Below are 56441 nucleotides of genomic sequence, written 5' to 3'. Positions count from 1 at the left end.
GCACGTGTCCTGCAGAAGCCCCAGGACCTGCTTGCCCGTGCGGTAGTCGAGGGCGCCCGTGGGCTCGTCGCACAAGAGCAGCTTCGGGTTCTTCGCGAGGGCGCGCGCGATGGCGACGCGCTGCTGCTCGCCGCCGGAGAGCTGCGCGGGGAAGTTGTCCGCGCGCTCCGCGAGCCCCACCTGCGCAAGCACGTCCGCCGCCGGCAGCGGGTCGCGGCAGATCTGGCTCGCCAGCTCCACGTTCTCCAGCGCGGTGAGGTTCTGGACCAGGTTGTAGAACTGGAACACGAAGCCCACGTCGTGGCGGCGGTACCGCGTCAGCTCGCGCTCGCCCATCGCGCTCACGAGCCGCCCGTCCAAACGGATGGTGCCGGACGTGCATGAGTCCATGCCGCCCAGCAGGTTGAGCACCGTGGTCTTGCCGGCGCCCGACGGCCCGACGATGACGGCGAGCTCCCCGCGCTCGATGGAGAAGTCCATGCCGTCAAGCGCGCGGACCTCCACCTCGCCGGTGCGATAGATCTTGCGGACGTCCTCGAACTCCACAAACGACATGCGAAGCACCCCTGCTCACCATTCTGTCACGGCGAGAGGGGCGTTTCAAACCGCCTGCGACAGACGGACGTGGTTGCGCTAGCGCCGGGCCTGGCGCGCTCCCGCGCGGCCGGCCGCGGCGGCCCTGCGGGCCTTGCGGGCCTTGCGTGCGTCGCGGCGCTGCGAGAGCCCCATGTAGAACAGGGCGACACCCACGAGCAGCCCCACGGAGAGCACCATCATGCCCGCGATCGAGGGGAAGGTGTCTGAAAGGTACACCACGAAGCTCGCCGCGACGACGGCCGCGCCCGCAAGCAGCGGCACGGCGGCGTGCCCCTTCGCGGGCTCGAGGGGAGCCTCCGCCCCCAGCTCCGCGCGAAGCCCGCCGTCCGAGCCGTCCGCGCGCAGGAACGCGGGCTCTTCTCCCCACTGCGCGGCCTGGGCCACGTCGTCCAGCAGCGCCGTGACGCCGCCCTCGTGCACGCCCGGCACCAGCGTGCGCGCGCACGAGCGCGCCGCCTGCGACGAGTCGCGGGTGGCGACGGACCTTGGCACGGCCGAGAGGAGCTCCGCGTCCGCGCTGGCGCCGCCCAGCACCAGCACCTCGCCCGGCGCCACGCCGAGCCGGCGCATGAGCGCGCGGGCGCCCTCGAGCCGCGACGCCGTGCGCTCGCCGAGCGGCATGCCGTCCGCGACGACGCGCGCGCCATCCCGGAGCACGGCGTTCTGCAGGCAGGACTCGTCGCCGCGCAGCAGCGTGAGCGCCTGGGTGCGGTCGCGCGCCGTCATGGGGGCGAGCAGAATCCCCGCGTGCAGGACCTTGTGCAGGTGCTCGAGCACGGCCTGGTCAAGCGGCCTGCCGTCGCGGGTCCCCAAGGCGCGGTCCATGTCCACGAGTACGAGTCTGATCAAGCCGAAGTCCCTCCCCTTGTGCGTGCGCGGCGGCGCCGCCCATCGTCGCTTGTTATGCCCCGTGCGTAAGACATCTTCCACCAAAAGCGGCCCGCGGCCGCCCATCTGCAGAAAAGCGGCATTAACGTGGCGGTGGCGTGAACGCGCCTACGTGCGCGGCGCCGGGACGCCTACCCTGCGTCCTCGATCGCCGCGACGGAATCGAACGGGATCTTCTCGCCCACCACGCACAGGAGGCCGTCCGCCTCAAGCACGCGGCTGACGCAGCCCACGGTCCTGACGTAGCGGCCGTCCACGTAGTGAGTCACGGCCACCAGCTGGCCGGGCGAAAGCGCGCGGATCTGGCGGGACAGCCGCTCGCGCTGCTCGTCGGAAAGGTCCACCCGCGGCACGTTCAGCAGCTCCTCCTCGCGCTCCCGCAGCATCTGGCGGTAGCCCGGCAGCGGGTCGAACGGTATGAAGATCTTCGCGCGCTCGCTCATGGGCATGTGCGGGCGGCGCACCACGTGCCCGCCCGGGACGGGTGCCCTACTAGCCACTGCGGTGTCCCCCTATCTGCCCGTTGCGCTCGCGCTGGGTGGCCTCGGGCAGAAGGTCCATGCCCTTCAGGAGCGCGTTCTTGCCGAACTTGCGCTTGACCTCGCTTATGGCCTGCTGGCGGCGGCGCTCGCGCTCAAGCTGGGTGCCGTCCTGAAACAGCCCCATCTGCTCGCCCGTGCCCTCCGGCGTCACGCCCGTGAGCGTCATCGTCAGGCGGTGTATGGGGCGCCCGTGGTCCGCCACCTGCTCAAACAGCGCGGTCGCGGCGCGCATCACCTCCGTGCGCGAGCTCGTGGGCACGGCAAGGCGGGCGCTTCCGCCCTCGGCGAACTCGCCCCAGCGCACACGCGCGCCGTGCTCCCCCGCGCGGCCGTCCGCCCCGTCCGCCGCCGCCTGCCGGCGGAGCTCGTCCTTCTCGCCCGCGGAGAGGCGGTACCCCACGGCAATGCTCACGCCCCGCGCCACCAGGCCCTTCTCCACCAGCTGCAGCGCAAGGTCGTCCGCCATCTCCTTCGCCACCAGAAGGCCGCCCGCGAAGTCCTTGTCCTGGCCCAGCACCTGCCCGGACGAGAGCGACTTGTCCTTTGACCGGTACGCCTTGATGTCCGCGATGGTCACGGGCTCGCGGCCCCACGCGTGGTCAATCAGGATCTCGGCGTCCACGCCGAACGCGCGGTACAGCGGCTCCTGCGGGTGCACGGCGAGCTGGCCCATCGTGTGGATGCCAAGCTCGGCCAGGCGGCGCGCCGTGCCGGGGCCAACGCGCCAGAAGTCCGTTATGGGGCGGTGCGCCCACAGCGTGTCGCGGTACGTCTGCTCGTCCAGCACGCCAAAGAAGTCCTGGCTGTGCTTCGCCGTGATGTCGAGCGCCACCTTCGCCAGGTACATGTTCGTGCCCAGGCCGCACGTCGCGGGGATGCCCGTGGTGCGCACCACGTCCCGGCGTATGCGCTCGCCCAGCTCGCGCGCGGAGCACCCGTACAGGTCCAGGTAGCCGGTCACGTCCAGGAACGCCTCGTCGATGGAGTACACGTGCATGTCCTCCGGCGCCACGTAGCGCAGGTAGACGGAGTAGATGTCCGCCGAGCGCTCCATGTACAGGTGCATGCGCGGCGGTGCGATGATGAAGTCCAGCCCCTCCGGCACCTCGAACAGCCGGCAGCGGTTGCGCACGCCCTTCGCCTTGAGCGAGGGCGACACGGCCAGGCATATGGTCTTCTTGGTGCGCGACGCGTCCGCCACCACCAGGTCGCACGTCATGGGGTCGAGCCCGCGCTCCACGCACTCGACGGAGGCATAGAAGCTCTTGAGGTCGATCACCAGGTACTGGCGTGGGCGAGAAGGACGCGGCGGCGCGGCGGCACCGGCGTCGTGCGCAGCCACGCTAGCCCTGGTAGACGATCTTGCGCTTCACGTCCTCGACGGCGTCATCGCCCAGGAAGTGGCGCACGAGCTCGAGGCCCAGCTCCACGGCCGTGCCCAGCCCCTTGCTCGTCATGATGTTGCCGTCCGTGACGACGGCGTCCTGGAGCACCCGCGCCCCGTGCTCGGCAAGCACGTGCTGGAAGTTGGGGTTGCTCGTGGCGTCCCTGCCCTCGAGCAGGCCGAGCTCCGCCAGGATGGACGGCGCCGCGCAGATGGCGGCGACCGCGCGGCCGGACGTGGCGAACGCGCGCACCGCGTCGCATAGCGGCTCGCACGCGCGCAGGTTCTTCGTGCCGGGCATGCCGCCGGGCAGCACCAGCATGTCGTACGCGGCAAAGTCGAAGTCCTCGTCCGCGATGGTGCGGTCGCACACGACCGTGACCTCGTGGCTGGACGTGACGGCGAGGTTGTCCGTTATGGACACCTTGTCGCACGGGACGCCCGCCCGAAACAGAAGGTCCGTGAGCACGAGCGCCTCGCACTCCTCGAGGCCGTTTGCGAAGAAGACCGCCACGCGCTTCTCGGTCTGTCCCTTGAACATGACTTCCTCCAGGTTCCGGGCCCAAGGTGCGGGCCCCGCGGCACGACGGCCGCCTCGACTGACGCATACGAGCATACCGCAAGCGCCGGACGCAAATGCGCCCGGCACGCTCGCGACGCCGTCACTCCAGCGGCGCTACTCGCTCCGGAGCGACTCCACCGGGTCGTTCCGGCTCGCCTTCGTGGACGGGATGAGCCCACCCAAGAACGTGAGCAGCACGCTGATGCCTATGAGTGCGAGCGCGCTTTCCCACGGTAACATCATGATGTCGGGGATGCCCTTCCACGCGAGCACCGCGTGGTTCACGGGTACCTGCGCCACGAGCACCACCGCGATGGCGAGCACGCCCGCGATGAGGCCCTCGATCACGGTCTCGGCGTTGAAGACGTTCGCGACGTTCAGCTTCGAGGCGCCCATGGCGCGCAGGACGCCGATCTCCTTCTTGCGCTCCAGCACCGAGATGTACGTGATGATACCGATCATGATGGAGCTCACCACGAGCGAGATGGACACGAACGCGATGAGCACCATCGAGATCATGTTCACGATGTCCGTGACGGAGCTCATGAGCGAGCCCGCGACGTCGGAGTACTGGATCTTCTGCCCGTCCTGCCCCTTGGCGGCCTTCGAGCGGTTGTACTCGTCTATCACCTTGAGCAGCGACTCCTTTGCCGCGAAGTCCTTGGGGTAGATGCTCACGGACTCCGGGCTCGCAGCGTCCGCGAAGCCGAGCTTCCGCATGTTCGAGTCGTACGTGAGCTTGTCCGCGCTCGCGTAGTTGTCAAGGAGCGAGCGCAGGTCGTCTGCCGTCATGTTCAGGTGGATGGCGTTCGCGAACGCCTCCGGGTCTACGGAGAACCCGTTCTGCAGCGCGCCGGAGAGCGCGGCCATCCTGCCGGCGACCTGCTGCGATATGGCGGCGGAGAGCTGTGTGCCCAGGCTTTGGGTCACCGCGCTCACCTGCTGGGACATCTGGCTCGCAAGCTGCGTCGCCATGACCTGCGCCGCCTGCTGCACCAGGGCGTCCACCTGGCCTTTGACGTAGTCGCCCACGTAGCCCATGTACTGCTGGTACAGCGCGCTCGCGCTTGCGAACGCGTCGTCTCCGAGGTCCGCCCTCAGCTGCGAAAGCACGCTCTGGGCTTCCGGCGTCTGCGAGTACGCGTCCCACGAGGAGTCCGCCCCCTCTGCCACGCCCTGCCGCCAGGTGAGGTAGCCCGTGACGAGCGCGGTCGAGGCCTTGTCCACCGCCTGGTTCTGCTCGTCGGTCAGCGTGAGCCCGTTCTTCTCGGCATATGCCGAGAAGGGCTCGATTCCCCTCAGGATGCCCTGCACGGTGTCCGCGCTCAGCACGTTGTCGAGGGCGGACGTGTCGAGGGTCATGGCCGAGGGGTCGAAGCCCGCCTGGTCGAGCGAGACGCCCGAGAGGTCGAGCGCCGAGGAGTCGAGGCCGCCGGCCGCGGCAGTCACGGCGGAGGTGTCGATGGTGAACGCGCGCTTGAGCGCGTCCTGGTCCACCGTGAACATCTTGCGCATGTCGAAGCTCTCCTGGGACTGCCGTAGCTCCTCGAACGTCTTGCCCGTAAACACGTCCACGTCCCGCCTAGCCTGCTGCTCGCGTACGATCTGCGAGCTGGCGGCGCGGCGCATGAGCTCCTGGGTGAGCGCCGGCGTGTATGCGACGCCCTCCTTCACGAGGCCGGACTGCGCGTCGCCCTTTGGCCTGATGACGCCCACGATCTTGAGCTTGATGCCGTCCTGCACCTGCCGCCTCATGTACGCCTCGTCCTCGGACATGTCCGTCCACGTGCCCTGGGCGTCGTTTCTCTGATAGAGGTTCGCGGACGGCACCACGGCAAACGTCATGCCCAGCGCATCGTCGTACGTGAAGTCGCGGCGGTCCTTGCGCGAGACCTCCACCTTCTGGCCGCCAAGCGCCTCGTCCGTCATCTTCTGCATGCTCTGGGGGTCGTAGAAGCCTATGCCGTACAGCGTGTAGTCGCTCACCTCGCCCTTGCGGTTCAGCACGAGCACGGCCTCGTCCGCCGCCTTCGGCCACGCGCCCCTCACGAGGCTCATGTTGCTGCGCAGGAGGCGCTCGTCGCTCACGAGCTGCGTGAACGTTCCGGTTGAGGAACTTCCGCCCGTGAGCGCCGACCCCATGACGCCGCCCTGCATCGTGCTCGCGACGCTGGAGGGGTTCAGCCGCGTGACGCCCTTCGACGTGTCGGCCATGTATATCTGCGGCGTCACGTCGTAGTCGTACTCCACGGCGTTCGCATAGCGCGCCACCTTCTTGCGGTGCGCGTCGAGATACTTCTTGAACGAGCCGAGGTCGTTGCTCTTGACCTGGGCGAACATGTCCGTGACGATGGCGCGCTGCGGGATGTCGTCGCTGCCCTTGGCACGCCTTGCGCCGTTCCCTTTGGACGTGCCGGTGCCGGAGTCGCTCATGCCATAGCCCATGAGCTTCGAGAAGTCGAAGCTGCTCTTCGTGATGGTGAGCGGGTAGCTGCTGAGCGCGCCCTCCTCCGTCCGCGCGATGTAGTGGTTCACGCCGTTGGACAGCGCCAGGATCGCCGCGATGCCGATGATGCCGATCGACCCGGCGAACGCGGTCATGAACGTGCGGCCCTTCTTCGTCATGAGGTTGTTGAACGAGAGCGAGAGCGCCGTGAGGAAGCCCATCGACGCCCGGCCGCCCTTGTCCTTCTCGCCCGTGCGCCCTGCGGAAAGCGGCGCCTGCGCGGCGCCGCCCGCGGGCGAGAAGGACGCGGCCTCGGGCTCGTCGGCCAAGATCGGGTCGCTGTCGTCCACGATGCGGCCGTCGCGCACGCGGACGATGCGCGTGGCGTAGCTCTCCGCGAGCTCCGGGTTGTGCGTGACCATGACCACCAGGCGGTCGCGCGCCACGTCGCGCAGGATGTTCATCACCTGGATGCCGGTGTCGGTGTCGAGGGCGCCCGTCGGCTCGTCCGCGAGCACGATGTCCGGGTCATTCACGAGGGCGCGCGCGATGGCGACGCGCTGCATCTGCCCGCCGGAGAGCTGCGCCGGGCGCTTGCGCACGTGGTCGGCAAGGCCGACGGCAGCCAGGGCATCCGTCGCGCGGCGCCGGCGCTCCGCGCGGCCGACGCCCGCGAGCGTGAGCGCGAGCTCCACGTTGGAGAGCACGGTCTGGTGCGGGATGAGGTTGTAGCTCTGGAAGACGAAGCCGACGCGGTGGTTGCGGTACGTGTCCCAGTCCTTGGACGAGTAGTCCTTCGTCGAGACGCCGTTGATGACGATCTCTCCGGAGTCCGCGCGGTCGAGGCCGCCCAGGACGTTGAGCATGGTCGTCTTGCCAGAGCCCGAGGGCCCCAGGATCGCGACGAACTCGCTGTCGCGAAACGCCACGGACACGTCGTCCAGGGCGACCTGCGTGAAGTCGTCCGTCTTGTAGGCCTTGCGGATGTTCTTGAGCTGGAGCATGCGGTTCCCTTCAGGAAGTTATCAGGGGGTAGGATACCCATGTCCGCCCCCCGCCGGCTCCTGCAAGGCCGCAACGCCCCGCAAGGCTCCACCACGCGCACACAACCCCAGGGGGATGGGGCCACGCGCAGGACGCGGCTGCCTACACGCGCTCCGCCATGTCCAGCACGAGGCGCTCCGTCCCCTCCCAGCCGATGCAGGCGTCCGTGATCGACTTGCCGTACACGCCGCCGCCGACGGGCTGGTTGCCGTCCACCAGGTACGACTCCACCATGAAGCCGCGGAAGATGCCCGCGATGTCGGGCGAGCGGCGCACGGAGTCCAGCACCTCGTTCACGATGCGCGGCTGCTCCTGCGGTCGCTTGCCGGAGTTGTCGTGGTTGCAGTCGATCACGACGGCCGGGTTCTCGTATCTGCCGTGCGTGTATGCGATCGCGAGCCGCTCCAGGTACTCGTAGTGGTAGTTCGGGTAGTTGATGCCGTCGAGCCCCACGTAGCCGCGCAGCAGCGCGTGCGCAAGGGGGTTGCCCGTCGTGTGGACCTCCCAGTTGCGGAAGATGAAGTCCTGGGGTGCCTGCGCCGCATAGATGGAGTTCAGCATCACGGAGGTTGAGCCGCCCGTGGGGTTCTTCATGCCCACCGGCATGGGGATGCCTCCCGCCACCAGGCGGTGCTCCTGGTTCTCGACGGAGCGCGCGCCCACGGCCACGTAGCTCAGAACGTCCACCAGGTACTGGTAGTTTGAGGGATAGAGCATCTCGTCCGCCGTGAACATGCCCGTCTCCTCCACCACGCGCAGGTGCATGCGGCGGATGGCCCTCACGCCCTCCAAAAGGTCCGGCGCGCCCTCCGGGTCCGGGTTGTGCAGCAGCCCCTTGTAGCCCGTGCCGTTCGTGCGCGGCTTGTTCGTGTACACGCGCGGGATCATCAAGATCTTGTCCGCGACGCGCTCCTGCAGCGCCGCAAGGCGCGTGACGTAGTCGAGCACGGAGTCCTCGCGGTCGGCCGAGCACGGCCCTATTATGAGCAGGACCCTCTTGTCCTCGCCGCGGATGACGGCGGCCACCTGGGCGTCGAACGCCTCCTTGCGCCTGGTCATCTCCAGCGAGAGCGGCATGGCCTCGCGGATCTCCATGGGGATGGGAAGGCGGCGCTTGAATTCCATAGACATGTTCTTCTCCTCCGGGGAGCGTTGGCTTTGTGTGATGCGCGGCATCGGTACGTCGCGGTCTGCGCATTTTCGCACGGGGTGCTTACGTGCGCTTGTCGGCAAGGTTAACATTTGGAGCCTTTTTCCGCGCGCGGGCTGGGCGGGCTCATGACGGGTACCATACAAGGGTCATGCCACACACGACCCGATGGAGGCACACATGCCCTGCACCACCCTGCTCATCGGCAAGAAGGCGAGCTACGACGGCTCGACCATAATCGCGCGCAACGAGGACTCCCCCGGCGGCGTGTTCACCCCGAAGAAGTTCGTCGTCATCCAGCCCAAGGACCAGCCGCGCCACTACCGCTCCGTGCTGAGCCACGTCGAGATCGAGCTTCCCGACGACCCCATGCGCTACACCTCCGTCCCCGACGCCACCCCGAAGGACGGCATCTGGGCCGAAGCCGGCGTGAACACGGCAAACGTCGCCATGAGCGCGACGGAGACCCTCACGTCAAACGAGCGCGTGCTTGGCGCGGACCCGCTGGTAGAGCTCGTGAAGGCGAAGGGCAACCCCGGCGAGGACGGCTACGAGCCGGAGGTCGCCGGCGGCATCGGCGAGGAGGACATGGTCACCATCGTCCTGCCCTACGCCCACTCCGCGCGCGAGGGCGTAAGGCTCCTGGGCTCCTACCTGGAGCGCTACGGCACCTACGAGATGAACGGCATCGCGTTTTCCGACGTGGACGAGATCTGGTGGATGGAGACCGTCGGCGGCCACCACTGGATCGCGAAGCGCGTGCCGGACGACTGCTACGTCACCATGCCAAACCAGCTCGGCATCGACGACTTCGACCTCACCGACGCACTGGGCGAGAAGGTCGACCACATGTGCTCCGCGGACCTTGCGGAGTGGATGGACGCCAACCACCTGGACCTCTCGCTCGACGTGGTCGAGCTCGTGGACGGCGACGGGGACGAGGGGGCGGAAGACCCCTGGCCCGACGCGAGCCACCGCTTCTTCAACCCACGCGACGCCTTCGGCAGCCACAGCGACTCCGACCACGTGTACAACACGCCGCGCGCCTGGGCCATGCACCGCTTCCTGAACCCGGGCCTTGGCTGGGACGACCCCAACGCGGGCTGGAACCCGGAGGACGACGACATCCCCTGGTGCATGACGCCGCAGCGCAAGCTCACGATTGAGGACGTGAAGTACGCGCTGTCGCTCCATTACCAGGGCACGCCGTACGACCCGTACGGCGATCGCGGCGATGCGTCCACGCGCGGCGCCTACCGTCCCATCGGCATCAACCGCAACGGCCAGCTCGCCGTCATCCAGATCCGCCCGTACGCGCCGGAGTCCTGCCGCGCGATCCAGTGGATGGCCTACGGCAGCAACGCGTTCAACGCGCTCGTGCCGTTCTTCGCGAACGTGGACGCTACGCCCGACTACCTTGCCAACACGACCCCGCACGTCACGACGGAGAGCTTCTACTGGGCAAACCGCATCATCGCGGCCATGGCCGACGCGCACTTCAACAGCTGCTCTCGTCACATCGAGCACTACAACGAGGCCGTCACGTCCAAGGGCCACGCGCTCGTCGCACAGTACGACCGCAAGGTCGCCGGCGACGGCACGCCCCTCGCCTACCGCGAGGCAACGCCCGTCCTCGAGGAGGCGAACGCCAGGATCGCGGACATGCTGCGTGAGCAGACGGACAAGACCCTGGATGACGTTCTTCTCACCGCAAGCCTCGGCATGAGAAACGCGTTCGCCCTGAGCGACCACTAGCAACGCCGGCGCCTTCGCGAAGGGCGCCCGGACACGTCACCGCCAGGCGCCGGCCGCTGCCACGGACTCGGCCGGCGCCCTCGACCATTTGGGAGCATCGTGAGCATTACCGCACAGACACCAGGCGCCGGCACCCCGGACGAGCGAGAGCTCGCCTACCGGGCGCTCGTGCGCGCCACGCGCGGCCTCGGGCTTCCCCAGGAGCTCGCCTACGTCATGTCCGGCGAGCTCAAGTCCGCCAAGGCCATGCGCCAGATGACGACGTACCTCATGAGCGCCCACCCCGGCAGCGTCGAGGAGGTCGTCGACGAGATGCTCGCCATCGTCCAGAACAGGAACACCTGGATCGAGCACCAGATGAGGGAGCATAGCAACGCCCGCGTCACCGCATGGTACAACCGGCCGGACCGGCCGAGCGAGGACTTCGACGACCCAAAGGACATCCTGTGACGCCGCCTCGCAACGCCGCCTCGCAACCAAGGGAGAAGAACATGGCATCTCGAGACGCTGCAACGCTCGGAAGGGCACCACGCCAGTACAGCACAGGCGAGGAGATCGCGAACGCCGTGAGCCACGGTGTCGGCGCCCTCCTCTCGATAGCGGCGCTCGTTCTTCTCGTCGTTCGCGCGGCCATGTCGGGCGGGGGCGCCGCCCACGTGGTTCCCGCCGTCCTCATGGGCGCCTCGCTCGTGCTCGAGTTCCTGTTCTCGACCCTCTACCACGCACTTCGCCCCAGGGCGGCAAAGGCCGTGTTCAGGATCTTGGACCACAGCGCCATCTATCTGCTCATCGCCGGCAGCTACACGCCGTTCGCGTTCATCACCCTCGCGAACGAGGGCGGTGTCCAGCTCGGCGTCACCGTCTGGGTCATAGCTGCGGTCGGCATCGTGGCGGAGTGCTTCCTGCGCGAGCGTCAGCCGAAGTGGGTCTCCGCCCTCGTGTACCTCGCCATGGGATGGCTCGTCATCTTCCACGTGGCGGACATCGCGCGCCTGCTTCCACCCGCCGCGTTCGGCCTCCTGCTCGCTGGCGGCCTCTGCTACACCGTCGGCTGCGTGTTCTACGTGGTCAAGCGGGTGCCGTACTTCCACTTCGTGTGGCACCTCTTCGTGCTCGCGGGCGCCACCTGCATCACGCTCTCCGCGCTGCTGTTCGTCGTGTAGCGCCACTGCCAGGCGCATCTAGATTCCGCCCGCAAGACGTAAAAACCGGGGCCGGCAACAAATCGCGATCTGTTGCCGGCCCCGCCCGTTTCGCCAGACTCTCGCGGACGGCTACCCCAGCCTGATGCCCATGAGCCAGCCCCAGCGCGGGGTGACCGTCGTGCCGTAGTAGCCGATCCACTCGTTCACGTTGATGGTCCTGATGTAGCCCACGTTGTCCATCATCACACCGCCACCCACGTAGATGCCTATGTGGCCGTATATCCTGCCCGCGGACGTGTGCGCGTGCGACGACACGGCCACGATCATGCCGGGCTTCAGGTCGCTGCGGTTCGAGCTCGTGCACCACGCGTTGTACATGTCGCACGCGTTGCCGCTCGCGTATCCGTAGCCCGCGTTGCTGAACACCTGGGACACCCACATGGCGCACAGGCCCAGTCCCGGCGAGGGCGTCGTGTGGCACGCACTCACCACGGCCTGCTGAGATCCCGTCGTGGCGCCGCCGCCAGAGATCGTCCCCGTCACGTTTGCAGCGCCTGCGCCGGAGCCCGCGGAGTTCCTCGCGGCCGCAGCGGCGGCCGCGGCCTTCGCGGCGGCGGCCTGCTCCGCCTTCTCCTTCGCCATGGCGGCCAGCTCGGAGTCGCGCTGGTCCATCAGCTTCTTCTCCTGGTCGGAAAGCCCGGCGAGCACGCTCTGCGTCTCCGCCTGCTTCGACTCCATCTCCTTCAGCTGCTTCTGCTGGGTGGCGGAGAGGCTCTCCAGCTGCGCCTTCTGCTCACGCAACGTGTCGCGCTGGCTCACGAGCTCCGCCTTCAGGCCTTTGACCTCCTGGATCATCCTGCTGTCGGACTCGCTGATCTTGTCCATGTAGTACACGTTGGACTCGAGCTCCTCGAAGGACGCGGACGAGAAGAGCACGTCCAGAAAGCCGGTCGACCCCGCCTGGTAGCTCTCGGAAACGCGCTTTGCGAGGCGCTCCTTCTTCTCGGAGAGCTCGTCCTCCTTCTCGCTGATGTCCTTCTCGACGTCGACGATCTTCCCCTGCGTCCGCTCGATCTCATCGAGGGTGTCAGACTGCTTCTTCGAGAGCTTCTCGTACTCGGCGGCGATGTCGTCGAGCTCGCTCTGCACCTTCGCCACCTGCCTCTTCGTTTCCTCGATCTGGGCGTTCGTCGAGTCAACGTCCTTCTGGTCCACGGCAAGGGCGACGCGGGGCAGCACGGTGGCAAGACCGGCACCCGCAAATATCCTCAGCGCGTCCCTGCGAGAGATGTTGTTGAGTTCCAAGGGGTCCCCTGTTCGTTTGTTCTGCGTTCGGGCTCTAAAACCACACGTGAAATAGGATACTACCCTCCCCCGTACGCCCGCTCGTCCCTTTCCGCAAGTTTCACATCAGCCCAAGGCGCCGGCCAGCCTTCTCACATGCATAAACCTCCCCCCTCTGATGCGGCGAACAACGCTCAGCGCGTTCGATTCCTGCCGCTCGGAGGCTCGACTTCCCAGTTCGTAGAAATGTTCTTGTAACTTTATTGAAATATTCCGCTTACAAATATAGACTGCCGCCCGGTGCCCGACGAAGCGCCGGCATTACCGTCGAGGCACTCCAGCACCCATCCCCATGCAATGCCGCGGCAGCCGGCCACCTGCGGAAAGAAGGGAGTCGTCTCGCCATGAGCGACCATAGCCTCAGCCAGGAGGCCGCACCAGACCCCAACCTACCAAACGCCCCCGAAGACGTGGAGGGCAAGGCCCGGGGCAAGAGGAAGCACCAGATGATCTCCTCGTACACCATTCTCCTCCTCATCACCGTCGTCATCGGCGTCGCCACCATGCTCATCGCGCGCGTCACGCCCAAGGTCACGGCGGTCAAGGTTTCGGACATCATCTCCAGCCCGGTCAAGGGCGTGCTCGACGGTATCGAGATCTCGCTCTTCCTCCTCATCTTCGGCGGCTGCATGGGCATCGTGAACAAGGTGGGCGCCATCGAGACCGGCATCCGCGCGCTCGTCAGGCGTCTCGAGGGCCGTGAGCTCGTCCTCGTTCCCGTCATCATGGCCATCTTCGCCGTCCTCGGCTCCGCATACGGCTTCTGCGAGGAGACCATCCCGTTCTACGCCCTGCTCGGCTCCGTCATGTACCTCGCCGGATACGACACCATGGTCTCGTCGGCCACAGTGCTCTTCGGCGCCGGCGTCGGCTGCCTTGGCTCCACCGTCAACCCGTTCGCCAACGGCGTCGCGATCGCGAGCCTCCACGACAAGGGTATCGAGTGCAACCAGGTCACGATCATCGCCCTCGGTGCGCTCCTCTGCGTGATGGCATACGGCGTCTCCCTGTTCTTCATCCTGCGCTACGCCCGCCGCGTCCAGCGCGACAAGGGCTCATCCATCCTCTCGCTCCAGGAGCGAGAGGCCTGCGACGAGGCCTTTGGCGGCAAGGACAACTCCCAGGTTCTAACCAGGGGGAACTCCACCCTCACCAGTACTCAGAAGGTGACGCTCGTCCTCTTCGCCCTCACGTTCGTCGTGATGATCGCCGGCTTCGTCCCCTGGGGCGACTTCGGCGTCAACGTGTTCGATGCCGGCGCGTCCTCGCACGAAGAGACCCAACAGCTCGACGCGAGCGCCGTCAAGGGCGACTGGAACGACACGAGTGCGGACAAGTACGGCACCATGACCTCCATCTCCAAGGGCACCAAGGCCACGACCACCTCAACCGTCGAGGACTCCCAGAGCTGGACGGGTTGGCTCACCGGCGCCTCCATCGGCGACTGGTACTTCAACGAGGCCAGCACCTGGTTCTTCGTGATGGCCATCGTAATCGCCCTCGTCGCGCGCCTCTCGGAGGCGGACACCGTCGACGCGTTCATCGGCGGCGCGGGAGAGATGGTCGGCGTGGCGCTCGTCGTGGGCCTCTCGCGCGCCATCGAGCTCCTCATGAACATGTCCGGCCTGGACCAGCTCATCCTCACGTCGGCGTCCCACAGCCTGCAGGGGCTTTCCGCCATGGTCTTCACGCCGCTCTGCTACCTCGTCTACCTGGGGCTTTCCATCATCATCACCTCCACCTCGGCGCTGGCCTCCGTCTCCATGCCCATCATGGGGCCGCTGGCGCAGGTCCTGCACTTCTCGCCCGACGTCGTGGTGATGATCTTCGTCGCGGCAAACGGCCTCGCGAACCTGTTTTCTCCCACTGCCATCTTCCTGCCCGGACTCATGCTCGCGCACGTGGGATACGGCACGTACCTGCGCTGGGCGTGGAAGCCAATCGTCGTAATCGGCGTGCTCTCCGTCGCGATCCTCACGGCCGCGATGATGATCCTGTAGCGCTAGCCCCCGCCTATGAGCACGCGGGCGCCGCCCTCGCCAAGCAGCAGCGCCGCCCAGCACGAAGCCGCCAACGACGGGCCCCACGGAAACGCGTCCTTTCGCGTGCCGTGGGGCCCGCGTCGCGTATCCACGTGACGGTTTCGACGGCCCCGGCGAGCCCAGGCGAGCCCAAACGCCAGCCCCAGCACGCTCGCAAGCGCAAGCATGAGCGCCATCTGCGCAGGTCCCAGGTACAGAGCCGTCACCGCCACGAGCTTCACGTCCCCGCCGCCGACGCATCCCGCCCTCAGCGCGCGGGCCGTCGCAATCGAGAAGAGCATGCCCGCCGCCAGCACGCCTGCCGCGCAAAGCATCCGCGCCATGGTCCGAAGCGCCGCCTCGGCAGGGCCAGCCCCACCGGCAACGCCCTCCCACGCCAAGCACACGACCCGTGTGGCCACGGCCACGGCAAGCGCGCCGTTCGGGATCCTCATCTGCACCAGGTCGAACGCAGAGAGCGCCACGAGGCAGCCGCACAGCACCATCGTCCCCACGGCCTCCGGTGAGCCGGCGCCACGCGCCACGGCCCCCATGCCGGGCACCCCGCCTCCCGCAAGCGCCCACGCCTGCGCCCCCAGCGCAAGGCCCCCTGCAAGCGCCATGCCCGCGCACGCCGGCCGCCGACGCCCCGCATCCACGTCACACCCCCGCGCATCCCACGCGGCGCGCAGCGCCCACGTCCCCACAAGCGCGCCGGTCGCCGCACCCGCAAGCGCCCACGCCACGCACGCACCAAGTCCCAAACGCACCATCGGCCTCCCTCCCCCGGGTGTCCCGATTCTACGCGCCCGCACGCGCCATCAGATGCACGCAAAACGGTTAAATCCCTGCTACACGCGCCCGCGCGAAAGACAAGCGCGATACAATCGCAAAAACCGCGTCGCAGCCGCAGCTAGACGCAAGAATCAGGGGGATAGGAATGGATCCAGAACAGCCGACGGCACAGCAGCAAGACCTCGCACGCAAGCTCGAAGACCTCCGCGCATACCTGCGCGAGCTCGGCAGCGTCGCCGTCGCCTACTCCGGCGGCGTCGACTCCACCCTCCTCGCGACGGTCGCGCACGACGTGCTCGGCGACCACATGCTCGCCCTCACGGCACACATCCGCGGCATGGGACAGTCAGACTTCCTCGAGGCGCAAGAGCTCTGCCAGACGCGGGGCATCCCCCACGCAGCCGTCGACTTCGACGAGCTCAAGGTCCCGGGCTTCGCGGACAACCACCCCGATCGCTGCTACACCTGCAAGCACGCGCTCTTCTCGGAGCTGAAGCTCGTCGCGGCGGCGCACGACCTGCGCTTCGTGGCCGATGGCTCCAACGAGGACGACCTCGGCGACTACCGACCGGGCCTGCGCGCCCTCGGCGAGCTCGGCATCAAGAGCCCGCTGCGCCACGCCCACCTCACCAAGGCCGAAATCCGCGAGCTCTCGCGCCAGATGGGCCTCCCCACCTGGGACAAGCCCAGCGCGGCGTGCCTGTCGTCCCGCTTCGCGTACGGCGAGAAGATCGACGCCCAGAAGCTGGAGCGCACGGCCAAGGCGGAGGTGTTTCTCCACTCCCTGGGCTTTGGCCAGCTCCGCGTGCGCGTGCACGGCGCGGACGGACAGCTCGCGCGCATCGAGGTGCCCGCCGCAGACATCGCGCGCCTGTGCGCGGACCCCGTGCGAACGCAAGTCGCGACGCGCCTGCGCGAGCTGGGCTTCCTGTACGTCAGCTGCGACCTCGCGGGCTTCCGCTCCGGCTCCATGAACGAGGCCCTCGGCGCGCCGGATGCCAAAACGCCAAGGGCCTAGCGGCAGTGGCCCAGCCCGCCGCCAGATGCAAAGCCACTGCCGCGGCAGCGGGCTTTGCAGCCAGGCCCGCGCCTAGGCCTCCCGCAGCCACAGCAGGCGCGCCTGGCCCGCGGCCAGCCTTCCCGTCGGGAAGTCGATCGCGGCGACGGTGCCCTTGCCAAACGGCACGTCCTCGCCGCACAGGCGCTTCACCATGTTCCGCATGAACGGCACGTGTCCCACAGCCACCACCGTGCCGCCGTCCACGCACGAAAGCTCGCTCACAAAGCCGTCCTCGTCCTGCTCGTACAGGCTGTCGTGCACCACGATGTCCATGGGGTCCACGCCCAGCGCGTCCGCCGCCACCTCTGCCGTGCGCTCCGCACGCGCCGCCGGGCTCGACCACAGCTCCAGCTCGCCGACCGGCTCGAGCGTCGCAAAAATGCGAGGGTAGGCCTCCTCCAGCGCAGCCACGCCGTCCGGCGTCAGCTCGCGGGCCAGGTCGCCCTCGGGCCCCTTCGGCTCCGCCTTGCCATGCCTCACCAGCACCAACAGGTCGATCATGGTTCCTCCCGCTCTCGCCATGCCGGGCGCCCCGGCACCGCCCCGCCCTGCGCGGCGGCTACTTGTTCTCTATCTTCCCCACGTTCTTGATGAGGATGGACACGAATCCCTCCGAGTCCGTCGTGAACTCGATGTAGTTAGAGTCCGCGGCGTACTGAGAGGGAAACGTGATCTCTATGCCGGTGTCGGTCTTTATCTTGTGGTTCTTCGCCAGCCGGTTCGCGACGCCGCGCTTTACGGGCACCTCCTCCGGCAGCTCCTTCTCGCGCGTCACGCGCTCGTAGCGCTCCTGGAGCTCCGGCTCGTCCTCGAACACGCGCCGACCCACCTCCTCGGGGGCAAACGCCTCGTCCACCTCCGCGCTCGACTGCACCACCGCCTTCGCGTGGGCCACGGCCTCCGTCACGTTCACGCCGGCCTCCTCGGCCACGTCCGCCACGATCTTCTCGACCGCCTCCACCACCTCGCGGCTCGAGGCCTGAACGGAGCACTGCAGCAGCCCCTCGGGAATGATCTGGCGCTCCTGTGTGCCCACGGTGCGCACCTTGTCGTGGAAGTCGATCGAGAAGTCGCCCAGGTCAACCAGCACGTAGCTCTCCACCTTCTGCGTGGGACTCGGCAGCGTGGAGTCCTGCCGCAGGATCTGGTTTTGCGGCGCGCCCGTCGCGTCCGCGCCAAGGTCGTGGATGAACGCCTGCTTCCTGGGCAGCAGCACCGCCGCGAAGTAGCGCCGGCTCAGGTCCTCCACGTCCGCCTGCTCGGCCGCCTCGGCAAACGCCTGCGCCGCCTCGCCGTCGCCGGCCGCATCCGCTCGCGCCTTCATGTCCTGCGTGTCCGTGAAGTCGCACACCAGAAGGTCGCACTCCTCCAAGTCGTCGCAGCGCCTGAGCTCCTCCCACAGGTACTGCGCAACCTGCTGGGAAATCTCCGTGAAGCCAATCTGCCCCTGCGCATAGCCGCGCAGCGCGTCCGCAAACCCGCTCTCCGCGGAAAACTCGCCGTGCCTGTTCTCTGCACTGGAGCTGATCTTGCGCATGTGGCGCTGCACGTACGACTTCACGGCGCGCGCGTCCAGGTCAAGCTCGCGCTGCGAGAAGGACGTGCTGCCCGACTCGAAGTCGAAGGCGTGCAGGATGGCGTGGGCTATGTGCATCATGTTCTATCACCGTCTGGGTAGTGTCTTGGCCTGCCGCTTCGCGCGGCCTGTGTGCCGAGACAGCATACCACCGCGGGCGAGAAGGGCGCGGCGACGGCGTTCGCGGCCCGTGGCTACAGGCGCCTGCCGTACAGGTAAATCACGCCCGCGTTCGGGTCCCCGTACACGCCACGCTTCTCTTGGATGAGCTTCAGGCCCGCACGCTCAGAGAACTGGCAGTCGGAGTTCTTCGTGAGCATCGTGAAGAACCCGCGGGCGCCGTGCTCGCAGAAGCGCATGACCGCCTCCTCCAGCATAGCCGAGCCTATGCCCTGGTTGCGCGCGGCGGGGTCCACGACGCAGAGGTTCAGCTCCGCGTCCGCGTTGCTGTACCCGCGGGAAATGAACACGTCCGCCGTGGTGTACATGCGCAGGCGGCTAAACAGCAGCTCCTCCACGGACGGACCGCCGATCTTGGCACGCTTGCGCGCGGGCACCATGAGCTCCTTGAAGCGCTGCTCCCAGTGCTCGTTCACGATGATGGCGCCATCTGTCGTGAAGCCTCCGAAGCAGGCCCCTACGACCTTGATGCCCTGCTGTGCCACGAACGAGAACTGCGAGCGCTTGAGCGAGCCCGCCGTCAGTACCCTTCCGAACGTTATGCGGTCGTACACGCCCTCGACGTCGGACGCCCATGTGCGAGCGCAGACCTTTGCGACCGCATCGAAGTCCGCCTCGGTGAAAGGCCGATAGGTGATCTCGGGCCTCTCGTTCGTATCGATGTCCATAGCCTCGCAGCTTCTCTCATGTCATCTATCGCATGGAAAATTCGTCCTGCAGAGTGAAGTCGAACTTCCCTACCATAATGACGCATAATTATACCGAGCGGTACGACTAACTGCCCGAGCGGTACGAACTTTTCCGCAGGCAGAACGCCCCACAAGGGTCAAAACGTTACCATCATCGGGCAGTTCTATCAATATTCGAATGACCACCCATGTGGTGAACAGATAGCTGAATCCATGTGCCCATGCACAGGCGAACGAGGGCACGGGCACCGCCTGACGTAAAAAGGAGGACGGCCTTTCGGCCGTCCTCCCGAGGGGTAACTACTCTTGCTGGTACTTTGGACTCTCCCCCTTGGCTCGGGCACGCCCTGCTGGGCAATGCCTTCGTACTAGGGAACGTGCGGTGACTCGCAACGCCTCATCGGGTGGCGTTCTGGTCACTTTCGCGAACGGCCGGTTCTGCCGTCTGTCTCTGTTAGGACTTTGCGAATCCGATCCGCTGACGTTGGCCGATACTGCCGGCCGCTAGGCTAAGACGGGACGCGCGATGCCGTTCGCGAAGGACCCGGTAAAACACTCTTCACTGTTCACTGGCATCACCTCCCTGTCCGGCCGCCGATAGGTTTCCGCGCGGCTTTTTCTTTTCACTGCAAGTATTACCCAACCTCAGGCAAATGTACACAGATAGGTGGTCCTTTGCGTGAGCGGCACAACTTCGTCCGCAAACGGCACAGATGTACGTACGTGCGGGCACTGACGTCCGTAGGTGTCCGGTGCAGCCCCTTGTAACGTAACCGTGACCCACCCGCCCATGGTGTAGGCTAGTGGCGACCGCATCACACTCGGCGCACCAGGCGCACCCCAAGACGAAGGACGCACCCATGCAGACGGGCTTTGACAACCAGAAGTACATCGACACGCAGGCAGCGCGCATACGCGAGCGCATCGCGCAGTTCGGCGGCAAGCTCTACCTGGAGTTCGGCGGCAAGTTGTTCGACGACTACCATGCGAGCCGCGTTCTCCCGGGCTTCGAGCCAGATTCGAAGGCGCGCATGCTCAGGCAGCTGGCAGACGACGCGGAGGTCGTGTTCGCCCTGAACGCGAACGATATCGAGCAGGGCAAGCGCCGGAGCGACATCGGCATCAGCTACGGCGACGACGTCCTGCGCCTGATGGACGTGTTCCGCGGCATGGGCCTCGCCATCGGCGGCGTCGTGATCACGCGCTTCTCCGGGCAGCCGAAAGCCGAGGCCTACCAGGCGCGCCTGGAGCAGATGGGCGTCTCGGTGTACCGCCACTACCCCATCGCGGGCTACCCCACGAACGTGAACCTCATCGTGTCCGGCGACGGCTTCGGCAAGAACGAGTACGTCAAGACCACCAAGCCCCTCGTGGTGGTCACGGCGCCCGGCCCCGGCTCCGGCAAGCTCGCCGTGTGTCTCTCGCAGCTGTACAACGAGCACGAGCGCGGCATCGACGCCGGCTACGCCAAGTTCGAGACGTTCCCCGTGTGGAACCTGCCCCTGAAGCACCCCGTGAACGTGGCGTACGAGGCCGCGACCGCGGACCTGGACGACAGCAACATCATCGACCCGTACCACCTGGACGCCTACGGCAAGGTTACCGTGAACTACAACCGCGACGTCGAGACCTTTCCCGTGCTCAAGGCGATCATGGAGAAGATCATGGGCAAGAGCCCGTACCTATCCCCCACCGACATGGGCGTCAACATGGTGGGCAACTGCATCTGCGACGACGGCGTGTGCCAGGAGGCGGCGCGAAACGAAATCGTGCGCCGCTACTTCTGGGAGGCCGAGCGCCTGGAGCGCACGGGGCAGGGCGAGGCAGAGCTCGCACGCATCGCCCTTCTCATGAAGGAGGTCGGCGTGGACGAGAACTACAACCCCGCGCACGCGGCGGCACTCGTGAAGGAGGAGGTCACCGGGCTCCCCGCCGGCGCGATGGTGCTGCCCGACGGATCTGTCATCACCGGCAAGACGTCCCGGCTCCTGGGCGCGGCATCCTCGCTTCTGCTGAACGCGCTCAAACGAGTGGCCGGCGTGCCGGACGAGGTCTTCGTAGTCTCGGACGAGGCCCTGGTCCCCATTGGCCGCCTGAAGACCGAGCACCTGCACAGCCGCAACCACCGCCTGCACTCGGACGAGACGCTCATAGCGCTTTCCATCAGCTCCGCAACGAACCCGCTGGCAGAGCAGGTGATTGCGGCCACGAGCGCGCTCAGGGGCTGCACGGCGTACTTCTCGGTCATCATCTCGCGCACCGACGAGGCCGTGTACAAGAAGCTTGGCATCAACGTGTGCTGCGAGCCCAAGTTCGAGCGCGGCACCTACTACCACGGCTAGGCGCCCTGCACCACGACGACGCAGGTGCGACGCGGCAGTCATACTGCCCGCCCTCAGGCGAGAAGAGCCCGGGTCCCACGCGCAACGTCACGCGGGACCCGGGCCTCTCTTTGGCCTGTTGCTGGGGCAAGCCCGAATCTGGCCCCAGGCTAGACTCGGGCGAGGCTAGTCCTGGCTCTTCTCGCCTGCGTCGCCCTTCTGCCTGCGGCTGCGCACCACGAGGTACGCGACGCCCGCGACGACGAGCACTCCCACGACGACGGCCGCGGGGCTCGCGCCCTGCCGCGCGCCGGATGCGGCGAAGTCGCCGTCAAGCTGCTTAGAGTAGACGGCCGCCGTGAGGTAGCGGTAGTCGTCCTGCTGGTGCGCCTTGTTGGTGAGCGTGTTCGCGAAGAGCGCGATGCTGCGCCCGTCCCTCTGGTAGTCGACGGCCTGGATCTTGCCCTGGTACTCCTTTATGTAGTCGCTGGGCATGAAGCCTTCCACCAGGGGGTCGTCCGTGGTCTTGACCAGGATCTTCGAGCCCTTTGGCGCTTTCTTGATGTAGCCGCCGCCGTAGCCGTACATGAGGTGGTCGCCCTCGTTCTTGTACGTCGCGGTGATGATGTCGTCCTTCGGGAACTCGACGGTGCCAAGGGCGTCGTAGCCCAGCCAGTCGCCGTCGCTCGGCGTGAACGAGATGTTGCCCGCAAGCTTGTAGTCCTTCACGAACTGCAGCGCGTCGGCCGTGTAGGCAACGTACGGCGTGCCGGACTTCACCTTCGCGGCCACGGCCTTCGCGTTCACCGGGTACTGGCTGCCCACGATGATGGTCGCCTCGTCCAGGTCGTCCGTGAGCTCGAAGCCCATCTGCTTCGCGAGCGCGAAGTCGTCCCAGTTGCCGTTGGTGTTCGCGCGGTTCTCGTAGTCGGCCATGCCGACCTTGTTGCCCGCCGCGTCCTTCTGGAACTTCTCGTACGCCTTTGGCACGTACGCCTTGATCTTGCCGCTGATGCGCTGCGCCTTGGGCGCGGAGTTCACCTTCTTCACGTCCAGCACGTGGTCCCTTGTGGCACCCTCGAGGTCGGCCGCGGCCACCACGTAGTCGCCCTCGTCCTTGCCCTCGCTCACGAGCCCGACGGACTTGCCGTCCTCCAGCAGGTCGTTCACGGCCCTCACGGCGTCGAGCCCGTTGTTGTCGATCACGGCGTACTCGCCCTTGCCCGAAACGTCGCTCTTCTGCGCAGGTGCCTTCCTCACGTCCTTCAGCGCGTCCGCCGCAAACGCCCCGGCGGTGCGGACGGTGTCCATGTCGAACCCACGGAACTCCGAGAAGTTCGTGACGGGCTCGCTGTAGAGCGAGTACTGGGTCCAGTCGTCGATCACGAGGTTGGGGTACAGGGCGCAGTTGGCCATGTTGCGCTTCGCCTGGTGCATGTCCACCACCATGGTGCCGGCCGGGTACGTCTTGTCGCCCACCTTCACGTCCTTGGTGGTCTCCCTCACCTGGACGCCGTTGTGGATGAGGAAGTCGACGGTCTCGGCCGCCGCGGAGCGGTTGTTCTGCTGGTCTGCGTCCATGGGGATGACGTAGTACTCCGGGAAGAAGTTGCCGTTCGTCCTGCCGAAGCTGTCCTTGGCGTCACGGGGACGGAACGTGTCGGCCTCCGCGCCCTTCTCGTCTCTCTGGTTCACGTAGTACGGGCGGATGGAGTCCGCGTCTATGTTCTGGACGCCGCGGCGGAAGCGCTCGAGCTGGTTGTTGAACATGCGGTCCTTGTTCTGGACGACGAAGTCCGCGTTGCCAACGAAGCCATAGCGCAGCGCCTCCACGGCGTCGGCCGTGCCGTACGGCGCCTCGACCGTGTATGCGTTCGTGCCGTGCATCATGGCGTACTGCGGCGTGTAGCTGGTGGACATGTCGTCGAACGGCGCCTCCCAGAAGCGCGTGCCGTCGTCCTGCAGCTTGAGGTAGTCGCGCATGGGCATCTGGACGGAGTTGATGGTGGGGTTGTTTGCGATGGCAGTGCCCATGAACGCCTCGCCCTGCGCGAGCGCCGTGTCTATGAACAGGTCGTACTCGTTGTTGGGGTCGTGCGTGGGCGAGCAGGGCTCCACCTGGAACTGCTGGTAGTAGCCATGGACCTCGTGGAGCGATATCGGGTCCCACTGCGTGATGAGCCCGCTCATGGCCTGGGTCTCGGGCTGGGTCTGGTACGTGTTGTCGCGGTTGAGGTCGAAGCCGTTGCCGTTGGTGCGGACGTTCACGGCGCGGGCGTCCACGTTCTCGCTCGGGACGAGGATGTAGAACACGTCGTCCAGCGACTTCGCCGGGTCGAACGTCTGCGTGTCGGAGTCGTAGTACCTTGCGAACTCCTCCTCGCTCAGGTCGGAGGACGCGTTGTCCGTTTTGGGGCCGTCGTAGTTGGTGCCGTGTCCCTTGCCGCCGTCACCGCGGATGTAGCCGATGCCCGTGACGTCGTCCTTCACCAGGTCGCTCCACACGGTGCGGTCGTGGTCCATCTCGGTCTTCAGCTCCGCCTTGCCCTCGCTGGTGAGACCGGTGGCGCGGCGGTACTCGATGGGCTTGTTCGCCGCGAGGTCGCGGGCGAACTCCATCACGGCGTCGACGGCCACGATCTCGTCGGCGTGCACGTTGCTGTAGACGACGGGCACCTTGTACTTGAGCTTCCCTGCCGCAAGGTCCGCCTGCACGGATGCCGGGTCCTTCTCCATGCGCTCCTTGAGGGCCTGGTAGTCGTCGAGGTCGGACTTCTGCTTCGCCACGAACAGCGCGCGCATGGGACGGCCCTGCGCAGACGTGCCAAACGTGCGGACCTCGGCATAGAGGCCGTTTGCCTTGGCCTGCCTCGCGAGCTCGGGCAGCTGGGCGTCGATGTCCTTCTGCGTGGCAAACACGTCGTACGGCTTGAGGTCGACCTTGGTGGACGCGACCTTCTTGCCATCCACGTCGCATGCGAGGTTGTACGTTCCCACGTAGTCGTACATGGAAGAGCGCACGAACTCGCGCGAGCGCACGTCGATGCCGTCGATTCCCTCGTAGAGTTCGCGGTTCTTGAACGACGCCACGACAGATGGCGTGCCGTCGAACTCCTTGGCGGTTAGCCTCACGTCATAGAAGAAGTCGCGCGACTTCAGGACCTTCTCGTCCGCGGTGTTGCCGTTTCCGCCCTCGGCGGCGCCGTCCTGCGTCGCGACGGTCTTCCAGTCGCCCAGCTTGCCGCCAAGCCACTGCTTGGGATAGGTCTTCTTGCTGAACTGCCCCTTCGTGCGGCTGAGTGTCAGCGTGACCTTGCCCTCCTTGATGAGGGACTCGAGCTCGTCCACGCTCTTGCCCTCCACGGGCGCGGTGAGCCTGAACTCGCGGCCCTCGATCATGGAGATCATCGGCGTGGAGCTGCCGTCGTACGCGGCGTCCGTGCGCTCGAGCGTGGCCTTGGCCGTGGACTGGCTGGCCGACTGCGACTGCGCGGACGTCTCTGCCATCGCCGTCGTGGGTGCCACGACCTGTCCCAGGCTCACAGTGAGCATGAGGCCCGCGACAATCGCGCCGCCTGCCTTGCGAATGGAAACCATGCTTCCTCCCTCTTGGATTGCGCCCATGCGAGAAGTGCGGCCTACGCATGCAGCACTTCTCGCCGCTATTGACGCAACACAGGGTACTTTGCTACCTAATCTTATGTTTCTATTTTATTTCGTTTCTAGGTAAACGTAGGTGTTTGTTCGGCACATGGCAGTCTGAAAAATGTTGATAACGCATGCATATCGTGCATGGAATAACCCATAGTCGCACGATTGGGGGACAACGGCGCCCGCATGCCGCCCGGAAATTGTTTCCCGCTTGCGAAAATATGCGCACCCGTGGCAAAAGGCTTACGCGTAAGCGACGTGCGTGGCACACAATGGTACTGTAACGTCATATAAAGATGGTGCCAAGGCGGCACGGGGGGAGGCAATTGGGATGAGCAAGGCGGCCACGTACGGCGTGTCCGAGGACGGAAGGACCATCTACAGGAACGCGTGGCTCAAGCGCAGCTTCTATGTGAACGACGCGCAACAGCGAACGTGCACGATGTACCGTTCGCGCTTTGTGCTTGGCGTGGCGGCGGGCGCGCTCGCGTGGGTCCTCACGAAGAGCTACGTCGCCCTGGTGGCCATACCGTCCGCGATCATCCTGGTGATGAGCTACCTCTTCTATTACCGCTTCCTGACAAGCCTGGAGCTTGCGCCCGACGACGGCGCCACGCTCCCCCGCAGGCGCATGAGCCTTGCGCAGGGGCTGGTGTACGGGCTTGGCGGCATCGCCTGCGGCTGCCTCATGGTCGCGAACGCGCAGGCGCAGGGCTTTGCGGGCCCCACCCTCATGGTGAACTACGTCGCGGCCGCCGCGGTGGCGCTCTTTGGCATCTGGCAGCTGCTGAGGGGCCTGGTCGAGCGCGGGTAGCGCTCCCTAGACGGGACGGGACGCGACGCGAAAGGCAATTGGCATCGTCTTGCGCCGCGCATGCAGCGCGGCGAACGGGAGAGGAGACGGAATGGAGAAGGACATCGAGAACGTCACGATGATGACCTACGTGCGGGAGACTCCCGGACAGGTCGAGAAGAACGTCGGTCGTAGGAAGGAGCTCGTGGCGCCGCTGGTGGACGAGCTCGAGCGGGGAGGCTACGGTTCCGTGCTTGTGATCGCCTGCGGCTCGAGTGCGAACGCAAGCAGGTGCGCCGCGCCGTTCATGCGGAAGTACCTGGGAATCCCGGTAGTGGTCACGACGCCCGGCGCGTTTCTGACCTCCGACTTCCTTCCCGGGGACGACACGCTCTGCTTCGTAGTGTCGCAGTCCGGCTGCTCAACGAACTCCCTGGCCGCGCTCGACAGGCTGCGCTCCGCGGGCAGGAGGGCCATCGGCATCACGGGCAACCTCGACTCCGACTTCCGTGACCATGCGGACCTCGTCGTGGACTATGGCGTGGGCGTCGAGTACGTGGGCTACGTAACCAAGGGCGTGACGACGCTCGCCCTGTTCCTCATGCTCTTCTCGCTCGAGGCCTCCCACGACACGGGACGGCTCTCCGACGAGGGATATGGCAATGTCGTGAGCGAGCTCGAGCTCGTTCCCGAACGCCATAGGGCGGTCCAGGAAGCGACGGAGGAGTTCTTCTCCGCGCATCTGAAGGACATGCTCTCCATCGAGACGAGCTACGTCATCGGCTTCGATCAGGCGTACGGCATCGCCTGCGAGGGAGCCCTGAAGTTTGGCGAGACCATGAAGGTCCCCTCGTTCGCCTTCGAGGCCGAGGAGTTCAACCACGGCCCGAACCTGCAGCTTAACCCCAGCCGCACCGTCTTCGTGGTGGACGACATGAACCTTGGCTCCAAGCGCGCGCACGAGCTGTACGACGCCTGCCGGTGCGTCACGGACCACGCGTTCCTCGTGACGTGCGGCGACGCGGGCGAGAAGGACGACCACGCGTTCGCAGCTAGCGTAGGCGAGGTCGCGGAGCCGACGCTCTCCCCGCTCTACCTGCTGCCGTTCTTCCAGATAATCGCCCACCACGCGACGGACGCCCTCGGCAGGTGGGACGACTTCCCTCTGATGAGGGACTACAAGCGCTGTGCACCGAGCAAGACCGAGAAGATCGGGGACGTCATGCCCCTGCTGTAGACATGCCCCTTCCGAGGGGAATGAGGGTAGCTGCACGACTAAGGACTAAGGCCCGCAGGCAGTCCCGGATGGGACTGCCTGCGGGCCCTCTCTTGCATTTCGGTTCGTACGCCTAGATGCCGTCCGAGAAGTCCTCGTCCTCCCCGGCGGGCTGCGCGAGCTCGAACTCCACGACGGACGACTTCATGGAGTCCTTCGCGAGCTGGGCAAGCTCGTCGAGGCCGGACACGGCGTCGCGCTGCGTCGCGCACTCGACGAGGCCGCCCAGGTTCACGCCCGCGACGACGCGCACGTCGCCCAGGGGGATCCCGAGCGTCGCCGCCGTCTTGAACGGCGTGCCTCCCACGAGGTCGCAGAGGACGAGCACCCCGTCGACATCCTCCCTCGAGCGAAGCGATTCCAAAGCCGAGGCCATGCCCTTCTCGAGCTCCTCCGTGCCAGAGAGCGAGGTGAAGTCCAGTGCCGCGTAGGCGTCCTGGGGACCGGCGATGAGCTCGAGCGCGGACGTGATTCCCGAGGCGAAGTTGCCGTGACCCGTGACGATGATTCCGACCATATGACCCTCCCATGCGGGGTGGCGGCCTCAGGGCCGTCCCCGAACCGTGGGCGGGACCCCGCGCACGGGGCCCCGCCACATCAGACGTTGCCTATGACCTGCAGTTTCTCCGCAGTTGCTACATCCAGTTGAGAAGCGACATCAGAAGGCCGAACAGGATGACGCAGCCTATGACGGCGATGGTGTTGACGTGCTTCTTCTTGAAGAGCCAGTAGATGAGGAACACGACGGCAAGGGGCAGGACGTTGGGAAGGAGCTGGTCGAACACCGACTGCACCGTGGTGGAGCCGACGCCGAAGACGAGCTTCTTCTGGAACGCTATGGAGACGTAGCTGGGTATGAGCGCACCGATGACCGTGGTGCCGAGGATTCCCGCGGCGCCGGTGAGGTACCTCGTGGCCGTGCCGACCTTCTCGACCGCCTTCGAGCCGAGGCTGTAGCCGAGATGTGCGAACCAGATGCGCGAGAAGCCGACGACGAGGTATATGCCGATGAAGACGAGCGGTCCCAGGATGGAGCCGGACTTTGCGAGCGAGCAGGCGATGCCGGCCGTGATGGGCAGCACGGTGAACCAGAAGATGGAGTCACCGATGCCGGCCATGGGTCCGAAGAGGCCGTTGCGGACGCCCTGGATGAGCTTGCGGTCCGCGCCCTTCTCCTCCATCGCGAGGACCATGCCCTGGAGCAGCGTCGCCATGTGCGGCTCGGTGTTCATGAACTCCATGTTGTAGGTCATGAACTCCTTGAGGTCCTCTTTCGAGTCGCCGTAGATCTTCTTGAAGCCCGGGATCATGTTCATGGTCCAGCCGGGCGCCTGCATGCGCTCGAACGAGAACGCGATCTGCTCGGTGAGCGAGTTGATGCCGAGCCTCGTGATATCGGACTTGCTGAGCTTCTGAAGGGGCTCGCCCTTCTTGTTGGTGGGATTAGATGCCATCAGAGTCGCCTCCGTCGTCGATTGCCTCAGCATTCTGCTCGTCAAAGCGCTTCTGGTACATGTAGTCGATCGCGGCGAGGGACGCGCCGATGATGGCGACGGGCAGCACGTTGGGCATCTTGAGGAACGTGGCCATGACGAAGCCGATGAAGAGGTACGGGTAGGTCTCGGGCTTCAGCGTGGTGAGCAGCAGCATGGCGAGGCCGACGGCGGGAAGGATGCCTCCCGCGACCTCGAGGCCGTGCGTGACCCAGGTCGGGAACGAGTTCACGAACGCCTGGATGGGCGCCTGCAGCGCATAGGAGCACAGGAAGATTACGAAGCCGCAGAAAACCGCCTCGAAGATGGTGACGCCCCAGACGAGGCTGTTGAAGTGCCTCACGTCAGCCTCGGCCGCGTACTTGTCGAGCTTGTGGGGGACGAAGGAGTAGACCGTCTTGAAGAGGATGCCGATGCCCTGCGCGAGGAGCGCGAAGGGATACGAGAGCCCGAGCGCCGTCTCGGCACTCTGACCGGTGGTGTAGGCGAGAACGACGGTCATGATGCCGGCGAACAGCGGGTCGGGAGGCACGGTCCCGCCGACGTTCGTCATGCCGAGGTATGCGAGCTCGGTGACGGCGCCGCACGTGACCCCCAGCTCCACGTTGCCCAGGATGATGCCGGTGAAGAACGCGGCGACCATGGGCCTGAACCAGTAGAACGCCTCGGTCTGCTGATCGAATTGGCATATGGTGCCAACTATGAACAGCAGAAGGCCTTGCACAAGGGTAAGTTGCATGCTTCCTCCCTATGTCAAGCTCTTCTCCCCAAGGGAGAAGGGCGCCAACAAACGATGGATGCTCTTGCGTGCTATGAGGTTGTGTGGGCTTGATGCCCGCCCGACTGTCTAGAGACCGAGGTCCTCGACCTTGCGTCCCGTGGGCAAGAGCTGGATGTAGACCTTGGTGCCGTGGTCCTGTATGGCCTTGAGGTCGGCGAGGTCCTGGTCGTCCACGTAGACGTGCTGGTCGTGGAAGACGTGCTTGTCCCCTGAGGCATGCATGTTGCCGATGTTGACCTCCTTTATGGGGACGCCACCCTCCACGAGCTTTCGCATGTCCGCCGGGGTCTTTGCGACGATGAAGATGTGCTGGCGGGCGCTGGCCTTGCCGATCACGTCGATCGTCTTCTGGATGGTGAAGAACCTGATTCCCACGCGCGCGGAGTCCGCCGTGAGCTTCATGAGCGACTGCTGTATGGGGTCTGCAGCGGCGTCGTCGTTCGCGACGACAATGAGGTTGCAGTTGGGAATGGACCCTACCCAAGCCGCGCCGACCTGTCCGTGCACGAGCCGGTTGTCAATCCTTGCGAACACGATGTCTGGTGTTGCCAACGATATCGCCTGCCTCCCGTGGGGCGCTGGCGTCCGGCCGGCGTCGCTTTTCAATGGTGAAATCAAAGCCATCGTTCTTATACGCCCGACAATATCGGGAAAAGCGGATACAAACGCGAATGATGCGTTTTTCTCTGCAAACGTTATAGTGGTCTTACGGGATTGCGTAAGCGATTTCCACGTGTTAAGCACAGATTGCCACTCCGCTACCCTTGGTTGACGCATATCCAATCCGGGCAGTCGAGGCGGCATCGCTTGGCGCGGGGAGATCGGCAGACCGAGGCCGTGCGACGGGAAGGGGGTGCACCGTGGACGACGGGACGCAGGCAAGCGAGGCCGCGCGGGGCTCGAGCGAGGACGCAGCGCCGCGCAGGAGGCTCTTCGTGGCGTTGCTGCCGGACGAGGGCGTGCGCGACGAACTCGTGGGCGTGCAGCAGATGGTGCTCCCCCACCTCGACCACGCGCGGGCGACGTCGCGCGGGAACCTCCACCTGACGCTCGCCTTCCTTGGGGAGCTCGACCGCGAGCGCGAGAAGCGTGCGCTCCAGGCGATGCGGCGGGCGGCCGAGGATGCCCGGACGGGAGTGTTCGCCGTCGAGCTGGGGCCTGTGGGATGCTTCCAGAAGCGTCGCGGGTCGATTCTGTGGCAGGGCCTTCGCGAGGATGGCGCGGAAGGACGGGAGCATGAGGGGTCGCGGGACGGAACGCGACGGCTCGCGGAACTGAGGGCGACCCTTGGCATGCGGCTGCTGGAATGCGGCGCGATCACGGAGCCGCTCCCCACGTTCGTTCCGCACGTGACGCTGGCGCGCGGCTGCCGTCTGCGCAAGGAGGAGCGCGAGGCCGGAATGGACGCGTTTCTCGCCCAGGCGAACGAGCAGCTTGCGGCACGTAGCCTGAGAGCCGGGCGGCCGTGGGTCACGAAGATGCGCGTCGGTGCGATGTCGCTGATGTGGAGCCACCATCCGGACGGCGGCGCGCTCGTGTACACGGAGGTCGCGCGCGTAAGCCTGTGACCGGGGGTGACGCGGGCCCTATGGATGGGCGTGGGCCGCTAGCCAGGCGCACGCCATGGGGGCGGCCGTCAGAAACCAGCTTGCGTAGCGCGAGGGATGCGCCTGCAGGTCCGCGAGCGCCTCATCCGCATCGACCCAGGCAGTCGCCTCGACCTCGCTGGGGTCGGGCATGAGGGGACCGTCATACGGCGCCACGAAGACGTGGTCGTACTCGAACTCCGTAAGGCCGTTGCCGTAGGAGCTTCGGTACACGAACGACCCCACCTCGTCGTACCCTAGGCTTGCCGCCACGGCCGCGGGCACGCCCAGCTCCTGCGTGAGCCTGCGCGGAACGGCATCCGCAAGCGCCTCCCCCACCCGCGGGTGCGAGCAGACGGAGTTGGCCAGAAGCCCGCCGGAATGGTACTTGCCCTGGGCACGACGCTGCAGCAGGAGCTGGAGCGTGCCAGCGCTCCCCCGATACAGGAAGAGCGAGAACGCCCTGTGCAGGCGCGCCTGCTGGTGGCACGCGAGCTTTCCCATGCTGCCCTGGGGACGGTCCATGAGGTCGACCAGGATCAGCTGGTCTTCCTGGTGCTGGGACAGCATGTCTGCCAGGCTTGCCATGCGCTGCAACTCCCTACAAATCAGTTAGCAAAGCTTTCTATCTTCTTGTACGCCGACGGAGCAATGCGTCATGATGACCCACGTCCAACAACAGGATGAGATGACTCTCCTCGAACTTAAACGCTATTCTCACGTCCATGTTCACGCTGCACTCAAACTCATGTGAAGCGCGTATATGCTTGACGCGCAAGGAAGGGTGCCACGGATCAATAGCAAGCTGCCGAATCTTGTTTTCGACCTGCGCCCGCTCCTTCTTCCCAAGCTTCGCATACGCCTTCTTAAACGAAGGCGCAAGCACGAGCTTATATGGCATCAGCCGGCCCGATGCAAATCTGCAATCGCATCATCCGCATCTTCAAAAACTGGAAGGTCCCCGCTGGATAGCCCCTCCTCTGCCTCACTGGCAAGACGCTCCAGTTCTTCAATCTTCTTCTTGGGATAGATCACTACCGGGACAAAGCGGATCTCCCCATCCTCGATGTAGACATCGAAAGTGTCACCAGAGACAAGGCCGAGCTGATTGACTAGCTTCTTCGGTATCGTAACCTGACCTTTGTCCTTAAGCGTCGTGAGCATCCCGGCCTCCAAGAGTATGAATTTCTGACTTTCCGACATTCTATCCTATGGGAAACCGGGATGCGCCTTCACCTCTGGCGAACGGCAGTCTACCCCTACGCGAAGCCCAGCAGGGCGCCGACCACGTGCACCAGAAGCGCCACGAGGTAGGCGATGCCGCACTGGAACACCACGATGCCCAGCGCCCAGCGGCCGCCAAGCTCGTGCCTGATGGCCGCGATCGCCGCGACGCACGGGGTGTACAGCAGGCAGAACACCAAAAGCGACACGACGGAGAGCGGCGTGAGCGTGGCGAGCAGCTGCGCCGTGGAGCCAAACAGGACGGAAAGCGTCGCGACCACGATCTCCTTTGCCATGAAGCCCGCGATCAGCGCCGTGGTGATGCGCCAGTCGCCAAAGCCCAGGGGCGAGAAGACCGGGGAGATCCAGGCCGCGATGGCCGCCAGGATCGAATCGCGCGCGTCCTTGGCGACCGCGAGGGTCGGCGTGAAGTACTGCAGGAACCACACGACGACGGCGGCCGCGAACACCACGGTGAATGCCCGGTGCAGGAAGTCCTTGGTCTTCTCCCACATGAGCATGAGCACGGACTTCGCGCTGGGAAGGCGATAGTTGGGAAGCTCCATCACAAACGGGACGGCCTCGGCGCGGTCGACGGTCTTGTGCGTGACGAGCGCCACGAGCACGCCGACGACGATGCCCGTGAGGTACAGGCAGAGCATCACGAGGCCGCCCTTGCCCGGGAAGAACGCAGCGCTGAAGTAGCCGTAGATCGTGAGCTTGGTGGTGCAGCTCATGAACGGCGTGAGCGCGATGGTGAGCTTGCGGTCGCGCTCGGACGGCAGCGTGCGGGCGGACATGACGGCGGGCACCGTGCAGCCGAAGCCCACGAGCATGGGCACGATGGAGCGGCCGGACAGGCCGATCTTGCGCAGCAGCTTGTCCATGAAGAACGCGACGCGCGCCATGTAGCCCGTGTCCTCCAGAAGCGACAGGAAGAAGAACATGGTCACGATGATCGGCGCGATGGGCAGCACCGTGCCGACGGCGTTGAAGATGCCACCGATCACGAGGGAGTGCAGCACCGGGTTCACGCCGGCCGCCGTGAGGCCCGCATCCGCCGCGGCCGTGAGCGCGTCGACGCCCGCCGCGACGAGGTTCTGCAGCGCGAGGCCGATGACGTTGAACGTGAGGAAGAACACGGCGCCCATGATGAGCACGAACATGGGGATGGCCGTGTACTTGCCGGTCAGGACGCGGTCGATCCTGCGGCTGCGCTCCTGCTCGCGCGAGGCATGCGGCTTCACGACCGCGGCGGACACGATCTTCTCGATGAACGAGAAGCGCATGTCCGCGATGGCGGCGGCGCGGTCGAGGCCGCGCTCCTCCTCCATCTGGTGCACGATGTGCTCCACGGCGTCGAGCTCGTTCTTCTCTAGCGCGAGGGCCTCCGTCACGTGGGCGTCGCCCTCCACCAGCTTCGACGCGGCGAAGCGCACGGGAATGTTCGCGCGCTTCGCGTGGTCCTCTATCAGGTGCATGATGGCGTGCAGGCAGCGGTGCACAGCGCCGCCGTGGTCGCTGGGGTCGCAGAAGTCCTGCCGGCCGGGAAGCTCCTGGTAGCGCGCCACGTGTATGGCATGGCTCACGAGCTCGTCCACGCCCTCGCCCTTGACGGCCGATATCGGCACCACGGGGATGCCCAGCATGTCCTCCATCAGGTTCACGTCGATCGTGCCGCCGTTGCCCTGGACCTCGTCCATCATGTTGAGCGCGAGCACCATGGGCTTGTCCAGCTCCATCAGCTGCATCGTCAGGTACAGGTTGCGCTCTATGTTTGTGGCGTCCACGATGTTGATGATGGCGTTTGGCTGCTCCTCCAGAATGTACTGGCGGCTCACGAGCTCCTCCGGGCTGTACGGAGAGAGCGAGTAGATGCCCGGCAGGTCCGTCACGTCCGTGTCGGGGTGTCCCTTGATGGCACCGCTCTTGCGGTCCACCGTGACGCCGGGGAAGTTGCCCACGTGCTGGTTCGAGCCCGTGAGCTGGTTGAACAGGGTGGTCTTGCCGCAGTTCTGGTTGCCCGCCAGCGCGAAGCGAAGCACTTCTCCCTCAGGCACCGGATGCGAGTGGTCGCTCGTGCGCACGTCCACCTTGTCGGGCAGACCGTCCTCGCCAAGGCCCGGGTGCCCAATGCTCCTGTGGCGCCCGCGCGCGGCGCCGGCCGGCACGGGGCACGCCTCCGTCGTGACGCGAATCTTGCGCGCATCCGCAATGCGCAGCGTCAGCTGGTAGCCATGGATGCTGAACTCCATGGGATCGCCCATGGGCGCGTACTTCTCGAGCGTGATCTGCGCGCCGGGTATGACGCCCATGTCCAGGAAGTGCTGGCGGAGCGCACCCTCCCCTCCCACGACGGATATGGTGACGGTCTGGCCGATCTCCACGGACGCGAGCGTGCCCTCCTCGCGCAGGGCCTCGCCGTCCGCGCGCGTTGTCGAAGATCTGCCATCTGACATGTCGATTCCTGACATGATGTGCCTTTCGATAGTTAACTTAGTCTTACAAATCATACAACATTCGGCCATGCCCGCGTGAGGCGCGCAGATGATGCGCGGGCATTGATGCAGGGGGTGGCGCAACCGAGAAGATCGGCACCCACAATCGAGCGTGTCAAGTACTATCGTGCGAGGTAACAGGCTCAATCCGCCAACGGCAAATTTGAAGTCCTCACCCATAGCTCCTCCATCGAACTTCACAATAGAAACAAAATGCAACCTTAAGAGGGGTGGAGCCATGACGCAGCTAGCACGCAAGGTCGTAATCATCGGAGCCGGTAACGTGGGCAGCCACGTGGCCATGAACCTCATGGTCAGCCAGTACGCGGACGAGATCGTGTTCCTGGACATCAACGAGGACGCTGCAAACGCACAGGTGGAAGACCTGAAGGACATGCTCACAGCCACCAGGCGCCACGTGCATATCCGCGTGGGCACCTACGACGACTGCGCGGACGCGAGCTTCATCGTGATGACAGCCGGCCGCAGCCGTCGACCCGGCGAGACGCGCCTCCAGATGCTCGCGAGCACGTTCTCGATCCTGGGCAGCATCGTCGACCCCATCGCGAAGTCCGGTTTCTCCGGCTTCCTCATCTGCGTGTCCAACCCCGCGGACGTCGTGGCAGAGTACTTCTATCGCAAGCTCGACCTGCCGCGCTCGAGGGTGTTCAGCACCGGGACGTCGCTCGACACCGTCCGCCTCAGGCGCCACATCGCGAGCATCGTGGACGTGGACCGCGACCAGGTCGAGGCGTTCTGCATGGGCGAGCACGGCGACTCCTCGTTCATCCCACGCACGCACGTCTCCATCGGCGGCATCGGCATCGAGGAGTACCTGCGCAGCCACCCGCAGCTCGCAGACAAGCTCGACTACGCCACGCTCACGGACACCGTCCACACCTCTGGCGGGCGCATCGTCGCCGGCAAGGGCTCCACGGAGTTCGGCATCGGTTCCGTCGTCGCCGTGCTCATCGCATCCATCCTCCACAACGAGCGCCTCGTGACGCCGCTCTCCGTCCACCTCGAGGGCGAGTACGGCGAGAAGGACGTTTCGGTGGGAGTGCCATGCATCCTCGGACGCAACGGCATCCAGGAGATCCTCCCGCTCGAACTCTCGCAGGACGAGAGGGACGCCATGCACTCATCCTGCAACGTCATCCGCGAGGCGTTCGCGAGCATCGAGTAGCTCCGGCCCGCACGCGGCGCGCGGCGCCGGCCGCAGCGCCCCGCGCCACCCGCAGCGCCAAGCCAATCGCACCACCTTCTGACAGATGTCACACCTGTCAGAAGGTGGTGCCTTTTGATGCGTACGAGTCCCTCACTTTCTGACAGAAGCCGAACCTGTCAGATAGTGGTGCCTCTTGGCTGAAAAAAGCCTCCCTAACATGTGCAATTCGCCTCACTACCCGACAGAAGCCACACCTGTCAGAAAGTGAGTCCCTTTCCCACGCACGAACCCCTCACTACCTGACAGAAGTCACACCTGTCAGGTAGTGAGGCGCCTCGCCACGCGCGCACTGCACGTCCTCCCCCCCGCCGCGCGCGCAAAACACTCCCATCGTCTAGAATTCTTCCAGCTATCTGCACGGCGCCGACCGCCGACCGGCGGCCGCGCCCGTCCCCATCGCACCCATACACGCGAGGAGTCGCCTTGGCCCAGCCCACGTCCGCAAAGCACGCACGCAAGACCGATCCCGCAGCCGGCGCAACGGCCGGCAAGCCAGCCAAGAGCCGCAGGAAGGCGATCCCCCTCCTTGCCCTCGGCATCGCGACTGCCCTCGTCGCGGGCCAGGTCGCGGGCACAAGCTACTATGGCTCGCACTTCGTCCCCGGCACCACCGTGAACGGCGCGGACGTGTCCAACATGACGGAGGCCGAGCTCGCTCGCCAGGTCGCGACGAGCGCCGCCTCCTGGAAGACGACCGTCGCCGGCCAGGGCCTCACCTTCGCCATCGGCGCCACTGACATCGACCTGGACGTCAGCCCCGCAGACTACGCCCGCGACGCGAAGGCCCAGACCGACGCCGCCTCGTGGGCGCTCGACCTCACGCACCCCAGGCACATCACGGTGTCCAAGACCGTCGCCTACAACAGGAAGAAGCTCGACGCCCTGGTCGACGCCGCCGTCCAGGCTCACAACCAGAGCGCCACGCCGCCCAAGAACGCCTGGTGCGCCCTGAACCAGAAGACGTCCACGTTCGAGGTCACGCAGGAGGCGCTCGGCACGGCGCTCGACGCCAACGTCGTCAAGGCGCAGGTCGAGAAGGGCGTCGCGCGCCTCCACACCAAGGTCTCCCTCAAACGCGACGCGCTTCTCCGCCCGCAGCTCACGAGCAAGGACGCCGGCCTTCTGAAGGCCGTGGACACGGCGAACGCGTACGCCGGCCATGCCATCACGCTCACGAAGGAAGGAAAGCCCCTCGCGAAGCTCGACAAGAAGACGGTCGCCACCTGGGTGCGCGTGGACGACGACCTTTCCGTGGGCCTCGACCGTGACGCCATCGCCCAGTGGGCGCGCGACTCCCTCGCGAAGAAGGTCGCGAAGTCCGACGAGGAGCACGACTACGCCATCGACGCCGCCTCGCTCGCGGCGTCCGTCGCCAACGCCGCGCAGGGCGAGAAGGACGGCTCCCTCGAAGTTCCGCTCGCCGTCACCGCCACCCGTCCCGCGCAGACGCCCGGCCACGAGGGCCGCGGCCGCCACATAGACCTGAACCTCTCCACCCAGTACGCGCGCTTCTACGACGAGGACGGCTCGGTCATCTGGCGCTCGTACTTCGTGAGTGGCAACACGTCCGAGGGGCGGGCCACCCCCACGGGAACGTTCAAGGTCAACGCGAAGCGCACGAACGAGACGCTCGTCGGCGCGGACGAGGACGGCGACGGCGAGCCCGACTACAAGAGCCACGTCGCGTACTGGATGCCGTTCGTCGGAAACGCAGTGGGCCTGCACGATGCCAGCTGGCGCTCCGCCTTCGGCGGATCAATCTACTCCTATGCGGGAAGCCACGGCTGCGTGAACCTTCCCCCGCGAGCAGCGCGCGAGCTCTACGGCCTCGTCAAGGTCGGCGACACCGTCTACGTCCACTCGTAGCCGCCCGTGCGCGCCGCACGCAGCGGGGCGGGCCCCGTCCCTACAGCTCGGCCTGCGTCAGCACCCTGAAGCCGGCCTCCTCCAGCTTGAACACGGCTTTCGACGCCTCCGCCGGCACGCGGATCTTCAGGATGTCCACGGCGCGGTCGCCGGACGTGCTGAAGCAGTAGCCGTACTCCACGGGGATGTCCAGGTCGTCCAGCACGCCCAGCAGCTCTGCCAGGCCGCCGGGCCTGTTGGGCACCTCGATGGCGGCCACCTTCGTGACCATGGCGCGATAGCTCTTCTCGTCCAGATAGTCACGGGCGCGCGGCGCGTCGTCGCACACGATGCGCACGACGCCGTACTCCGGCGTGTCGGCTATGGTGAGGGCCTTCATGTCGATGCCCGCAGCCGCGATGTCGCGGCAGAGCTTCGCGAGCCTGCCCTCGGAGTTCTCCAGGAAGACGGTGAGCTGGTCGATCATTTCAGGTTCTCCCCCCTCAGGTCCACGATGCGCTTCGCCTTGCCCTCGGAGCGCGATATCGACATGGGCTCCACAAGGCGCACGCGGATGCCAACGGACAGCGCCGTCTTGAGAGCGCCCTGGATCTGGCGCTGCAGCTCCTCGATGGCGCCGGTCGAGTCGATGTCGAAGTCCGGGTTAGCCTCGACCTTCAGGGTCGCGACGTCCAGGTAGTTCTTCGTGGTGAGCTCGATCTGGTACCAAGAGGATACCTGCTCGAACGTCTTCATCACGTTCTCTATCTGGCTGGGGAACACGTTTACGCCGCGAATGATGAGCATGTCATCCGTGCGGCCCTGCAGGCGGTCGATGCGGCGGTGCGTGCAGCCGCACGGGCACTCGCCCGGCAGGATCCGCGTGATGTCGCGCGTGCGGTAGCGCACGACGGGGCTCGCCTCGCGGTCGAGCGTCGTCACCACGAGCTCGCCCCACTCGCCGTCCGGCAGCACCTCGCCGGTCGCGGGGTCGATGACCTCGCAATAGAAGTGGTCCTCCGCGATGTGGAGGCCGTCCTGCTCAAGGCACTCAACGGCAAGGCCGGGGCCACCGGTCTCCGTCAGGCCGTAGATGTCCAGCACCTTGTAGTCCAGCTTGCGCTCGAGCTCGTGACGGAAGTTGTCGCTGAACGCCTCCGCGCCGTGGATGCCCACCTTCAGGCTGAACTCCTTGGAAGGGTCGATCCCCATGGCAAGCGCCGTGTCCGCGATGTGCATGGCGTAGCTGGGCGTGCACTCCAGCACCGTGGTGCCCATCTCGCGCAGCACGCGGATCTGGCGCTCCGTGTTGCCGGCGCTAATGGGGATGACGGTCGCACCGGAGCGAAGCGACCCGTAGTGCGCGCCCAGACCGCCCGTGAACAGGCCGTAGCCGTAGCAGATCTGGCACACGTCGTCCGCCCCCACCCCTGCAAAGCGGAACGCGCGAGAAAAGCATTCGGCCCACGCCCTGAGGTCCGCCTCGGTGTACGCCGCCACCGTGGCGACGCCCGTCGTGCCGGACGACATGTGGATCTCCTTCACGTCGCCCCTCGGCACGCCCACCATGTCGTACGGGTAGTTGTCGCGAAGGTCCTGCTTCGTCACGAACGGCGCGCGCCTGAGGTCGTCCAGGTCGCGGATGGCATACGGGTCGAACCCCGCCTCGTCGAAGCTCCTGTGATAGAAGGGAATGTCCTCGTAGCAGTGGATCGCGGTCTTGCGGATGCCCTCCACCTGGGCCGACGCGATCCGATCGCGCGACATCGTGAGGACGTCTTCCTGTATGCTCATGAACAACCCCTTGCGGCGCTTCGCGCCATCGATGCCAAGCCAACAGGAACATAGTATCTGCAACCGGTTTCCATGCCGTTACCAATGCCCGGACGCACAAATCGCCCCGCGGGCGGCAGGCGCGCGGGGCGAGAAGGTCGTTCGTCTTTGGTTGTGCGGGCGTACGGGACGCGCGTCCTTCTCGCTGGCGTCACGCCATGGCGGGACCGCGCGCTACGCGAGGACGAGGCCGATCACGTACGCGCAGCAGCCGCCGAGGAGGATCGTCACGGGCAGCGTCACGAACCACGCGCCGATGATCTTGCGGGCGACGCCCCAGCGTACGGAGCTGCGACGGCGGGCGGAGCCGGCGCCCATGATGGACGTGGTGATGACCTGCGTCGTGGAGACGGGCGCGCCGAGCGCGGTCATGGTCTCGATCGCGATGGCGGAGGACGTCTCGGCCACGAAGCCGATGACGGGGTTCAGCTTCGTCACGCCGTCGCCCACGGTGCGCATGATGCGGCCGCCGCCGATGGAGGTGCCAAGGGCCATGGTGCACGCGCACATTATCTTGACCCACACGGGGATGCCGGCCGCGGGGTCCGCGAGCCCGGCCGTCACGAGCGCCAAGGTGATGATGCCCATGGTCTTCTGCGCGTCGTTGTTGCCGTGGCTGTACGCCATGAACGCCGCGGAGAGGATCTGCATCCTGTGGAACAGCCAGTTGGCCTTCATGGGATGCCAGTTGGCGAACAGCTCGAACACGAGCTTCATGATCACGTAGCCCAGGGCCATGCCGATGAGCGGGGACGTGAACAGCGGGATGACGACCTTGTCGAGCACGCCCTCCCACTTGACGTGGCGCACGGAGTGCGTGAACACGATCGTCGCGCCGATGAGGCTGCCGATGAGCGCGTGCGAGGACGAGCTGGGGATGGAGCGCCACCACGTGAAGAGGTCCCACAGGATGGCGCCCAGAAGCGCCGCGAGGATCACGTAGAGCTCGAGCTTGATGTCCACGATGCCCGCCGCGATGGTCATGGCGACCTTCTCGCTCATGAACGCGCCGATGAAGTTCATGGTCGCGGACATGAGGATGGCGACGCGCAGGGGAAGCGCCTTGGTGTACACCGTCGTCGCGATGGCGTTCGCGGTGTCGTGGAAGCCGTTGATGAACTCGAAGACCAAGGCGGCCCCGAGCACGCAGACGAGAAGGGCGCTAACCATTTTTCACGATGACATTCTGAATCTCGTTGGCCACGTTCTTGCAGGCGTCCAGCGTGTTCTCCATCTTGTCCAGCAGACTCTTCCACTTGAGGATGTCCACGGTGTGGAGGTCGGAGCGGAAGATGGCCGCGAGCCCGTCGCGATAGACGACGTCTCCCCTGTCCTCGGCGTCGTTGGCGGCCTTCGTCTCCTTCAGGAGGGACTCGTCCTTCTTGAAGTCCGGGAACTTCGCGAACGCGTGGTCGAGGTCGAGCGTCGCCTCGAGGATGAGCTTCGCCATCTCGATCGCCTCTGGGCGCATCTCGTCGATGTCGTAGAGCTTGAAGCGGGCGGAGACGTTCTCGAGCCCGTCGACGATGTCGTCCATCTTGAGCGCGAGCGCGCTGATGTCCTCGCGGTCGAACGGGGTGATGAACGAGGAGTTCAGGGTGGTGATGATCTTGCTGACCATCTCGTCTCCCCTGGTCTCGAACTCCTTGATCTCAGGGATGCGGTACGAGAGCTTGTCGTAGTTCTCGACGATCTCCAGGAAGAGCTCGGAGGCCTCGGAGGTCATCTTGCTGAACTCCTGGAACATGAGGAAGAACGCGTCTTCCTTGCGACTTACACGGCTCATGCTGTCAGTAGCCTTTCACGACGCCACGCGGCAGCGCTACGAGTACTCGCACCAACGGGCGAAACCAGATTGCAAGCTGCATGTTAGCAGAACGTAATGAAATATAACTGCCACTGACCTAAAAATGCAGCACAGGCATGCTGCGCGTGGGACTTGCGGCTGCCTTGCGCGCGGTGCGCGCAAGGTCCTAAGGCGGGGGCGCCTCAGCGCTCCGGCGCATCGACCGGCTCCGCACCCTGTTCCTGAGCTGCGGTTTCCCTCATGCGTGCACGGTCGTGCGGCATCCCCGCGGGCGGCACCGGAAACTCCCCGGCACCCGGCGGCAAGCACGGGCCCTCGCGCTTCTCGCCCAGCGCGTCCATCACGAAACCGCCATGATGCGGCTGCGGGAGCGCCCTGGTGCGGCGGACGGCGCGCCACAGCGACGGAAGGTACAGCACACAGAGGACCGCGTACAGCACGATGGAGCTCATGGCCTCCTCGCGGCCGGACGAGACGTAGTTGGTGCTGAGGCTCTCCCCGAAGAGCGCGTACGGTATGACCATGATCGAGAAATCGTCCAGCGCGTGGAACAGGATGGCGCCCGTGAGGTTGTCGTCCTCCACGACGGCGGCGGAGAGCACGGCGCCGTAGATGCCGGTCTGCGCCACCTTGAGCGCGGCCTGGGCAAGCGCGAGCGGGCTTGCGTAGTCGAGCCCCACCCAGTCGATGTGCAGCGCCCCGAAGTAGACTGACGAGACGGCGATGCACGCCCACAGCGCGCCGCGGCTGCGCCCGAAGCGCGACAGCAGGCCGCCAAGCAGCACGCCGCGCACGTAGCATTCCTCGAAGACGCCTATGCACAGGCAGAACGCCACGTAGTACGCCACGTTCTGCGCCCAATGGGGCGAGAGGTGCGCGGCGCCAGACGCGTAGCCCGCCACCTGCGTGCCGGTGAGCGCGAGGCTGATGGCGAGGATGGGCCACGCGAGGTGCCAGACGCTCCTGAAGGACGCGCGCGAGGGGACGAGCATGCGCCGGCCGCCCAGAAGGCAGACGGCCACGGCCATGTACAGGGCGGACGCGACTTCGAGCGAGAGGTTCTCGTCGAGGCGCAGCCACGATATGGGCTGGTAGACGAGCCACTGGAACACGGGCGCAAACGCGACGACCAGGATGGCCGCCATGAGCCTGCCGCGCCGGCGCCCGCCGCGGGCCGCCACGCTACGCCCTCCCGGCCGAGCCGAGCTCGGCGAGCATGGCCGCAACCCGCGCGCGGGCGCGCCTCACGTCCGCGCGGGCGTCCTCGATGCGGGACTGCACGAAGAGGTCCGTTATGGAGTTGTCGAACACGATGTCGAACAGCTCGAGCATGTCGCTTCGCCTGAGGTCGACGCCCGTGACGCCGGAGCAGTCGCGCAGCTCGCGGGCGAACGCCTCAAGGTCGCGCTGGGCGCGCCCCACCGCCTCGGAGGCGCCGTCCAGGCGCGAGCGCTTCACGAGGCTCGTAAGGAGGCCCCCGCCCAGGATGTCGAGCAGGCCCCAGTTGCGCGCGCCGTCAAGCTGCTCCGCCGCCTCGTCCAAGCTCTGGAGGGCGCGCGTGCCCGCGGCGCGGGCCCGCTCTAGTCTTGCGTCCGATGTCATGGTGCACCTCCGAATGCGGGGCGGCGGCGGGGCGGCGCTTCTCGCCCGGGCGTCCCGCAGATAACTGTCAGATAACTGTCTAGGTGAAGCCTACCCGTAATGCGGCACAAAGACGCGCGCAAGGACGCCGTTTGTTTGTGAACGAGTGCACAATCTGGTGCGCGCCGTGGCCTCGACGTGCCAAAATCTAGGGTGGTCGGGGCTGTGGGCACCCTTTGCGCGGCACCGCCGACAAATGGTAGTTGGGAGTGCCTCCCAACGAGGCTAAGGGGGAATCCATGCTGAGGATCGGACTGCTCACGAGCGGCGGCGACTGCCAGGCGCTGAACGCGACCATGCGCGCCATAGTGAAGACGGTGTATAACAACACGAAGGAGGGCGTGGAGGTCTACGGCTTCGAGGACGGCTACCAGGGCCTCATCTACGGTCGCTACCGCAAGATGGACTGGAGCGACTTCAGCGGCATCCTCACGATGGGCGGAACGATCCTGGGAACGAGCCGAACTCCGTTCAAGCGCATCGACACGCCCGAGGCCGACGGGGTCCAGAAGGTCCCCGCCATGAAGAAGAACTACAAGGCCCTCAAGCTGGACTGCCTGTTCGTGCTGGGCGGCAACGGCTCCACGAAGACGGCGAACCGCCTGCGCGAGGAGGGCCTGAACGTCATCTGCCTGCCGAAGACGATCGACAACGACACGTTTGGCACGGACATCACGTTTGGCTTCACGAGCGCCATCGACGTGGCGACGCGCTGCATCGACGACATCCACACGACGGCGAGCTCGCACGGTCGCGTATTTGTGATCGAGATCATGGGCCACAAGGTGGGCTGGATCCCCCTGTACGCCGGCGTCGCCGGCGGCGCGGACGTGATCCTCATCCCCGAGATCCCCTACAAGATGGACAACGTGGTCGATGCGATCGAGAGGCGTGAGAAGAACGGCGGCCGGTTCTCGATCATCGTGTGCGCGGAGGGGGCCATCTCGCAGGAGGAGGCCGCCATGCGCAAGAAGGACTACAAGGCGAAGGTCGCAAAGCGCGTAAAGCCGTCCGTCGCGTACGACATCGCGGAGGAGGTCGCCGGCCGCACCGGCAAGGAGGTGCGCGTGGCCGTTCCCGGGCACACCCAGCGCGGCGGCCAGCCGGACGCCCAGGACCGCATCTTCGCGACGCAGTGCGGCGTCGAGGCGGCGCACGGCTTCCTTGAAGGGAAGTTTGGCTACATGATCGCCAAGGTGGGAGGCAAGATGTGCCGCGTGCCGCTCGAGGACGTGGCGGGCAAGCTGAAGTACGTCGACCCGAAGAGCGACCTCGTGCGCGAGGCGCGCATGCTTGGCATCAGCTTCGGCGACGAGTAACGAGGGTCCCGGCGCGCCCCGCGCCGGACACGCAACCCCCAGGACCCCTTGCGCATTGCCTTGTCCGGGCACGCAAGGGGTCCCTCATGTGGCTGCGCAGCACGTTGCGGCCAAAATTTGTTGTGCAACAAATTGGACGATGCGCGACTCACAATCTTGGGATAGCTGTAAACGGGCCCTGCACCGAGGGCATATGCAACCATCACAAGGAAGTGACTCCCTTTGTACTTAGCATCCGGAAGGTCAGCCAAAATCGCGGTCGTCATCGGCCTCGCGCTCGTGGGAGCGCCCGTCGCGGCGTATGCGACCGAGCCCGCGGCGACGCAGCCGCCATCAACCACCGCCGCCGTCACGACATCGGGGCAGGCGGAGGCCGAGCAATCGAGCGCGCAGGCGGAGGCCGCGTTCGGCGGCGAATCGCAGGAAGCGGCGTCCACGGACGCGGCCGTCGGCGCGGACGTAACCGAACAGGGCAGCGCGGACGCGACGACGGACCCCTCCCCCACCGGCGACGCAGCATCGTGCGACGCCTCGCAGTCGGAGTCGTCGCCCAGCATCTCGGCGGACGTCGACGTGTACGGCAAGGGCAGCCAGACCGCGTCTGACGGCCAGGTGGCGGGAAGCGCCGGATCTGGCGAGAAGATCGACTCCCTCACGCTTCACGTCACCTCCCCCGACGGGACGTCCTATTCCGACTCGGACATGGAGTACCGCGCACACGTGGAGGGTACCGGCTGGGACGCACGATGGACCTCCGGCGGCAACGCGGTGGGCACCGCAGGCTCCGGCAAGCGCATCGAGGCGCTCCAGGTCAGGCTTCGCGAGGGATCGGACCTCGCGAGGGGCTGGCAGCTGTGGGCGCGCGCGTACGTGCAGGACCACGGATGGCTCGCATGGACGAGCACCGGCCTGGTGGGTTCCACGGGCCAGGGACTGCGTCTCGAGGCACTTGAACTGCGTCTGCTGCGAATTGGCGCCCCAGACCCCACCGACGCCTCCTACGGCGACTTCGCCTCCACCGACAGCGAGTCGTTCATTGACGGCACGCAGGCGCGCGTCCAGGCGCACGTGCAGGACATCGGCTGGCAGGGTTGGGTGACCGACGGCAAGACGGCCGGCACCACCGGAAGGAGCAAGCGCATCGAGGCCATCCGCGTGAAGGTCCAGAACGCCTACGCCGACGGGGATGTCGAGGTCAGGGCCCACGTGCAGGACATCGGCTGGCAGGGCTGGGCCACGAGCGCGGGCTATGCCGGGACCACGGGCAGAGGCAAGCGCATCGAGGCCGTCGAGGTCCGCCTAACGGGAGAGCTCGCGAACCTGTACGACGTGTGGTACCGGGCGCACGTGCAGACCATTGGCTGGATGGCCTGGACGAAGGACGGGGCCTCCGCAGGAACGACGGGTGCGAGCGGGCGCATGGAGGCCATCCAGGTGCTGCTGGTGCGCAAGGGGGAATCCGCACCAAGCGCGGACGGCCAGGCCACGGAGATATCGTTCTTCTCGACGCCCGACGTGATCTACACGGCGCACTCGAAGGACGTGGGCTGGCAGGGTGCCAGAAAGGACGGCGCGACAGCGGGCACCACGGGACAGTCACGGCGCCTGGAGGCGATGACCATCAAGCTGACGGGCGGAGAGGACGCGCTTTCCGGCGGCATCAGCTACCGCTCGCACGTGCAGGGCACCGGCTGGCAGGACTGGGTGTCCGACGGCTCGGTTGCCGGCACCACGGGACAGTCCAAGAGGCTCGAGGCGTTCCAGGTGAGGCTGACGGGCGCGATCTCGAAGTTCTTCGACGTCATGTACCAGGCGCACGTGCAGAACGTGGGCTGGCAGTCATGGGTATCGAACGGCCAGGTGGCGGGTACCGTGGGACGCGCGCTCGCAGCCGAGGCCTTCAAGGTGAAGCTCGTCCTGAAGGGCGCGTCGTCCGTAGTTGCGTCCGGCCTTGACTACTGCTGGCTGAAGTCCTCCCAGTACTGGTCCGGCACCGTGAAGGTGCTCCTGATGAACAAGCACTACAGCAAGGGGCGCTTCGACGCGAGCCACGGCGGCCAGCACGTCATCAGGCAGATCGTCATACACCACAACGAGGGCAACCTGACGACGGAGGGCTGCTGGAACACCTGGCAGACCCGCGAGGCATCGGCGCACTACCAGGTGGAGTCCAGCGGCACGGTCGGTCAGCTGGTCTATGACAGCGACACCGCCTGGCAGGCGGGCAACTGGGTAAAGAACCTCGACAGCATCGGCATCGAGCACGCGGACGCCCCCGGCTCCACGCCCGCCCACCGCTACCTGACCGAGGCGGCCATCAACGCCGGCTCGAAGCTGGTGGCGCTGCTGTGCCTGCAGTACAACCTCGGCATCCCGCAGTGGGGCGTCAACGTGATCGGCCACAACGAGGTAACGAGCACCGACTGCCCCGCGTCCTTGGGCAAGGGTGGGTCGCAGCACAACGAGTACCTCTCTAAGGCGCGGTCCTGGTACGAGAAGATCCACGCCGCCATGTTTGGCAAATAGCGTCCGTCAGGCCGTCGCCAGCTGGGCGGCGGCCTTCTTTCTGCTGCGTGGCCGCGCGAAATCGAGGCCGCGTGCAGGCGAAGGCAAGTTGAGGACTTTGTAAACCGTCGCGCACGGCGGGCCCACATTGGGTAACATAGCCGCCAGAGCTCGGCGGGCAGACGCCCGCGAAGGCCCCGTTGGAAGGAGAGGGACATGACGTGTACGTGCTGTTGCACCGCGATCGACCGCGACGCAGCGTGTCGCCGCGACGTCCTTCTCGCCCGGCGCGCCTAGCGCGCAACTTCCAACGTAAGGAGCACAAGCATGTGCGAACTGTTTGCCCTCAACGCGGAGGGTCCCGTCAACACCAACGCCTACCTGCGCGAGTTCTTCTCGCACAGCGTGAACCACCCCCACGGCTGGGGCATTTCCTGGCGCGACGGCGACCCGTTCGACGACGCGTCCGTCACCCTCGTGCGAGAGGGCAGGCGCGCCATAGACTCGGACCTCAACTGGAAGGTCCTGGGCTCCCCCATCGAGAAGAGCCACGTCCTCGCCCACATACGCTATGCCACGGGCACCGACATGGCCGAGCGCAACTGCCACCCGTTCAGGACGGTCGACATGACCGGCAGGCAGTGGACGCTCATCCACAACGGAATCCTGTTCAACGAGGGGCTGACCTTCCCCTACGAGGGCCACACCGAGGGCGAGACCGACAGCGAGCGCATGGCGGCCTTCTTGACGGACGTGATGGACGAGGCGTACCTGCGTGGCGCGAAGCCCACGTTCGATGTGCGCTTTGGGGCGCTCTCCGGCGCCGTGACGCAGCTGGCGAACCGCAACCGCGTGAACATCATCCTGGACGACGGCGAGTACACCTACGTGCACACGAACACGTCGAAGTGCACGCTGTTCTATCGCTCGTTCACGGACGAGAAGGGCGGGCAGGCCATAGTCGTGAGCACGACGTGCCTTGGGGGCTCCGCCGAGGCGCCAGAGTGGAAGCCCGTGCCTGCGAACCGCCTGATCGCGCTTCGCGACGGGCGCCTGGTGAGGACGTCCGCGCCGCACGGATACCGCTTCTGCGAGACGATACTGGAGCTGCAGCGCAAGATGGGCGTGCGCCCGGAGGACTACGTGGCGTAAGGCCACGCGGCCAGCCACGGGGCGACGGCGACGGGGGCGCGTCCTTCTCGCCGCGCGTCCGCCTTGCCGTCACCGGAAAGGTCGGCATAGCGAACGGGGCCTGGTCCGGAGGAATCCGAACCAGGCCCCGCGCACATGCGGAAGGTGCGTGACCTTGGGCAGCGCAGACGCTACTCGAAGAGGTTGGCGTCGCCGTCCTTGATGCCGAGGAGGGCACCGAGCGCCTCGTTCTCGTCCGCGCCGTCGCAGGTGATCTCGACCTTGGTGCCGGTGCCGAGGCCGGCGGCGAGGATCATCATGATGGACTTGGCGTTGACGGGAGCGGAGCCCTTGTCAAGGTCCTTGATGGTGACGGCGCACTGGTACTGCTTCGCGACCTGCACGAACTGGGAAGCGGGGCGAGCGTGGAGACCGGTGGGGCTGACGATGGAAACTTGCTTGGAAACCATAACGCACTCCTTTAGATCTAACAGGGGAAGGGCAAGGCGCCCTGTCCAATTGATGCCTTGCTTGATGATTATAGTAACAAAGAAAACATGTGGGATGGTCATTGGATGCCAAAATGTGTCGGTATGCGCATGCAAGCCTCCCATTGCACGGGTTAGACCTAGAATTTAGCCCTAGAATATTCTGAATCGCCACCACAGACCGGCGCGTCGCGAGGGAGCGCGCCGGCCCACCCAAGGAGAGACCCCATGGCAAAGCCGCACGACCACACCGACACGCAGTCCGCAGAGGGCGGGGCCCCGAAGGACGAGGGGCTCGAGTATCCCGGCGCGGTGCCCGTGGCGGCAGACGAGCTTGACGTGATAACCGGCAAGGACCTGGACAGGCAGCGCGCGAAGTCGCGCAAAGGGAAGGGTGCCGGCGCGACGGGCGCGGACTCGGAGAACCCCCTCAAGGGCGGCTTTGGCGCCATCAGGCAGGTGCGCGCCGCGGCGAAGCGCCGCGCGGAGGCCCACGACAAGGTGAAGTCGCTCAAGGCTGAGCTCGAGGAGAGCCAGAAGGTCCTGGACCACCGCACGAAGATCGAGGCGGACTACGAGAAGATCGTGGCCACCCAGAACGACGCGCTCATGGTGCAGGGTCAGGCGTCCGCACGCGCCCAGGCCGTGATGGACCAGCAGTCGGCCGAGAAGGCCGAGCTCGAGGGGCGGCTCGCCCAGATGAAGACCGAGCACGAGGAGCAGCTGAGGCCGTACCGCGAGCTGATGGAGTCCACGAAGGGACGCGCGGACGACGCCGCGAAGACGCTCGCCGACGCGAAGCGCCAGGCGAAGGCGGCGGACCAGCAGCTGGGAGAGGCGACGAAGCGGCGCGAGCAGAGCGTGGCCTCGGCAAACCGCTCCGTCGACAACTCGCAGGAGCGCCTGCGCAAGGCGGAGGGCGAGCTCGACGCGCTGAAGGCGGACTCGAACGCCTCCCCCGCCGTGGTGCAGAAGAAGCAGAGCGACATCGTGGCCGAGCGCGCGCACCTAGACGCGGCGCGCGCGGACCTCGACCGCGTCACGAACGAGTGCAAGCAGCTGGTAGACGGCGCGCAGGCCAACCTTGCCGCGCAGAGGCGCGCGCTCGAGAGCGCGGAGACGGCGGCCGACGCCGCGAAGCGCGAGGCGGACGAGCACCGCGAGGAGTACGAGCGCCTGTACAACGCCGCCCTCGCGGGCGAGAAGGAGCTTTCCGACGAGATCGCGAAGCGCGACCGCGCCATCACGACCGCCGGTAAGGAGCGGCAGGACGCGGACGCGCGCCAGGCCGAGGCGAAGAAGCTGCTGGACGAGGCGACGGAGATACACGCGACGCCCGAGGTGAGCGCGGAGCTCGCGCGCACGATCGCCCAGGGTCGCAAGGAGCTCGAGGAGCGCATGAAGTCCGCCCAGAAGCTCGCCCACGAGGAGAAGCACCTGCGCGAGGCAACGAGGAAGCAGCGCTTCCTGTTCATAGGGGCCATCGTGCTGGCAGTGGTCCTCGTGGCGCTTGTGGCGACGTTCGTGATGCGAACGCTCTAGGCAGGCGCGCGGCCCGCCCGGGGCCGACATGTTTGCGCAAGGATACGAGCCGCGGCTCCCCATCCTAGGTGACGGGGAGCCGCGGCTCTTTGCATGGCCCGGCGAGTTCGAGGCGCCGGGGTCGCGACGACGGCGCTACACCATGAGCATGGCGTCGCCGAAGCTGAAGAAGCGGTACTTCTCGGCGATTGCCGCCTGATAGGCGGCCATGATCTGCTCGCGCGTGGCGAACGCGGAGACGAGCATCATGAGGGTCGAGCGCGGCACGTGGAAGTTCGTGACCATGGCGTCGACCACGTGGTAGGTGGAGCCTGGCATGAGGTAGAGGTTCGTGGTGGCGTCGCGGCGCTCGACGATGTCTCCCCTGCCGAGGGTCTTGGCGGAGTCCGGCGCGTCCTCGAAGCGGCGCGCGACGCACGGGGGCTCCCATGCGGGCGCTTCCGCGTCGAACGCGCTCTCGAGCGAGCGGACGGACGTGGTGCCGATGGCGACGACGCGATGGCCCGCGGCCTTCGTGGCGTGCACGGCGTCCACTACGTCCTGGCTCACGTGGTAGCGCTCCGTGTGCATGACGTGCTTCGTGGGGTCGTCCTCCTCCACCAGGCGGAACGTGTCGATCCCGACCTCAAGCTCCACGGTCTTCCACTGCACGCCCATGCCCTCGATCCTGCGGATGAGCTCCGGCGTGAAGTGCAGGCCGGCCGTGGGGGCCGCCGCGGAGTGCTCCTCGTGCATGGCGTAGACCGTCTGGTACTTCTCCGGGTCGCCGTCGTACTGCGTGATGTAGGGAGGCAGGGGCACGTGGCCAGCCTTGTGGATGGCTTCGTCCAGCGTGAGGCCCTCGGCCGGCTCGAAGCGTACCAGGCGGCCGCCGCGGCTTTCGTCCACGTAGTCCACGACCTCGCCCGTGAGGACGACGGGCCAGCTCATGGGCGCGTGGATGCCGCCCTCGCGGTACTCGATGACGGCGCCCTGCTTCAGGCGCTTGCCGGGCTTCACCAGGCACTCCCACACGTGGCCCATCACGTCCAGGTCCTCGCGGCGCTTCAGCAGGAGCGTCTCGCTCACGCCGCCCGTGCCGCGCTTGTGCCCCATCAGGCGCGCCGGCATGACGCGCGTCTTGTTCGCGACGACGAGGTCGCCCGGCTCCAGGTAGTCCACGATGTCGTAGAAGTGCCTGTGCTCGACGGACCCGTCATCGCGGTGCAGCACGAGCAGCCTGCACGAGTCGCGCGGCTCCGCCGGCTCCTGTGCGATGAGCTCCTCGGGAAGGTCGTAGTCAAAGTCGTCTGTGCGCATGCGTAACCCCGCATCCCTCGCGCGCGGCCTTCGGGGTCGCACGCATCGCGTGTTCCAACAGCCGCCCATGATAGCGCGACGGACGGCCGGCCCGCGCGGCGCGCGCGAACGTTCAGCACAAAAAGCGGAGAAGGGCGGGTGCCCGCGGTGGCACCACGCCCTAGCCGGGCAGGTACTCCGGGCGGGGAGGCAGCTCGCGGCCCTCGCGCCGGGCCGCCTTCGCGGCCTTGCGCCAGTCGCGTGCCTCGTGGCGCTCGAGGGCGGCCTCCGCCGCCGAGAAGCGGCAGCCGCAGTAGTTCTGCCGGTACATGCCGAGCGCGCGGGAGTCTTCCACGGACTCCGGGTAGTGCGGTCGGAAGTCGCGCCACACGGGCGTGAGGCCATGGGCGGCCGCAAGCGACACGAGCTCGTCGTGGCAGGCGTCGAACAGCTGGTACGGCGAGACGGCAAGCGTCGTCGACACGAAGCGGAAGCCCCGCTCGCGCGCCACGCGGCAGCTTTCCGCCAGCCTCACGGCATAGCACGCCCTGCACCTGCGCTCGCGGTCGAGGCCCTTGGGGGCGACGCCCCTCTCCCACGCGTCGCGGTCGTCCGCCGCGACGATCACGTCCACGCGCGCGACGTCGCGCGCCCACGCCATGAGCACCGCAAGGCGCCTGTCGTGCTCGCGGACGGGCTGGATGTTGGGGTTCGTCCAGCATATGGTGGGCTCGAAGCCCTCCTGCCTGAGGTACTTGACGGGCTCGAGCGAGCACGGACCGCAGCATGCGTGCAGAAGGAGCGGCGTGCGCGCGGACGCCGCGCCCGATGCCGCCTGAGAGTGTCCGTCCATCCGCATGCCCCCCGAACTCGCCCAACGCTAGTAAGATGAGAGCATACGCCAACGACGGGAGGCAGCATGGACATCAAGGTTGTGCTCGACAAGAACGGCATGGTTCCGGACCGCTACGCGAAGCACGCGGACGCCGCGCACCTGCACGCGCAGAAGCCGACGACGTCGTTTCCCTTCGAGGTGGAGGGCATACCGCAGGGCGCGCGCTCGCTTGCGCTCGCGTTCACGGACTACGATTCCATCCCCGTGTGCGGGTTCACGTGGATCCACTGGGTCGCGGCGGGGATCGACGCCTCGCTCGCGCGCGACGGGCGGCTCGCCTTCCCGGAGGACGCGTCGAACCTGGGGTCGTTTGGCATGGTGCAGGGCAAGAACTCGTCCGCGAGCAGGCTCGTGGAAAGTTCCGACCCGCTGCTGACCTGCCGCTACAACGGCCCGCAGCCGCCCGACCGGGACCACGTGTACACGCTCCGGGTGTTCGCGCTGGACGTCATGCCAGACCTTCGCGAGGGCTTCTGGGCAAACGAGCTCGTGCATGCCATGCGCGGGCACGTGATCGATTGGGCCGAGGCGAACCTGCCCGCACGGGCGTAGCGCACGGGTAAGGCGCACGCACGGAAGCGTCCGGGCGAGAAGGGCGGCCCTTCTCGCCCGGCTTTTTTAATGTGCGCTGCGACGGCGTGCGCCGCCTGCCGACGTTGGCGCTGACCCTACCTGCGGGACTTTGCGGAGCCGGCGTGGCCGCCCTTGTCGGCGTCGCCCCAGCCCTCCGAGCCGATCCTGCGGTACGGGTCGACCGGCGCCTGCGGCGCACCCGCGGGACGCGGTGCGTTCTGCGCGGCCACGACCTGGTCGAACATGCTCGACGTCTGGCCGAAGTCGCTGGGCAGCACCACGGTGGAGGGCCCCTTCGCGGCGTACTGGTTCATCATGTCGATCCACTGGGTGAACTCGAACAGGCGGTTGGCCTCGCCCTCGTTCATCTCGGCGCCCTTGATGGTGTCGATGGACTCCTTGATGCCGCGGGCGATGGCGATGCGCTGGTCCGCGATGCCCTTGCCCTCGGCCGCCATGGCCTCCGCCTTTGCCTGCGCCGCGATGACCGTCTTCGCGCGGGCCGCCTCGGCGTCGTTCTTTGCGGACTCGAGGTTGTTCTTGGACGCGATGATGTGGTTCATGGACTCCTGGACCTCGCCGGGGAGCTTGATCCTGGTGATGAGCGTGGTCACGAGCACGTAGCCGTAGTCACGCATCTTGGCGGCGACGACCTCGTCGATCGCGTGGGCGATGGCGTCCTTCTCGCTGAAGACCTCGTCGAGCGTGCGCGCGGGGATCTGCGAGCGCAGGGCGTCCGCGAGGTAGTCCTGCATCTGGCCGACCGGGTCCTGCAGGGTGTAGAAGCTCTTGTACACGCCAGACTCCTGGCGGGCGTCCATGTCGTGCGAGTCGACATGGTACTGGATGGAGACGTCGAGCTCTATCGTGACGTTGTCGCTGGTCTTGGCGTCGAACGTCATGTGCTCGTCCTCGGTCATGAGGCTGACGTCATGCGTGACGTCGATGAACGGCGCCTTGACGTGGAAGCCGGGACCCGCGAATCCGTGGAAGCGTCCCAGACGCTCGATGATGGCCACGTGCTGCTGTCTGACAACGTACCCCGTGGAGAGCACGACTGCCACGACGATGACCACCAGAACGGCGGTGCTGATGAAACCCATGTCGGTTCCTCTCACTCGTGCCGGCGACCACCGCCGGCAGGTGAGTGAGGGATACCCCAAACGAGGACTTTATATACAGCCCCGGGGGGCGCGTTGCGGGCACGTCGCACGGCTTTTCTCGCCCGCGCGAAACGCAGCCGCTAGTAAAGGCCATCGAGCGCGACCTGGCGCACGAGCACGTTGCCCGCGGCGTCGTGGGCGAGGTAGTTGACGTGCGTGAACCCGCAGTCCATGGCCGTCCGGACCGCGACGTCGAAGCCGCCGTCGAGGAGCTCCTTCTGGTGCGCGTCCGCGTTGATGAAGATCTGGCCGCCGAAGTCGTGGAGCGCGCGCAGGAGCTCGCGGCGTGGGTAGAGCTCCGCCTTTCGGCCGCGGTTGACGGCGCCGCAGTTGATCTCGAACGGGACGCCCTCCCCCACCAGGTACTCCATGGCCTCGAGCGCGGGCTTCGTGTAGCGGGGGTCGGACTCGTCCAGGAAGTGCGCCTCGTCGTTGAAGCGCGTCACCAGGTCGAAGTGGCCGACCCACGTGCACCGAAGGCGGTCGTACACCCTGGCCTCGAGCTCGTAGTACGCGCGGGCGAGGGCGTAGTAGTCGTCGGCGAAGAACTCGTGGCACAGGCGGCGCATGCTCTGCACGCTGCTGTCGACGGAGAGGGGGACCTCGGAGTCGACGTCCAGGAAGTGCGTGGAGCCGATGACGTACTCCGCGCCCGGGCAGCACGCGGGGTCGTAGACGTTGTCGAGCTCCACTCCGAGGAGGATGTCTATCTTGCTCGCGTACGCGGACTGGAGGCGCCGGATCTCTGCCACGTAGGCGGGCCAGTCCATGTGGATGTCAGGGTCCATGTGACCGGAAAAGCCCAGGTGCTCGAAGCCCTTGGCGATGGCCTCGCACACGACGTCCTCCGGCGTGTCCGACCCGTCGCACATCACGGTGTGGGTGTGGTAGTTGCACCTGAGCATGGAACCTCCTTGTGGGTCGCCCCGCGGACGCCCACGCCGCGCCATGGCGCAACATGGGCCCTGCGGCCATGCTAGCAGAGTTCGTGCCCGCGCCTAGTTGGCGCAACGGATACGTACGGGCGGCACCTTGCGGGTTCGCGCGAGCTGGTCGAGCGCATGTCCGCCCCAACTGCGCCCCTACTCCTCCGAGAGCAGCTCGATTCCCACGGGAGAGTCTCGCACGAACGCCGCGGCGGGCGTGTCCCTGATGACGCGCACCATGTCGAGGTCGCCGGTGCACCCAGCCAGGTGGAACGCGCCTCCCAAGAGCGCGAACAGCGGGGCGTGCCACGCGCACCCCGCCAGCACGAACAGCGCGGAAACCACGACGGAAGGCGCCAGCAGCACCGCCATGAAGCGCCTGCGGGGAAGAATCGCGCCGTTTGCCGAGGTATAGAGCATGAAGTCCTTGAAGCCAAAGCTCACGCGCACGTCGCCCGAGCCCAGAAGCACGAAGGCCGCGGCATGAACCAGCTCGTGCACGGGAAGTGCGACGACAGACGCCGCCGCCAGACCCAGCACCCAGCCCAGGCTCACAGGCTCCAGAACGCGCCGGCCTGACGCAAGCGACGCGAGCCACAGCGCAAAGGCGACAGCAGCGCCAACCCCCAGGATTATCCACGACGCACGGACCATGGAGCGCTGCATGTCCGCGTCCTCCAGCACGTTGACCGTGCCGATCACGCGCATGGGTGGCCACCCCCTCGGCTTGGCAGGGCGAGCCCCGCACGACGGCCGCCCTTCTCGCGGTGAGTGCCCTTCTCCCCTTGCGCGGCCGCAGGCCACGAGCTTGCCCACAAATTGAGCGCAAGCGCCGCGACAAGGAAGCACAGCGCGTACGGCAGCAGGTACAGGGGGTCGCCCAGGGCGTCGTACCACCACTCGATCGGCGTTCCGTACGCCGGGCCGCTCACGAAGCCGTAGTTCGAGCCCAAAAGCGCGTTGAACCACCTGAAGAACAGCACGTAGGCCGCCACGAACGCCAGGCTCACCCGCACGTCCCGAAGGTGGAAGCGGCCGCGGCCCTCGCGCACGGCGCACCACGAGACGGCAAATATGAGCGCGTGCTCCATGAACCCGCAGGCCACCGGCCACGTGTAGGGCGGGCACGCCAGCCAGCCGGGAAAGAGCATCGCCGCCATGCCGCCCATGAGGCCCAGCGTCAGCAGCAGCTCGCGGCAGGCGTGGCCCTGGCGCATGGAGTACGCCAGGCAAAGGTACTCCGCGAAGTTGCAGAAGTGCAGCGGCCACCATGCCTTCGTGAAGGTGTGCGAGAAGATCATGAGCGCGTCCTCGCTGGCCAGAAGCGACAGCATCACCACCGATGCCGCAAGGAGCACGAGCCTTGGCCGGGGGGGGGGCGGGGGGGCGCGCGCCCCCCCCCCCCCGCCCCCCGCCCCCCCCGCCCCCCACCCCCCCCGCCCGCGCCCCAACACCCATAAAACCCC

General features: G+C 66.4%; 50 protein-coding genes (1 of these 50 running past the window's edge). 16 read left to right on the top strand and 34 right to left on the bottom strand.

Translation table 11 applies throughout. The annotated features are described in order from the left end of the window. From ACTQWE_RS09110 to ACTQWE_RS09080, 7 genes are all read right to left on the bottom strand, one after another. Window positions 1-555, bottom strand: the 5' portion of a protein-coding gene (locus ACTQWE_RS09110; protein WP_170103423.1) for an ABC transporter ATP-binding protein. 147 nt of this gene lie to the left of the window's left edge; the window shows 555 of its 702 coding nt (coding positions 1-555); the start codon lies at window positions 553-555; the stop codon falls past the left edge of the window. 78 nt (window positions 556-633) lie between these two features. Beyond that, window positions 634-1446, bottom strand: coding sequence for an HAD family hydrolase (locus ACTQWE_RS09105; RefSeq protein ID WP_441856838.1), 813 nt, complete (start codon window positions 1444-1446; stop codon window positions 634-636). A 170-nt stretch (window positions 1447-1616) separates the two neighbouring features. After that, window positions 1617-1985, bottom strand: coding sequence for a hypothetical protein (locus ACTQWE_RS09100; protein WP_441856837.1), 369 nt, complete (start codon window positions 1983-1985; stop codon window positions 1617-1619). Beyond that, complete coding sequence (locus ACTQWE_RS09095; protein WP_441856836.1) at window positions 1978-3369, bottom strand: Y-family DNA polymerase; 1392 nt, start codon at window positions 3367-3369, stop codon at window positions 1978-1980. The genes ACTQWE_RS09100 and ACTQWE_RS09095 overlap by 8 nt, the downstream gene beginning before the upstream one ends. Before the next feature lies 1 nt (window position 3370). After that, window positions 3371-3952, bottom strand: a complete 582-nt coding sequence (locus ACTQWE_RS09090) for a DJ-1 family glyoxalase III (RefSeq protein ID WP_441856835.1) — start codon at window positions 3950-3952, stop codon at window positions 3371-3373. Between the two features lie 135 nt (window positions 3953-4087). Then, complete coding sequence (locus ACTQWE_RS09085) at window positions 4088-7423, bottom strand: ABC transporter ATP-binding protein/permease (protein WP_441856834.1); 3336 nt, start codon at window positions 7421-7423, stop codon at window positions 4088-4090. A gap of 142 nt (window positions 7424-7565) precedes the next feature. After that, window positions 7566-8594, bottom strand: a complete 1029-nt coding sequence (locus ACTQWE_RS09080; RefSeq protein ID WP_441856833.1) for a 3-deoxy-7-phosphoheptulonate synthase — start codon at window positions 8592-8594, stop codon at window positions 7566-7568. A gap of 199 nt (window positions 8595-8793) precedes the next feature. On the opposite strand from ACTQWE_RS09080, the gene ACTQWE_RS09075 reads away from it, so the two are divergent. The 3 genes from ACTQWE_RS09075 to trhA all read left to right on the top strand — a co-directional run bounded on the left by ACTQWE_RS09075 (window position 8794) and on the right by trhA (window position 11531). Beyond that, window positions 8794-10368 carry a C69 family dipeptidase gene (locus ACTQWE_RS09075; RefSeq protein WP_441856832.1) on the top strand — a complete coding sequence of 525 codons (1575 nt, stop codon included), beginning with the start codon at window positions 8794-8796 and terminating at the stop codon, window positions 10366-10368. 99 nt (window positions 10369-10467) lie between these two features. After that, entirely contained in the window at window positions 10468-10818 is a 351-nt protein-coding gene (locus ACTQWE_RS09070) for a hypothetical protein (RefSeq protein WP_441856831.1), read from the top strand. A 41-nt stretch (window positions 10819-10859) separates the two neighbouring features. Continuing rightward, a complete protein-coding gene (gene trhA / locus ACTQWE_RS09065) occupies window positions 10860-11531 on the top strand; it encodes a PAQR family membrane homeostasis protein TrhA (protein WP_090844652.1) in 672 nt (223 codons plus the stop codon). 111 nt (window positions 11532-11642) lie between these two features. Here the strand turns inward: trhA and ACTQWE_RS09060 are convergent, their stop codons facing one another. Beyond that, window positions 11643-12818, bottom strand: a complete 1176-nt coding sequence (locus tag ACTQWE_RS09060; RefSeq protein ID WP_441856830.1) for a coiled-coil domain-containing protein — start codon at window positions 12816-12818, stop codon at window positions 11643-11645. Window positions 12819-13201: 383 nt separating this feature from the next. On the opposite strand from ACTQWE_RS09060, the gene ACTQWE_RS09055 reads away from it, so the two are divergent. Then, window positions 13202-14857, top strand: a complete 1656-nt coding sequence (locus tag ACTQWE_RS09055; RefSeq protein WP_441856829.1) for a YfcC family protein — start codon at window positions 13202-13204, stop codon at window positions 14855-14857. 2 nt (window positions 14858-14859) lie between these two features. On the opposite strand, the gene ACTQWE_RS09050 is transcribed toward ACTQWE_RS09055, so the two are convergent. Next, complete coding sequence (locus tag ACTQWE_RS09050) at window positions 14860-15651, bottom strand: prepilin peptidase (RefSeq protein WP_441856828.1); 792 nt, start codon at window positions 15649-15651, stop codon at window positions 14860-14862. Window positions 15652-15818: 167 nt separating this feature from the next. On the opposite strand from ACTQWE_RS09050, the gene larE reads away from it, so the two are divergent. After that, a complete protein-coding gene (gene larE, locus ACTQWE_RS09045; RefSeq protein ID WP_441856827.1) occupies window positions 15819-16691 on the top strand; it encodes an ATP-dependent sacrificial sulfur transferase LarE in 873 nt (290 codons plus the stop codon). Window positions 16692-16763: 72 nt separating this feature from the next. Here larE and ACTQWE_RS09040 read toward each other — a convergent pair whose 3' ends face one another. The 3 genes from ACTQWE_RS09040 to ACTQWE_RS09030 all read right to left on the bottom strand — a co-directional run bounded on the left by ACTQWE_RS09040 (window position 16764) and on the right by ACTQWE_RS09030 (window position 19157). After that, the gene (locus ACTQWE_RS09040; RefSeq protein WP_441856826.1) at window positions 16764-17234 is read right to left on the bottom strand and encodes a SixA phosphatase family protein; all 471 of its coding nucleotides are present in this window, start codon (window positions 17232-17234) and stop codon (window positions 16764-16766) included. A gap of 58 nt (window positions 17235-17292) precedes the next feature. Then, window positions 17293-18390: a nucleoid-associated protein gene (locus ACTQWE_RS09035; RefSeq protein ID WP_090861559.1), complete on the bottom strand. Its 1098-nt coding sequence runs from the start codon at window positions 18388-18390 to the stop codon at window positions 17293-17295. Between the two features lie 113 nt (window positions 18391-18503). Beyond that, window positions 18504-19157, bottom strand: coding sequence for a GNAT family N-acetyltransferase (locus tag ACTQWE_RS09030; RefSeq protein WP_090861557.1), 654 nt, complete (start codon window positions 19155-19157; stop codon window positions 18504-18506). An 881-nt stretch (window positions 19158-20038) separates the two neighbouring features. Between ACTQWE_RS09030 and ACTQWE_RS09025 the strand changes: the two genes are divergently transcribed. Beyond that, window positions 20039-21520, top strand: coding sequence for a DUF1846 domain-containing protein (locus ACTQWE_RS09025; RefSeq protein ID WP_441856825.1), 1482 nt, complete (start codon window positions 20039-20041; stop codon window positions 21518-21520). Window positions 21521-21685: 165 nt separating this feature from the next. On the opposite strand, the gene ACTQWE_RS09020 is transcribed toward ACTQWE_RS09025, so the two are convergent. Further along, on the bottom strand, window positions 21686-25096 hold the full coding sequence (locus ACTQWE_RS09020; RefSeq protein ID WP_441856824.1) for a M14 family metallopeptidase: 3411 nt from the start codon (window positions 25094-25096) through the stop codon (window positions 21686-21688). 385 nt (window positions 25097-25481) lie between these two features. On the opposite strand from ACTQWE_RS09020, the gene ACTQWE_RS09015 reads away from it, so the two are divergent. Both ACTQWE_RS09015 and ACTQWE_RS09010 read left to right on the top strand, forming a co-directional pair. After that, a complete protein-coding gene (locus tag ACTQWE_RS09015) occupies window positions 25482-25964 on the top strand; it encodes a hypothetical protein (protein WP_441856822.1) in 483 nt (160 codons plus the stop codon). A 91-nt stretch (window positions 25965-26055) separates the two neighbouring features. After that, the gene (locus ACTQWE_RS09010) at window positions 26056-27180 is read left to right on the top strand and encodes an SIS domain-containing protein (RefSeq protein WP_441856821.1); all 1125 of its coding nucleotides are present in this window, start codon (window positions 26056-26058) and stop codon (window positions 27178-27180) included. A gap of 112 nt (window positions 27181-27292) precedes the next feature. On the opposite strand, the gene ACTQWE_RS09005 is transcribed toward ACTQWE_RS09010, so the two are convergent. The 4 genes from ACTQWE_RS09005 to agaB form a co-directional block, all read right to left on the bottom strand. Beyond that, window positions 27293-27736: a PTS fructose transporter subunit IIA gene (locus tag ACTQWE_RS09005; protein ID WP_441856820.1), complete on the bottom strand. Its 444-nt coding sequence runs from the start codon at window positions 27734-27736 to the stop codon at window positions 27293-27295. A 118-nt stretch (window positions 27737-27854) separates the two neighbouring features. Further along, window positions 27855-28673, bottom strand: a complete 819-nt coding sequence (locus ACTQWE_RS09000) for a PTS system mannose/fructose/sorbose family transporter subunit IID (RefSeq protein WP_170103403.1) — start codon at window positions 28671-28673, stop codon at window positions 27855-27857. Next, the gene (locus ACTQWE_RS08995; protein ID WP_441856819.1) at window positions 28663-29451 is read right to left on the bottom strand and encodes a PTS mannose/fructose/sorbose/N-acetylgalactosamine transporter subunit IIC; all 789 of its coding nucleotides are present in this window, start codon (window positions 29449-29451) and stop codon (window positions 28663-28665) included. Before ACTQWE_RS08995 ends, ACTQWE_RS09000 begins: the two co-directional genes overlap by 11 nt. Window positions 29452-29559: 108 nt before the next feature. Then, window positions 29560-30045, bottom strand: a complete 486-nt coding sequence (gene agaB, locus ACTQWE_RS08990) for a PTS galactosamine transporter subunit IIB (RefSeq protein ID WP_441856818.1) — start codon at window positions 30043-30045, stop codon at window positions 29560-29562. A gap of 308 nt (window positions 30046-30353) precedes the next feature. Between agaB and thpR the strand changes: the two genes are divergently transcribed. After that, window positions 30354-31061, top strand: coding sequence for an RNA 2',3'-cyclic phosphodiesterase (gene thpR / locus ACTQWE_RS08985; protein ID WP_441856817.1), 708 nt, complete (start codon window positions 30354-30356; stop codon window positions 31059-31061). Window positions 31062-31079: 18 nt separating this feature from the next. Here the strand turns inward: thpR and idi are convergent, their stop codons facing one another. From idi to feoB, 4 genes are all read right to left on the bottom strand, one after another. Continuing rightward, window positions 31080-31667, bottom strand: a complete 588-nt coding sequence (gene idi, locus ACTQWE_RS08980) for an isopentenyl-diphosphate Delta-isomerase (protein WP_441856816.1) — start codon at window positions 31665-31667, stop codon at window positions 31080-31082. A gap of 37 nt (window positions 31668-31704) precedes the next feature. After that, window positions 31705-31980 (bottom strand): type II toxin-antitoxin system RelE/ParE family toxin, encoded by a 276-nt coding sequence (locus tag ACTQWE_RS08975; RefSeq protein ID WP_441856815.1) that lies wholly within the window; start codon window positions 31978-31980, stop codon window positions 31705-31707. Continuing rightward, window positions 31980-32243, bottom strand: a complete 264-nt coding sequence (locus ACTQWE_RS08970; protein WP_170103397.1) for an AbrB/MazE/SpoVT family DNA-binding domain-containing protein — start codon at window positions 32241-32243, stop codon at window positions 31980-31982. Before ACTQWE_RS08970 ends, ACTQWE_RS08975 begins: the two co-directional genes overlap by 1 nt. Before the next feature lie 95 nt (window positions 32244-32338). Then, window positions 32339-34777 (bottom strand): ferrous iron transport protein B, encoded by a 2439-nt coding sequence (gene feoB / locus ACTQWE_RS08965; protein WP_235927260.1) that lies wholly within the window; start codon window positions 34775-34777, stop codon window positions 32339-32341. Between the two features lie 262 nt (window positions 34778-35039). Between feoB and ACTQWE_RS08960 the strand changes: the two genes are divergently transcribed. Together ACTQWE_RS08960 and ACTQWE_RS08955 are read left to right on the top strand one after the other, a co-directional pair. Beyond that, window positions 35040-35987 (top strand): L-lactate dehydrogenase, encoded by a 948-nt coding sequence (locus ACTQWE_RS08960; RefSeq protein ID WP_170103396.1) that lies wholly within the window; start codon window positions 35040-35042, stop codon window positions 35985-35987. A 465-nt stretch (window positions 35988-36452) separates the two neighbouring features. Continuing rightward, a complete protein-coding gene (locus ACTQWE_RS08955) occupies window positions 36453-37895 on the top strand; it encodes a L,D-transpeptidase family protein (protein WP_441856814.1) in 1443 nt (480 codons plus the stop codon). A 40-nt stretch (window positions 37896-37935) separates the two neighbouring features. On the opposite strand, the gene ACTQWE_RS08950 is transcribed toward ACTQWE_RS08955, so the two are convergent. The 6 genes from ACTQWE_RS08950 to ACTQWE_RS08925 form a co-directional block, all read right to left on the bottom strand. Beyond that, window positions 37936-38361, bottom strand: coding sequence for a hypothetical protein (locus ACTQWE_RS08950; RefSeq protein WP_441856813.1), 426 nt, complete (start codon window positions 38359-38361; stop codon window positions 37936-37938). Then, a complete protein-coding gene (locus ACTQWE_RS08945; RefSeq protein WP_441856812.1) occupies window positions 38358-39668 on the bottom strand; it encodes a phenylacetate--CoA ligase family protein in 1311 nt (436 codons plus the stop codon). Before ACTQWE_RS08945 ends, ACTQWE_RS08950 begins: the two co-directional genes overlap by 4 nt. A 213-nt stretch (window positions 39669-39881) precedes the next feature. Next, a complete protein-coding gene (locus ACTQWE_RS08940; protein WP_170103392.1) occupies window positions 39882-40877 on the bottom strand; it encodes an inorganic phosphate transporter in 996 nt (331 codons plus the stop codon). Beyond that, window positions 40870-41493, bottom strand: coding sequence for a DUF47 domain-containing protein (locus tag ACTQWE_RS08935; protein ID WP_441850770.1), 624 nt, complete (start codon window positions 41491-41493; stop codon window positions 40870-40872). The genes ACTQWE_RS08940 and ACTQWE_RS08935 overlap by 8 nt, the downstream gene beginning before the upstream one ends. A 203-nt stretch (window positions 41494-41696) precedes the next feature. Further along, the gene (locus ACTQWE_RS08930; protein WP_441856811.1) at window positions 41697-42695 is read right to left on the bottom strand and encodes a CPBP family intramembrane glutamic endopeptidase; all 999 of its coding nucleotides are present in this window, start codon (window positions 42693-42695) and stop codon (window positions 41697-41699) included. Between the two features lies 1 nt (window position 42696). After that, window positions 42697-43116 carry a hypothetical protein gene (locus ACTQWE_RS08925; RefSeq protein WP_170103389.1) on the bottom strand — a complete coding sequence of 140 codons (420 nt, stop codon included), beginning with the start codon at window positions 43114-43116 and terminating at the stop codon, window positions 42697-42699. A gap of 278 nt (window positions 43117-43394) precedes the next feature. Here ACTQWE_RS08925 and ACTQWE_RS08920 point away from each other — a divergent pair, with 278 nt between their 5' ends. The 3 genes from ACTQWE_RS08920 (at window position 43395) to ACTQWE_RS08910 (ending at window position 48131) form a co-directional block, all read left to right on the top strand. Further along, entirely contained in the window at window positions 43395-44474 is a 1080-nt protein-coding gene (locus ACTQWE_RS08920; protein WP_441856810.1) for a 6-phosphofructokinase, read from the top strand. Between the two features lie 222 nt (window positions 44475-44696). After that, on the top strand, window positions 44697-47000 hold the full coding sequence (locus tag ACTQWE_RS08915) for an N-acetylmuramoyl-L-alanine amidase (RefSeq protein WP_441856809.1): 2304 nt from the start codon (window positions 44697-44699) through the stop codon (window positions 46998-47000). Between the two features lie 306 nt (window positions 47001-47306). Continuing rightward, entirely contained in the window at window positions 47307-48131 is an 825-nt protein-coding gene (locus ACTQWE_RS08910) for a class II glutamine amidotransferase (RefSeq protein WP_441856808.1), read from the top strand. 170 nt (window positions 48132-48301) lie between these two features. Here the strand turns inward: ACTQWE_RS08910 and ACTQWE_RS08905 are convergent, their stop codons facing one another. Next, window positions 48302-48580 (bottom strand): HPr family phosphocarrier protein, encoded by a 279-nt coding sequence (locus ACTQWE_RS08905; RefSeq protein WP_090844290.1) that lies wholly within the window; start codon window positions 48578-48580, stop codon window positions 48302-48304. Window positions 48581-48826: 246 nt separating this feature from the next. Between ACTQWE_RS08905 and ACTQWE_RS08900 the strand changes: the two genes are divergently transcribed. Then, on the top strand, window positions 48827-50140 hold the full coding sequence (locus ACTQWE_RS08900; RefSeq protein WP_441856807.1) for a hypothetical protein: 1314 nt from the start codon (window positions 48827-48829) through the stop codon (window positions 50138-50140). 135 nt (window positions 50141-50275) lie between these two features. Here the strand turns inward: ACTQWE_RS08900 and queA are convergent, their stop codons facing one another. Both queA and ACTQWE_RS08890 read right to left on the bottom strand, forming a co-directional pair. After that, the gene (gene queA, locus ACTQWE_RS08895; RefSeq protein ID WP_373577455.1) at window positions 50276-51439 is read right to left on the bottom strand and encodes a tRNA preQ1(34) S-adenosylmethionine ribosyltransferase-isomerase QueA; all 1164 of its coding nucleotides are present in this window, start codon (window positions 51437-51439) and stop codon (window positions 50276-50278) included. A gap of 160 nt (window positions 51440-51599) precedes the next feature. After that, window positions 51600-52271: an epoxyqueuosine reductase QueH gene (locus ACTQWE_RS08890; protein WP_441856806.1), complete on the bottom strand. Its 672-nt coding sequence runs from the start codon at window positions 52269-52271 to the stop codon at window positions 51600-51602. Between the two features lie 66 nt (window positions 52272-52337). Between ACTQWE_RS08890 and ACTQWE_RS08885 the strand changes: the two genes are divergently transcribed. Further along, the gene (locus ACTQWE_RS08885) at window positions 52338-52865 is read left to right on the top strand and encodes a YbhB/YbcL family Raf kinase inhibitor-like protein (protein WP_441856805.1); all 528 of its coding nucleotides are present in this window, start codon (window positions 52338-52340) and stop codon (window positions 52863-52865) included. Window positions 52866-52981: 116 nt separating this feature from the next. On the opposite strand, the gene ACTQWE_RS08880 is transcribed toward ACTQWE_RS08885, so the two are convergent. The 4 genes from ACTQWE_RS08880 to ACTQWE_RS08865 all read right to left on the bottom strand — a co-directional run bounded on the left by ACTQWE_RS08880 (window position 52982) and on the right by ACTQWE_RS08865 (window position 56333). Then, window positions 52982-53989, bottom strand: coding sequence for an SPFH domain-containing protein (locus ACTQWE_RS08880; RefSeq protein ID WP_441856804.1), 1008 nt, complete (start codon window positions 53987-53989; stop codon window positions 52982-52984). A gap of 140 nt (window positions 53990-54129) precedes the next feature. Continuing rightward, on the bottom strand, window positions 54130-54954 hold the full coding sequence (locus ACTQWE_RS08875) for a histidinol-phosphatase HisJ family protein (protein ID WP_441856803.1): 825 nt from the start codon (window positions 54952-54954) through the stop codon (window positions 54130-54132). A 177-nt stretch (window positions 54955-55131) separates the two neighbouring features. Next, window positions 55132-55683 (bottom strand): DUF3267 domain-containing protein, encoded by a 552-nt coding sequence (locus ACTQWE_RS08870; protein ID WP_441856802.1) that lies wholly within the window; start codon window positions 55681-55683, stop codon window positions 55132-55134. Continuing rightward, the gene (locus ACTQWE_RS08865) at window positions 55674-56333 is read right to left on the bottom strand and encodes a TMEM164 family acyltransferase (protein WP_441921602.1); all 660 of its coding nucleotides are present in this window, start codon (window positions 56331-56333) and stop codon (window positions 55674-55676) included. The genes ACTQWE_RS08870 and ACTQWE_RS08865 overlap by 10 nt, the downstream gene beginning before the upstream one ends. Between the last annotated feature and the right edge of the window lie 108 nt (window positions 56334-56441).

Origin of the sequence: Parafannyhessea sp. LCP19S3_B1 (assembly GCF_052121955.1) — a bacterium.
Lineage (GTDB): Bacteria > Actinomycetota > Coriobacteriia > Coriobacteriales > Atopobiaceae > Parafannyhessea.
The sequence above is the reverse complement of the archived record's forward strand: the minus strand, read 5'-3'. Positions and strand labels throughout refer to the sequence as shown.

What these genes read in the sequence shown, in the direction of transcription:
- ACTQWE_RS08960 (WP_170103396.1), top strand. Translation starts at nt 35,040, where the DNA reads ATGACGCAGCTAGCACGCAAGGTCGTAATCATCGGAGCCGGTAACGTG.
- ACTQWE_RS08905 (WP_090844290.1), bottom strand. Translation starts at nt 48,580, where the DNA reads ATGGTTTCCAAGCAAGTTTCCATCGTCAGCCCCACCGGTCTCCACGCT.
- larE (WP_441856827.1), top strand. Translation starts at nt 15,819, where the DNA reads ATGGATCCAGAACAGCCGACGGCACAGCAGCAAGACCTCGCACGCAAG.
- ACTQWE_RS09040 (WP_441856826.1), bottom strand. Translation starts at nt 17,234, where the DNA reads ATGATCGACCTGTTGGTGCTGGTGAGGCATGGCAAGGCGGAGCCGAAG.
- ACTQWE_RS08925 (WP_170103389.1), bottom strand. Translation starts at nt 43,116, where the DNA reads ATGACATCGGACGCAAGACTAGAGCGGGCCCGCGCCGCGGGCACGCGC.
- ACTQWE_RS09010 (WP_441856821.1), top strand. Translation starts at nt 26,056, where the DNA reads ATGGAGAAGGACATCGAGAACGTCACGATGATGACCTACGTGCGGGAG.
- ACTQWE_RS08940 (WP_170103392.1), bottom strand. Translation starts at nt 40,877, where the DNA reads ATGGTTAGCGCCCTTCTCGTCTGCGTGCTCGGGGCCGCCTTGGTCTTC.
- ACTQWE_RS09050 (WP_441856828.1), bottom strand. Translation starts at nt 15,651, where the DNA reads ATGGTGCGTTTGGGACTTGGTGCGTGCGTGGCGTGGGCGCTTGCGGGT.
- ACTQWE_RS09055 (WP_441856829.1), top strand. Translation starts at nt 13,202, where the DNA reads ATGAGCGACCATAGCCTCAGCCAGGAGGCCGCACCAGACCCCAACCTA.
- ACTQWE_RS08885 (WP_441856805.1), top strand. Translation starts at nt 52,338, where the DNA reads ATGGACATCAAGGTTGTGCTCGACAAGAACGGCATGGTTCCGGACCGC.
- ACTQWE_RS08935 (WP_441850770.1), bottom strand. Translation starts at nt 41,493, where the DNA reads ATGAGCCGTGTAAGTCGCAAGGAAGACGCGTTCTTCCTCATGTTCCAG.
- ACTQWE_RS08970 (WP_170103397.1), bottom strand. Translation starts at nt 32,243, where the DNA reads ATGCTCACGACGCTTAAGGACAAAGGTCAGGTTACGATACCGAAGAAG.
- ACTQWE_RS08950 (WP_441856813.1), bottom strand. Translation starts at nt 38,361, where the DNA reads ATGATCGACCAGCTCACCGTCTTCCTGGAGAACTCCGAGGGCAGGCTC.
- ACTQWE_RS09000 (WP_170103403.1), bottom strand. Translation starts at nt 28,673, where the DNA reads ATGGCATCTAATCCCACCAACAAGAAGGGCGAGCCCCTTCAGAAGCTC.
- ACTQWE_RS08875 (WP_441856803.1), bottom strand. Translation starts at nt 54,954, where the DNA reads ATGCTCAGGTGCAACTACCACACCCACACCGTGATGTGCGACGGGTCG.
- ACTQWE_RS09015 (WP_441856822.1), top strand. Translation starts at nt 25,482, where the DNA reads ATGAGCAAGGCGGCCACGTACGGCGTGTCCGAGGACGGAAGGACCATC.
- ACTQWE_RS08870 (WP_441856802.1), bottom strand. Translation starts at nt 55,683, where the DNA reads ATGCGCGTGATCGGCACGGTCAACGTGCTGGAGGACGCGGACATGCAG.
- ACTQWE_RS09075 (WP_441856832.1), top strand. Translation starts at nt 8,794, where the DNA reads ATGCCCTGCACCACCCTGCTCATCGGCAAGAAGGCGAGCTACGACGGC.
- ACTQWE_RS08920 (WP_441856810.1), top strand. Translation starts at nt 43,395, where the DNA reads ATGCTGAGGATCGGACTGCTCACGAGCGGCGGCGACTGCCAGGCGCTG.
- ACTQWE_RS08975 (WP_441856815.1), bottom strand. Translation starts at nt 31,980, where the DNA reads ATGCCATATAAGCTCGTGCTTGCGCCTTCGTTTAAGAAGGCGTATGCG.
- ACTQWE_RS08910 (WP_441856808.1), top strand. Translation starts at nt 47,307, where the DNA reads ATGTGCGAACTGTTTGCCCTCAACGCGGAGGGTCCCGTCAACACCAAC.
- ACTQWE_RS09080 (WP_441856833.1), bottom strand. Translation starts at nt 8,594, where the DNA reads ATGTCTATGGAATTCAAGCGCCGCCTTCCCATCCCCATGGAGATCCGC.
- ACTQWE_RS09085 (WP_441856834.1), bottom strand. Translation starts at nt 7,423, where the DNA reads ATGCTCCAGCTCAAGAACATCCGCAAGGCCTACAAGACGGACGACTTC.
- ACTQWE_RS08995 (WP_441856819.1), bottom strand. Translation starts at nt 29,451, where the DNA reads ATGCAACTTACCCTTGTGCAAGGCCTTCTGCTGTTCATAGTTGGCACC.
- ACTQWE_RS09020 (WP_441856824.1), bottom strand. Translation starts at nt 25,096, where the DNA reads ATGGTTTCCATTCGCAAGGCAGGCGGCGCGATTGTCGCGGGCCTCATG.
- ACTQWE_RS08880 (WP_441856804.1), bottom strand. Translation starts at nt 53,989, where the DNA reads ATGGGTTTCATCAGCACCGCCGTTCTGGTGGTCATCGTCGTGGCAGTC.
- ACTQWE_RS09025 (WP_441856825.1), top strand. Translation starts at nt 20,039, where the DNA reads ATGCAGACGGGCTTTGACAACCAGAAGTACATCGACACGCAGGCAGCG.
- ACTQWE_RS08890 (WP_441856806.1), bottom strand. Translation starts at nt 52,271, where the DNA reads ATGGACGGACACTCTCAGGCGGCATCGGGCGCGGCGTCCGCGCGCACG.
- ACTQWE_RS09035 (WP_090861559.1), bottom strand. Translation starts at nt 18,390, where the DNA reads ATGATGCACATAGCCCACGCCATCCTGCACGCCTTCGACTTCGAGTCG.
- feoB (WP_235927260.1), bottom strand. Translation starts at nt 34,777, where the DNA reads ATGTCAGGAATCGACATGTCAGATGGCAGATCTTCGACAACGCGCGCG.
- trhA (WP_090844652.1), top strand. Translation starts at nt 10,860, where the DNA reads ATGGCATCTCGAGACGCTGCAACGCTCGGAAGGGCACCACGCCAGTAC.
- ACTQWE_RS09005 (WP_441856820.1), bottom strand. Translation starts at nt 27,736, where the DNA reads ATGGTCGGAATCATCGTCACGGGTCACGGCAACTTCGCCTCGGGAATC.
- ACTQWE_RS09090 (WP_441856835.1), bottom strand. Translation starts at nt 3,952, where the DNA reads ATGTTCAAGGGACAGACCGAGAAGCGCGTGGCGGTCTTCTTCGCAAAC.
- ACTQWE_RS09030 (WP_090861557.1), bottom strand. Translation starts at nt 19,157, where the DNA reads ATGGACATCGATACGAACGAGAGGCCCGAGATCACCTATCGGCCTTTC.
- queA (WP_373577455.1), bottom strand. Translation starts at nt 51,439, where the DNA reads ATGCGCACAGACGACTTTGACTACGACCTTCCCGAGGAGCTCATCGCA.
- ACTQWE_RS08945 (WP_441856812.1), bottom strand. Translation starts at nt 39,668, where the DNA reads ATGAGCATACAGGAAGACGTCCTCACGATGTCGCGCGATCGGATCGCG.
- idi (WP_441856816.1), bottom strand. Translation starts at nt 31,667, where the DNA reads ATGGCAAGCCTGGCAGACATGCTGTCCCAGCACCAGGAAGACCAGCTG.
- ACTQWE_RS08900 (WP_441856807.1), top strand. Translation starts at nt 48,827, where the DNA reads ATGGCAAAGCCGCACGACCACACCGACACGCAGTCCGCAGAGGGCGGG.